Below are 45773 nucleotides of genomic sequence, written 5' to 3'. Positions count from 1 at the left end.
CCCCCCCCCCCCCCCCCCCCCCCCCCCCCCCCCCCCCCCCCCCCCCCCGCCCCCCACCCCCCCCCCCCCCCCCCCCCCCCCCCCGGCCCGGGGCCCCCCGCCCCCCCACCCCCCCCCCCCCCCCCCAAACCCCCCCCCCCCCCCCCTTCCCCCCCCCCCCGCCGCATAAATTGAAAACCCTCATCGAACAGAGTGCGGAACACGGCGCGCGCATCGATGCTGAAGGCTTCAGGCGAGCGAGCGCTGAGTAGTTAGTCAGGCGATTGCTAGCGTCCTCAGCACGGTTTCTATGCAGAGGTAATCACCGATCTGGTTCAAATATGCGTCCCTAGGATGTGGCAGAAGCGGGGGGCATATCTTTCGCGAGTCGACCACCTTCGGTCAGCCCGACGCATCGCATGTCGTTTGCTGGGTGGGCAGGATTGCTGCCGCTGCGGTCAAGCGCTGTCAGCCGGTCGTCGAAGAAAGGCCGTATGGATTTTTGCACTTCGAGGATATGTGGGCGATTTCATGGTACGGTCCCGCAGCACCGGATCCTTGCGCAACTGCGGAGCCGCCATGAGTTCCGTATAGTCGTCAGTTTGCGTCTGCGGAAAGCCGGCCATCACCCTTCGCCACGTCATGCGTTCAGGCGAGATCAAATTCGCTGGCAAGCCCGTAATTACGCGCAAGAGTGCGCAGTTTCTCCCAGGTCACGTTGTCGACTTCAATGCCATTTGCTGTCCGCTCCTGCTCGCACAAATATCCGATCTCGCCGGGGTAGAACACGCCCGATGAGCCTTCTGACGGCGTCGCCGACTTAAGGTACCGCGCGAATTCGGCGACCTCTTGTTTGAATTCGTTAAGTGGGCAGAATGCTGCCACATTGAATACAGCCATAAAGCAGCCGAAGTTCTCCCGGCCGCTCGGCTCGACCCCGACACCAGGGCCGGTCAGCAGTCCGCACAGTAGTTCTACGATCGCTGCGAGGCCGCTGCCCTTGTAACCCTCGGTGCCGCCGAGCGGCAGTAGCACGCCGCCTTTGAGGTAGTCGCGAGGATCGGTCGTGGGGCGTCCCTCTGAATCGATCAACCAGCCATTGGGAATTTCCTTACCGCGCGCGATCGCCAGGTCGAGCTTGCCGGCGGCGGCCGCCGAGGTCGCCATGTCGAGCACAAACGGGGCCTTGAGATTGGAGGGTATTGCAATCGAGATCGGGTTGGTGCCAATCCGCGCCTCGCGTCCGCCGAACGGCGCGACATATTTCCGTAAGTTGCCGGAATCAGCGGCCACAAGCCCGATCATGCCTGCGTTTGCCGCCATCAAGGGATAGGCGGCGAGGCGTCCGACATGGCTTTGCCTGAAGACTGTGCAGACCGCGACATTGGCCGTCTTTGCCTTTTCGATCGCGAGCGCCATTGCCTTGGTGTTGACATGAAATCCAAATCCCCAGTGGCCATCGATAACAGCGGTGGTGGGGGATTCTTGCACGATCGTCCACTCCGCGCCCGGCACGATATTCCCCGCATTCATGCTGTCGATATAACTTGGAATGTTGAGAACTCCATGGGAATCATGACCAGCCAAATTGGCATTGACGCAACCGGTGGCGACTGCTTGCGCCTCGTCCTCTGAAGCGCCGGCGGCTTTCAGCAGCGTCACACAGATACGGGCGAGACGATCGGGCTTCACGACCGAAAAGCGACCCTTTTCGTTCGGCTTGCCCAGCCGTATGTTCTCGATTGAACTCATAAAGATCTCCTTGATTTAGGCCCATCGCCGGCCACCGGCCGGCAAGACACGTGAAGCAAACTTCATGCCACCCGCATGGGTCACGCTCGTGAACAAGACTAGCCCTCAAAACTCACGCAAGCGCACGCGCGACTCCGAGAAGCAGTTTCGGAGCCCAAGATGCGGCGCAAAGACGGCCGCCGTTCGAACAGGAAGAACCAACGGGCCTTTCAAAGGTCAGTGGATGTCCATCGCGGAACCCGGCCGCAAACGTCTGCACCAGCGTCAGGGGCCTAATCTGGTAAAGCTCTAGGATATGTTTTGTCGGTGTTTTTCAGTCATCCGACACGTGCCGCGCGCGGAAGCTCCAGGCGCACCTTGGCTTGACGGCAGAAAAAGTGACCCTGTAGTGGCCGGCCGCTTTTGTAGGCTTTCCGACGACGGCGTCTTCAACGGACTTGTATTGCATGACAAAGAGCTAGCCCGCTTCTCTCAGTGCGCCCCGACGGCGCGTAACCCCAGTGGAGGAAGGTTCCACCCAGATAATTGTCGATAGGTCTGGCGCTGACGAGCGGCTTGGTCAAGCCTCGTGACAAAGGCCGCCTTGGGCGGCTGAGCGATCCAGCGGGCCGTAACGCGAGTGAAGCCTGAGCAGGCCTCGAAAGTGAAGTAGCGGATGCCGACCCGGCTGAGAGATGGGGAAGGCAGCATGAGCGGGGAAGCTATCGACATGGGCACCCGTTCGATCCGCCGGGGTAGGCGGCGTGCCGAGTGCCGGCATGCGGTCGATAGCGCCGAACAGCTATGCAGATTTCAGGTGGCATCAGCGGTTGGCACAGAGGCACGCCTGGCGGGCAACCGGGCGTTGAGCAATGCGACTTGACAACACCGCAGCGCAAGGCATGGCATCCAGGCCTCCGCGGGAAGCGGCAATTGGGCCAAAGCTTGATGGCGCCCGCGCGCCTGGCGGCGCGTGCCGGGTGCTCGTGCACCGAGCCCGCTTTTTCTTCGGCAGGCTCAGGCGGTCTCGGCCATCCGGCTTCGCCCCCTGGCGCGGGCAGCCTTCGGCTGCTGACGGTCGCCGGCCTGTCGGCCGGCGCGGTTTTTTCGTTGGCCTTTCCCGGCGGCGCGGAGTGGGCGGCACTCCCTTCTAGACTAGGCCCGCCGCGGCATCCCGCAACCCTTCGCTTCGCTTCGGGTCCTCCTCTTCGTTCCGGTCCTTCGGATGCGGTCCGCCTCCGACGGCGGGCCTTTCCGGTCGCGTCTCGCCGCCCACCCCGCTTCCCTCCCGCTTCCGGGAAAGCCGCGAGTCGGCGAGCGGAGACAAAACGAGGCATGCAACACAGAAGCGTACCGTCATCGAAGAGGCAGGCAGAGGCGGCGCCATTCCTTAATTCCCGCTTTGCGACCGTCGAGCGTCGGAATCGCGCCTATTTCCGTCTTGCGAAGGCCCGTGCGCAGGAATCGGCACAGGCCCTCGTCCGAGCGGTTCTCCGCTCGCTCGCCGCCTCGATCACAGCCAACAAAACGGGCGCGAGGATTGCTACAGGCAGAAGCAGCCGAAGCATCATCGTGACGATTTGCTCTTTTGCAGTTCGGCTCGTTTAGGGCCCCAGTCGGGTGGGGTCTGACCGAGAATGTTGCGAACGAAGAAGTCCAGGACTTTGCGCTCAGTATAGATGCCTGGCGCGCCGTGATCGGCACCAGGCACATAGACCATGTCGAAATCTTTTCCCGCCTTGATGAGTCGGTCGGCAAGGTGGAGCGAGGAGGACGGGTCGACATTGTGGTCCATTTCGCCGACGACGATCATCAGCTTGCCCCGCAGCCTGTAAGCATTGTCGATGGCGGAGGATTGGGAATATTCAATGCCGACCGGCCACCCCATCCACTGTTCGTTCCACCAGATCTTGTCTATCCGGTTGTCGTAGCAGCCGCTGTTGGCGACCGCGACCTTATAGAATTCGGGATGGAAGAGCAGCGCGCTCACCGCGCTCTGGCCGCCTGCGGACCCGCCGAAAATGCCGACATTGGAGATATCGTACCACGGATACCTCGCGGCGGCCGCCTTGTGCCACAGAATGCGATCGGGAAAGCCTGCGTCCTTCAGATTTTTCCACGCAACGTCATGAAAGGCGCGCGAGCGGTTGTTGGTACCCATGCCATCGATCTGCACAACGACGAAGCCCAGCTGCGTGAGCGGCTCTGTCCGCCCTGAGAATGATTTTGGGACGAACGAGCCCTGGGGCCCGGCATAGATATTCTCCACCACCGGGTACTTCTTCTTCGGATCGAAATTGGCGGGCAGGTGGATCACGCCCCAGATATCAGTCTTGCCGTCGCGCCCCTTGGCGTGGAAGCTGAGTGGCGGCTGCCAGCCTGCGGCGACGAGCTCGGATATGTCGGCGGTCTCCACCTGCATGAGTTTGACATCGTCGCTGGCGCGGTAGAGCATCATGCGGGGCGGCAGCTCGATGCGTGACCAGAGATCGACATAATAGCGGCCGTCGGGAGAGAACTCGACATGGTGGTTGGCCGGCTCGGGCGTAAGCTCAGTCAGCTCCTCACCGTCGAAGCCGATGGTACGCATGGACGAAATAAGGGTCCTCCCCCGGGTGCATCCCGCTCGCCTCGAACCAGATCTGGCGCTTGACCGGATCGACATGGTTGACCCCCCGCACGACCCACTCACCGCTGGTGATCTGGTTCTTGAGCGCGCCGGTCCGGCCGTCGAACAGATACAGGTGCTCGTGCCCGTCTCGCTCGGATGCCCAGATGATCTCCTTCCCGTCATCGACGTCGTAACGAAAGATTTTCCCGGTACCGTGCTGATCCATCACTAGAGGCCGGTAATCAACAAATGTCTTGCTGGTCTCGTCGATGATCGAGCGCGCACGGGCCGTGGCGGCGTCTACCTCGACCAGCCGATAGAGCTGATGCCCGCGCTGACTATGTTCGAAAGTAAACCCGCGACCGTCCGCCCACCACCGGAGAGGGGAAAGTTCGAAGGGGTTGGAGAACAGGGCGTTGTCGATCACGACCTGGCGGCGGCCGGCAATGTCGAACAGGACCGGCTGGGGCAGCAGAAGGACATCGCCCGGCTTGGGATAGACCATTGTCGAATATTCGCGCTGCAACTGGTCCGTCGACGAATCGAGGTAGTGGAGCTCCCGCTTGAAGCCGGAGCGAACACGGTAAGCCGCAAGGTGGCGCGAGTCCGGCGACCAGCTCAGTGTCGAAAAGACGTAGTAATTGCCCTCGGATCCATCCCGGCTCAGCGCAACATCCTGCAATCCGTCATTGCTGCGCAGGAAAACGTTGTAGTTCTTTATATGGACGATCCACTTCCCGTCGGGCGAGACGCTCCTCTGGTCGGGGTTATTCTCAGCCGGTGGCGTGTAGTGGTGGCTGAGCTGAAAGTACGGGGCGTCTACATCCAATTTCGTGCTGGTGCAGGCATAGCTTGCAACGTTGCAGCTCCACCGGACCTGCTCAATCAGGAAGTCGAGCCTGCGACCATCCTCGGTCAGTTCGAAACGCTCGAAGGGAAGATCGCCGGCCTGATAGCTCTTATGGCTCGCTTCATTTAGCGCCGCCGCCAGACGGGCCTGATCGAAGGCGGCCCGTTTCAAACCGTGTCAGCATCGACCCGCATGAACTGCTGCTCGCCATGGGTAGTCCGGCGGTATACGAACGCGTTGGCTCCAGTCAGCCAGAACGGCCCCTCGGGGACATTCACGGTGAGCCCGCGATAGCGATCGTTGATCGTCAGTGCCCGCTCCAAATCGCTCGGCGCTATCGGTGGAAGTGCACCGTTCGAACCGTTGGCCAGCGCCCGAGCGGTTGCCGATCCCGATGCACCTTGAATTGATAACGCGAGTGTCAAAGCGCCGATCTTGAACATATCTGTTCACCTCTTTCGGTTTTCGGAAGACGCATTGTTGGAGTCTGGCTTTTCATCGCCGGCATGCAGCAGCGTTGAGCGTTGCTCGAAGGAGTCAGCACGCGGGGTGCAGCCGAGACGGCAGTCACCATGACCGGTGCGCCTACGCGGATATCCAGGAACTGGCCGGGTGAACCAAACTGAAGAGTTGGTATCCGAGCCAGCAGGGTATTTTCTATGTCCACGATGACGGAATGTTCAAAGCCCAATGAGGTTTGCAATCACACTTCCTTCCTTTTTCTGCACCTGGAAGGGCCGGAAGTGGGCCCGGCACAAAGCGTTGGCTATCGACATTCTCTGCATGGCTGTCGTCAGATCCGTTGATCTGTGTCCGGATGAAGGATGCAATATGTGCGCCAAAGGAAAATGCATTTAATCAAGGCGATCGGTCGGACTGGCTGTGTCGATGACCGACGTTAACGGCGCATATCCGACAGTTCGGACAATCCCAACACACTTGGGTGTATGTCGGGTGGACCAAAGTAAACCGTCGGGCCGACGGCAGAAGGGCGCACGAGGCGCCCTTCATTCGACTCGGGCTGCGCGTAAGCCGCCTTCGCCGTCCGTTGTCAGAAATGGTACGTGACGCCTGCGCCTATCAGCCAGGGATCGAGCTCCGCCTTTCCCGTCTGCTTCGCGCCGGCCACCGTGACGTCGAAGTCTGGCTTCAGGAAAAGCTTCTTCACGTCGAAGTTGACGCCCCAGTGCTGGTCGACCATGTAGTCGAACCCGACCTGCAGCGCGGTGCCGAACGTGTTCTTGACCTTGAGATCATCGGCGCTGCCGGCTTGCTGATGATAAAAGATCGTATAGTTCACACCGGCGCCGACATAGGGCTTGAAGGCGCCGAAATCGGTAAAGTGGTACTGCAATGTCAGCGTGGGCGGCAGCAGCCAAACCTTGCCGATATTCCCCAGCCCGCCGATCGAGCCTTGGCCTGTGATGTTGGCATAGGTGGTGCCGAGGATAAGCTCGGCTGCGACATTGTCCGTGAAGAAATACGAAATATCGAGTTCCGGCGTTACGGTGTTCGAATAGGAAAGACCGGAGCCGGGCACCGCGTTAACGTAGCCCGAATCCTCAGTAATGACCCCCAAGGCGCGCAGGCGGATCTGCCAAGGGCTTGGCAATTCCGTGAACAAGGCACCCTGATCCGGGTCGCACGGTTCTGCAAGGTCTGCCGCGGCCGCCTGCTGCCCTACCAGCATCAGGACGACGGCCGCTGTTACTCCCCGCGCCCAGTTCATTCGCTTTGTTGCCATGATATTTCTCCTTGCTCTTCAGAAATGATAGGATTCACTGTAAATATCCTGCAGTATTGATTGAGATCGACAGAGCTCTGGAGCGCATTTTCGGGATTATCTGCGGTCATCGACCTGTACTCACTTATTCGAAGTTTGCTCTTGTCGGGCTCCCGGTTTTAGGAACAGGCGTGCCAGCCGATCGCGCTGCGAAGAAAATTGGTGCCAAGACTGATGAATGCGTCTCGCTCCCGATTGTCCTTGCCGTAGCCGTGCCCGCCGCCCCCGACGGGCTCGTAAAAGTAAGCGGGATAGCCAAGAGCCTGCAGCTTTGCGGCCATCTTACGCGCATGGCCCGGGTGGACGCGGTCGTCGCGTCTCATGGTGGCGAGCAGGATAGGCGGATAGGGCTGTCCCGGCGTGGCAGTGTGATAGGCGGAGATTTCCTTCAGGAAAGCCCAATCGTCAGCCTTGTCGGGATCGCCATATTCGTCGATCCAGCTCGCGCCCGCCAGGAGTTTGGTGTAGCGGCGCATGTCGATAAGCGGAACCATGCAGAACAGCGCGCCGAAACGCTCAGGATAGCGGGTAAGCATGTTGGCGATCAGTAGACCGCCATTTGAGCCCCCCTCGGCGGCAATCCGCCTCGGCAGCGTAATGCCCCTTCGCACGAGGTCGGCGGCAACGGCGGCGAAATCGTCATGGGCGAGACGCTTGCCCTCCCTCCGCCCGGCATCGTGCCAGCGGGTGCCGAACTCGCCGCCCCCGCGGATGTTCGCCACCACACACGTGCCGCCGCGCTCGAGCCACAGCTTGCCGAGCGAGGAGTAGTAGTAGGGCAGGAGCGATTTGCCGAACCCGCCATAGGCGGAAAGGTGAACCGGGGCATCTCCGTTCCCGTTCGCCGCACCAACCTGCGTATAGGGGATCATCTCATGATCAATCGAGACTGCCTCGTGGCGCGTGACCACCAGTCCGGATGCGTCGAAAGTCTCCGGGTTGCGCTTCAGGATCACTGGAGCACCGAGCGGCGGCACGGCATTGAGATCGAATAGGAAAAGCTGCCGCGGCGTGATCGGGTCCTGAGCCGAAACGAGGACCTCTCCATTGGTCTCGTGAACTGCCGCATCGAGTGACCAGAGGTCAACGGCCCCTTGCGCGGGCACGGTGTCCAGGGCTCGGCGTGTCCATCCTGCGGGCCCGGGGTGCAACACCTCGAATCTCGGAGCGAGGTTCGCCAGGTATCCGATAATGAGCTTCCCGTCATTCCAGAAGAATGACCGCAGGGAGTGCCTCTGGGCTGGTTCAAACAGGGTACTAAAACGGCGCTCGCCCGCCAGGAAAGCGGAAAGTGAGATGCCGATCAGCGCGTCGGCGCAATAGGATGTGCCGGCAACCGTCCATGCTTTGCGCGGCTTTACCACCAGCCAATCGCCGAAGTTAGCCCACCTGGCGTCCTTGGGAAGGTCGATCTCGATCTTCGGCCCGCTCCTATCACCAATGCGGACTTTCTTCTCGAGCCGGGCCAGCTGCTCGACGAACCACAGGCGCTCGCTCTCGGCGGTACGGTCCAGATGGCCAGACACACCGAGGGTTTCGGAACCGGTCTCGAAGATCACCGGCGCCGCGAGGGGATCCGCGCCACGCTTCCACAGTCGCACGGTGCGCGCGTAGCCGCAGCGCGTGGCCATGCCATTACCAAGCGCACTGGAAAGCAGAAGCGTGTCAGGGTCAAGCCAACGAATGTGGCCTTTGGCCTCGGGGAGATCGAAACCGTCGGCGACAAAGCTCAGAGAGCTGAAGTCGAATTCGCGATGCACGACCGCGTCGCTGCCGCCGCGCGAGAGGCGCAGAACGGCTCTTTCCCGTCTCTCCGGCTCGATCGAAGCGCCGCCCCAGATCCAGTCCTCTCCGTCGCTAGCCGCGAGGGCATCCAGATCGAGCAGTAGCTCCCATTGGGGATCCGCCTTCATGTAGACGGCAAGGGTGATCCGGCGCCACAGTCCGCGCGGATTTCCGGCATCTCGCCAGAAATTGTAGAGGTACTGACCGCGGCGCGTGACCAGGGGAATTCTGTCGGGACGGTCGAAAATGGCTGGCAGCGCCGCCCGGTCGCGCTCGAACTGCATTCCCGCGAAGTGCTTCAGGGTCTTTGCCGACTGGCTGGCGGTCCACGCAAGTGCCCGTTCGCCTTCTACATCTTCGAGCCAAAGATGGGGGTCATCGTCGGGTGCATCCAGCGTTGGACGGAAATCGAATTCGCTCATGTCCGGACAACCAGAGGAATGAAAGCGCAATGGCTTCCATCTGCTCGGGTACGCTGAGTGCTTGCGGGGGCGCCCGCATGTGGGAAAACTGTGATCATTAGGTTGGTTCTTTTCAGTCGGTGCGGCGTCGCAGTGCTTTTGCGCATAGGACTGCAACCGTCGTGCCACCTGGGAAAATCGTTTCGGAACAATGTGACAGCTCTGACAGCGCTGTGTCAGATGTCCGACATCGTCGAGAATCCGACAACGAGTGCACCGCGCAATCACCCGATCGACCTCCTGCGGGGCGCTCGGTGACGCCGCGCAGGACTCAAGCAGGGAAGCTCACAATGAACTTGGTTGGCCCCCGACATCTTCGCTCCGGAACGCTTCTCGCACAGGGATTCAATGGCAGACATCATGAGGCAACGGACGCCGTGAGCGACCAAGCGCCCTGTGCCTAGGGATCTAGCTAGACACCGCCACCAGTCAAAAATCGGCGATCCGAGGAAGGGATAGGGCGCCGCTTGGCCGAGCTGATGGTTATCCAACCCTGCCAGCAAACTTGGCCTGAACCGTCCCTTGATTGCATTTTTTAAGTCTGCCGATCGCGCCAGCAAGCTGCGTTCGAACGAACACATGGGAGTGGTCGCGAGCTACATTCAGCTGCTGGCGACCGTCGTTCAATATGCAAGGTATGAGGGTCAGGAACAGGGAAGCTCCGGCTCGGCATCCTATCTCGGCGAGGCGGCCAACGATCGGCGGTCTTTGGCTGACGCTGCGAGTTGTACGCCCGCACCAAAGGCAGCGTGGGACAAGTCTGCCTGGAAAACGGCTGCAGCAGGCGCAAGTGGCCCCCGGCCGCTCCATCTCCATGCCGCTCGCAAAACCCCGGCGTGAGCACCACCCCAAAAGCAATTGCGCGCCTTGCTTGTTCGTTTTGCGGGGCCCGCTGCACAGTCGGCTCAACCTGTACACCTATACAGGCTGCCATACTCTGAAACTTGGCCTCCTATGGCGGAAAATTCCCCAGGAGACCTACGATGACTGAGCTTATAGCGCTCGCGATACGACGACCTACCCACAATCAGTGTGCAATCCACCGCCACGCTAATGCGCCTGCAAGGAACGTCTGGAACGCGACGCAGGAGCCGATCACCGCCATCAAACCGACTCCCTTGGCGTGCTCAGGCCACGCTGGCTGTCGCTGCGCGGGTTCGACGGTCTGGTGGACATTTGCGCGCGCCTTCTACCCTCGACGGCGCCAATGGCACACGCTTCGACGACATGGCCCCATCGAGGTCTGGGGCATTCGGCGCCGGTGCTTTGCCAAGTGGCATAAACTTTCGACCCCCCTGGGGGCGGGCAGGGGAGCACAGTCGTGCCTACAGTTCTCGTGACTGGCGCGGACGAGGCTGATTGGCGCGATGAAAGATCATATGATTACACCGCTGGTCTGACGCCGCGCGAGTGGGCCTGGGAGTTCTTACGCCGCAACCCAGCATTCCAGCGTGATCTGATCGCTGCGCGCCAGCAGGCCCATACTCTGTCTAAACAACCCTTTCTCGACGTGGTCGCGTTGGCCGGTGACCTGTCGCGCTGGGGTGCCCTGTTTCGCCGAGTCTTATGGGCGAAATTCGCTCGTATTCTGGTCTCCGCTCTGGTGCGTCCATGTGCTGCCGGTCATTGCAGAACAGCTGTCCGCATCCTCGGCGACATTGCCGTTCGAACTCTCGGCGTTGCCATGTCGTGCGACGGTCCTGCTGGCGCCCGACAAGGGCCAGCATGTTCTTCTTCGCAATGCGGAACATACGCTCCAGCTCGCCGTCTCTGGCGCGGATATCTTGCGCCCTGTTTGCCTCCGCACCGAGGCGATCTGGCCAGCGATGCTTTCGAAGCCCCGTCTGAGGGCGCTCGAGTGCCTCAATGCTCTAAGCCTGGGTCAACACCTGCCCGCCCGCTTGTTTCCGCCGGAAAGACGCGGTCCGCGTTTGACCTTCGTTCTTCGTGCGCTCGACGGCTCACTTGCTGGGGCGTCACATCGTGAGCTCGCCGAAGCGCTGGTTGGTCAACGGCGCGTCCATGCCGACTGGAGGGATCCTCGCGATCATCTGCGCGACCGCATTCGCCGCGCCGTCTCGCGTGGCCGCGCCCTCATGAATGGAGGGTACAGAGATTTCCTCGCTTGAAAAGTGACAGTCCGCCCTGTGCGTCAGCCGGCGTAAAACCCGTCACCACCGATTGGCCGCTCGACATGGCAGCGAACGGCCTTCGAGGGCGCTCTGGTTGAGGCATCGTCGATGCCAAGAGGCACGTTCGTATTGTCCGATAGCCGACAATGTCGGGTACGCAAGGTACAGGAACCTGACTCTCGGGTGTTTTTAAGCGCTTTTTGACCTGGCACGGTACATGCACGCTATTCAGCAAAACACGCGGACTTAGTGGTTCCCACCTCCACGAGAGTCGCTGAATTACGCCACCTCCCAAGGCGTACCCGGCCCGGCAGCGAGCTCAGTCTCCTGCCGGGCATCCGTAATTCAGATGTACTCGCGTTCAGAACTTCAAATTAGAGGCGCAATGTTTCGCGTCCGGCTATGCGAATTGGTGCTGAAGAATTGTCAGACTTCGAGCGCGGTCGTTATGGCTCCGTCTTCACGGCAGCGACTATTTCGGCCATTGCCAACTTGAGATCCGCCTTTGGAGTAAATGTGGAAAGGCTCACTCGCAGCGTAGGCTTAGCATCTTCATAGCTGATCCCATCGTCGTCAGCACATGCGACGGAGCGGTGGAGCGAGCGCTGCAGGCGGTACCTGTGGAGAGACAGATTCCGCGCATCGCCAAGCGCTCTACAATTGCATCGGCCTCACACCACGGGATGCTCAAAGAGCACGTATTTGGAAGGCGCGGTGCTTGAATCCCATTAAAACGTACTTGCGGCAGGCGGATTGCCAACTCCCGTTCAAAGTTGTTTCGAAGCGCTTCGATGCCACTCGCTACACTCAGCCGCCGAGCCGCCTGTTCCGCGGCAACGGCCAGTCAGACGGCTGCTTAGCTGTTCAGCGTCCCCGCGCCGTCGCCCGTCCTCCTGTTCACCATAAAAAAGCGGTTCGAGGCGCAACCCCTCCCTAATGTATAACGCGCCAACGCCTTTCGGGCCCTGGAATTTATGTGCTGATAGGGGAGAGCAGATCGACTTCGACGAACTCGTCTGTCAGATCTATGGGTATACGACTAACAACCTGCGCGGCGTCCACGTGTAGGATCGCCTCCGGAGCGAGGCGGCATATCGGTCTAAACTCCAATGGGTTGAACGACGCCCATCTCGTGGTTCGCAGCCATCACAGAAAGGAAGGCGGTGTCGGGCGTGAGTGTCGCGGCGAACGCATCTGGTCGATCCGACCTGACCCATTCGCTGGACGTAGCCTACTTCGGCGCGCGAGACTCTTCGGTCGAAGACTCTTGCTTCATAGAAGCCAAGACCGGCCTGCATTGGTCTACATGGGTATACTTCGACTAAGTTGTCTGCTTATCACTTCTTTTCTGGATGCGGCCAGCTGTTCCTGCCGATAATTGCCCAGGTTGACGGCCGCCATGCGGAACGCAGAGGGAGCCTTCGGTCTTCGTGTAGGGATGCGCTCGGCTTATTGGTTCACGATGATCTGGCCCAGATCGGCAAGGCACTCGACCACGTGGTCCGGTCTGAATGGAAACCGCTCTATGTCAGCCAGTTTGGTCACCCCAGTAAGCACAAGGGCTGTCTTCAGGCCCGATTCGAGCCCGGCGAGCACGTCGGTGTCCATGCGGTCACCGACCATGATGGTATCGACAGCTCGCACTCCGAGCCGGTCGAGCGCGTTGCGCATCATAAAGGGGTTCGGCTTCCCGACGAAATAGGGCTGACGGCCGGTGGCCTTCTCGATTAGTGCTGCGACTGCACCGCATGCCGGATGGGAGCCCCGCTCGGTCGGGCCAGTCGCATCCGGATTGGTGGCGAGAAAGCGCGCGCCCTTCGCCACAAGCTCGGCGCCAGTTGCGATCTGCTCATAGTGGTACGAAGTGGTGTCTCCGAGGACCACGAACTCGGGGGCAAACTCCGTTATCCGGCAGCCTGCCTGCCGCAGGGCCTCGACCAGACCGTGGTCGCCGATGACATAAGCAGATGATCCGTGCTTTTGTAGTTCCACGAACCGCGCGGTGGCGAGCGCCGAGGTGTAGATGTGCTCTGGCTGCACGGCGAAGCCAACCGCTCTTAGACGCTCGGCATGATCTTCGGGCGTGAAGCGCGAGTTATTGGTGAAGATCTGAAACGGCTCACCCTTGGCGACTAGCCCGGCGACATAGTCGACCGAGCCAGCAATCGGTTGGCCGCCGCGGACCAGGACCCCGTCCATGTCGAGCAGATGCGCTATAATCATTGGATCTCACCCCTCAATGTCTCTCGTGGATGCGCGGCCTGGGCACGTCCAGTGTCACTGTATCTTCTCCAGGCCGGAATACCGGCGACTGTAGCGATTCAGAGCGATGCGCGAAGGGCGCTCAATTGCTTGTGCGGCAATAAGGAGGTTGCGGCGTAAAAAGTGTCCGCAACCGCTCGCCGTGCGGACGCGCTGCACCGTTGGGTTGACGACATTCGCTGTGTCAGCGCATCTGATGGACGATCGCGTTCTAGTTCGCGTGAACCACCTGGCGAGACGTTTCTCTGCAGAACCATCGTGATTGACGGCACCACAGTGATCCAGCATTGTCTCGCGCCGCGGACGCAAACACGCCGGTGCCTTGGCGGACTTTCCAATGGTCGGACAGCCTATCGAACGATTTCGAGAGTCGCTCCCGCGCCCAAGGTGTGATTCAGTACCGAATATTGACGCCGACCGCGAGTGGTTTACCCGCTCATTTGTTTTCGCGTTTCCGCCAAGTCAGGGTAACAGTCGGGCGCCTGCGATGTCCCTTCGCGAAGAGCCTGACCCGTTCAAAAGCCTGCTAGGCGCCGAGCTTGGGCCGCGGCAACAGAAGAGGAGGTATTGCGACTTAGGGCATTTTTTTTTGAGGCAGAGCCCGAGACACTTCGTTTTGGGGGCGGCGGCCGGGTATTGATGCTTGGCAGGAGTGAAGATAGAAAATGGCAGCGGCCGCCGTTGCAAAGAAGGGAAGGCAACAGGGCAGCGCTATGACAAGGGCGAGCGTCGATTCAAGCACGTCGGAAAGGGCGCTCATCCCGTGTTAGAATTTCACGACAGCGAGCCGAAAACGTGGGTTGGAAAATGCCCCTCAACCCTATCTGAACGTGATCGGACAAAATTACTAAATGAGGCAATTGGGGCGCCGAACTGTGATCGGCACCTGCCCGTTCCGAAGAAGCTATACGTCGTTTACCAGGGGACATTTATGAGGCCCAAACGAGCGATTGCGGCCGAACCTATCAGGATATCCATATAAGGGTGAGAGCTGTCGGCGGCGTGGATCTCCGGGTACTTCTTGATGCTGTCGCCCCGCACAGATGAGATGCTTGCCGCGGTTGGATAGGATGAGCAACGTACCGTCAGGTACCGGCGACTTGGCTCGTCGCCGCAGAGGCGGTTCAACGTACTGGCGCCTAGATGAACACTTAAGGCGCGCAGGCCGGGGTCGCGATAGACGACCCGAACCAGCCGCAAGCAGGTTCGCCAAAGCGCTCGATCATCCCTTTGGTTCATTCTGAGCCGGAGGTGTCCATCCACATAGAGATCAGATTCCGCCTATGCAGAGATATTTCATTTCGAGGTAGTCTTCGAGCCCGTGGCGGGAACCCTCCCGCCCGATGCCGGACTGCTTCATCCCGCCAAAGGGCGCCGCTTCCGAAGACATACGCCCCGTGTTGATGCCAACCATGCCATATTCCAATGCCTCGGCCACGCGCCAGACACGCTTCAGGTTCGAGGCATAGAAATAGGCGGCGAGGCCGTAGATCGTGTCGTTGGCCTCACGCACAACCTGATCCGCCTCGTGGAAGCGAATGATCGGCGCCAGCGGCCCGAAAGTCTCCTCTTGCGCAACCGCCATCATGCTGGAGATTTCGGTGAGGACTGTGGGTTTGAAGAAGGTGCCATCCTTGCCGATACGTTCGGCCCCGCATCGAATTGTCCCACCCTTGGCAACGGCATCTGCGATGTGGGACTCGATCTTGGCCAAAGCATTCATGTCGATGAGCGGTCCGACGTCCACTCCGGGGGCGAAGCCGTCGCCAACCGACAAGCACCGGACTTTCTCCACGAACTTCTCAACGAACTCATCGTGAACGCTCGATTGGACGTAAAGGCGGTTCGCTGAAACGCAAGTCTGGCCGGCGTTGCGGAACTTCGCCTGGATCGCGCCGTCAACCGCAGCGTCGATGTCGGCGTCATTAAAGACAATGAAAGGGGCATTGCCGCCGAGCTCGAGGCTGACCTTCTTGATCTGGTCCGAGCACTGGCGCATGAGCAGCCGGCCAACCTCGGTCGAGCCCGTAAAGCTGATCTTGCGGATCTTGGGATTGGAGCAGAGTTCGCGTCCAACGCCAGCACCTTCGGACGCATAGATCAGGTTGACGACACCGTCTGGAAAGCCGGCTTGATGCGCGAGGGCGAACATTGCGCCTGCCACGAGCGGCGTCTGTTCAGCAGGTTTGAGCACGATAGCGCAGCCCGCCGCCAAGGCCGGCGAGATCTTGCGCGCCACCATCGACGCTGGGAAATTCCATGGCGTAATCGTGCCGACGACACCGATCGGCTGCTTGATCACCAGCATGCGACGGTCTGTCGAGGGTGCGGGGATCGTCTCGCCATAGATGCGATTGGCTTCTTCGGCGTACCATTGCAGATACGCGGCCGCATGCGAAATCTCCGACTTGGCTTCGACAAACGGCTTGCCCATCTCTGCAGTGAGTATGGCGGCAAGATCACCGGCGTGGTCGATGATCAGCTCATGCCATCGCCACAGAACGTCGCTGCGTTCTCGGGCGGTCAGAGCCGCCCATCCAGGCTGCGCTACGTAGGCCTTTTCGATCGCAGCGCGTGTCTCCTCCACACCCATGTCGGGAAGTACTGCCAGCACTTCGCCGCTCGACGGGTTGAGGACCTCGAATGTCCGCTCGCTAACTGGCGTGCCGAGCGCCGGCAGGCGATCGATGGCGCCAAACAGGTCCGCGGATTTCAGGTGGCGGACCATCGGCAGGCACAGGGGCAATACTGAATTCCTCTCAAACACTGCGGATACGCATGTCAGCAGGCGTCGGTGTATATTCCGCGTCCGGGGATGCTTATAGGGCCTCGGCCTGATGGCTGGTAGACCATTCCACTCAACTTAAAGGGAGAATTCTTGAACTGCCGTGGTCGATGGCTTGCGGTTCTCATTAAGTGACAACCTGAACAATGCACATCGGCTTCCGACCGCGCAGCCAGTTCATGTGGCCTGAACGGATCGCGATCTCTGCCATCGGAACGGAGGCTCCCATGAGGAGAAGGCGAGCCACGATTCGGCGGATCGGTCGACTCACCCGGCAGGTGCTTCGCACGCCCGCGAAAACAGCTCCGCCGGCATTTCTCACCGAACCGAATTTATTCCCCCGAGAAAGGGAGAAGGAAGGCGAACTGGGCTGCCGGGCTCATCCTTGCCCCCCCAGCGTCAGGCCGACGACCATAAATGGCGGACTCGGCCGGAAGCAGCTCCGCCGCTGCCCTGGCTTGATCGAGCATCACCGATCGATCAGGCTGCGCGGCGCTGAGTGTTGTCGATGCCGAGCTTCTCGAGCTGCGATTCGAGGGGCGGGACTGCAATCGACCTGGAGGGATCCAGTTTGTAGATAGCATAGGCGCCGATCCATGTTCCTTGGTTGCCTCGAGCTCGGCCTCTATCCTTGAAGACCAGGAGATGTTCCTGTTTCCGGCCGTGTCCGATTGAAGACGTCTGAGGTTCGAAACCCAACACAACTGACGCGCCGGCATCCACCCGCGGTGGCACGAATGCGTGCTTTTCTCCTTTTGATCGCGCTCCTCGGTGGCACGTCAATTGCACGTGACAGTTAACGGCCGGGGGACCCAGACGAATTGTTCCTCTCGATCAACCAACTGCGCGCAGAACGTGACGGCGCGCAAACTGAGAGAGTAGCTGATGCGAGTAGTCGTCGTATAGATCCATGGTCACACCGGCATGATCATCGGTTCGGACAGCCGCGCCCGAAGGTCGACCACCGCGGCGAGGTCGAAAGCATGACGGCGGTACTGCGAGAGGCCCACCAGACGCCGGGGTGCGACGGCGATAAAGAACTGCTCGCTTCGCTCGTGTTGTTTATGACGCCCATCCGCAGGCCCGGCCCTCGGGGATCGCCTTCAACATGCGTACGGTATTCAGGGCGACAAGTGGTCTCACCCACGTTCCCGCCATGCCCCGGCGGGCATCCCGTACACCGGATCCGGCCCGCCCCGGCATGGGCTAGCGCTCGACAAGATCATCGCCAAGAGACTAGCCCTCGATGCCGGCGTGCCGACGCCGCAGTTTCGCGTGATGGTTGCGGCACCGAGAGTGCCGGCGAGCTGCGATTCCGCCACGAAAGTAGGCAGCATTCTCGATCCGTGTTGATGGTGCAAGCACCTCCATCAGAACTCGCTCCAGCGCCAAATGGCATCAAAGTTTCGTAGAGCCTCCCCATCTCGACAAAGGTAGTCAAGGAGTTCGGACATGCAGCGCATTTCAGGGCTGGGCCACAACCGGGGAGAGGTCGTTGGGCCAAAATCTCGCGAGGAGTTTCAACGAGCGCTAAAGATCACGCCCGGCGGCAGCATGCGTGCTGCGCAGTTCTTCGCTCCCCACCCGCCCTATGCTGTGGCAGGAGCGGGCAGCTGGATCACTGACGCGGACGGCAGCAAGGTCTTCGACTGCGCAAACAACTCCTTCTCGCTCATTCACGGCCATGCCTTTCCGCCGGTGATCGAGGCGCTGCACAAGGTCCTGGACGACGGCACCGCATTCGGGCTTCCGACCACAAGCGAGACCAGGCTCGCGGAAGCAATCACGACGCGTTCGCCGAAGCTTGAGCAGGTCCGCTTTACGAGCTCCGGCACCGAGGCTGTTATGTTCGCTGTCAAGGCCGCTCGCGCTATTACAGGGCGCCCGATGATTGCCAAGTTCGAGGGCGCATATCACGGCGCCTATGACTATGTGGAAGTGAGCCTTGATTCTGCACCAGACAACTGGGGCGAATCGTCGCCTAACAGTGTGCTCTATGCCAGTGGAACTCCCGCCTCCACCGCCGCGGATGTCCTTGTCCTTCCTTACAACGAGGGCAAGTCGTGCAGAGAGCTCATCCGTGCACACCATGAGCGCCTCGCCGCGATCCTTCTCGATCCAGTTGCTCCCCGCGTGGGCATGATTCCGATAGAGGCGGATTTGCGGGAGGTCATCCAGGATTGCTGTAACCGCTACGGCATCCTGCTTGTGGTTGACGAGGTCGTTTCTTACCGCGTCGGTTTCCGTGGCGCCCATGACATCTTCGGCTTTGAGCCGGATCTGGTCGCTTTGGGCAAGATCATCGGCGGAGGTTTGCCCGTTGGAGCCGTAGCGGGGCCTGCGTCGCACATGGCGGTCTTCGATCACACCAGGGGCAAGCCAGCCGTGTCCCACGGCGGCACGTTCAGCGCAAACCCGCTCAGCATGACAGCTGGGCTGGTGGCACTGCAATTATACACGAAGGATGCCGTGGCCCGCCTTAACCAGATGGGCGAAACGCTTCGCAGTGAAGTCATCGAGCAACTCAGAAGGCGCGAACTCCCCGCGCAAGTTACCGGCATGAGCTCCCTCTTTCGGCTCCACCTGAAGGCTGAAGTTGTCCGAAACTACCGGACCTCGTTCCCAAGCGCCTTGCAGAAGGCGGCGCTGGCAAAGGTGCACCGTGCAATGCTGGAACGGGGTTTTCTGATGACGCCGAATTGCTCTGGCGCGCTCTCGACTCCGATGAGCGAGACCGATGTCCAAGATCTAGCCGCAGCGCTGGTGGATGCCGTTCATGAAGTTTGGAAACAATCTCCGTGGGACTGATCGAGCAATGGTGGAAAGCGCAGCTTCGCGGCAGCGCGCGCGTCGGCGGCTTCGCCGATACGCACGACAATAACGTCGAACGGCGCACCGACGACCGTTGCCATGTCGAGAACACGCTGCAATTCAAAGGGCGGTCATCGGTGCCGCTCGCACCCGGTTCAACAAATTAAATTCGACCGTTAGCTGCCAATTGCGCTTGGCGCAGTATGACAGCGCCTGGCGCGGCTGGTCCGGGATCGACCGGTAGTGTCAGCTTGCCTGCCCGTGCACACGCGCAAATCGAGGGCCGCGCGCAAAGACGCCCCATCGGCTTCGCGGTTTGACTGCAGTGAAGAGGTTTGCTTTCGTTTTTCACCGAACCTCCAGCATTCCTGCCGCTTTCTGAGATTTTGCAGGGTTGGTTTGCGGCGTTTCCGAGTCCTTCTACCCAGTGTGAGTTGTTTTTGCTGGGAGCCCGCTTCCTGCACAATGGCCCGGACCTGCGCCATTAAGAAGGCTTCCATCGCGTCGTTGTAGAGGCCAGGCCCCTGCGTGGCCTTCGGCGAAGCAGAGTCTTGGCCCATACGGGTGACGATCCTTCGCGCAGAAAGGAATGCGAACATCATCAAGAATTATGATTCCAATTGTGAAATTTTGGATTATTGATAAAGAACTTGTCCTTTCACGACAGAGAAAAGTTGCAAGTCCGCAGCATCGATGACTTGTCACCTGTCCACACGAGTCCTGGCGCTTCAAGAACCGCGCCTGATCACCCTTCAGCTGCCAAGCGCGATCCGCGCCCGCCCGGGCTGTGCAACCTTGACCAGCTCCGCCCGGGCGAACGCTGACCGTCGAACACTCCATAAGGGGGTCAAAAAAGTGGACACGGATGGAGGCCGGATTGGGAAAAGCGCAAGCTCAAACTCGAACGCGATATGGGTAGGCGGTTCCGCCAATAAGGTGTTTGGGTCTGAGAGCGGAACCGGCGTATCAATAGATCGATCATCTACGCAATCCCTTCGATGCGTTCGTGGACAATCGCGCGCATTTGCTCCGCCATCTTTGCGCCTTGAGAGCCGTCTGATAGAGGCGGCGGCAATTCGAGGTGGTTGAGAGCGTGAGAGGGCTGCAACGAGATCGTCGATGCTACTATCCGCATCGGCTGCCCCGAGGCCAGCCGTGCTCGCGAAAGCCTTGAAGTCGGCGCGCCGCAGACGATCGTCCTTGTCGTTCAGCTTGAGGGCCATCCGGTCTTTTTTGAGATGTGGAAACACGCGAGTCGTGACCGCGTCGTAGAGCGGAGCCATGCGGACTGAGCTGAACTGCGCGCTGCCGGGCTCTGCGATTTTCAGCAGTGCCATGTTCTTCAGGTGCATGTCGCCATCGGCGATCAGCCAGGCGAATAAGGATCGCTTGAGGACAAGCAGGACGTCGTCTTCGGGGGAGGTCGATAGCGGTCTTAGTGCCCGCGCGATTCGCTCCATTGTGCCGTCGTATTTTGCTTCCGTGGGCACACCGAGCACTGAGCAAAAATCCTCAAGCGCCAAAAGGCGCTTGTCGTCAAGGCTCGTTCTGATGTCGAACCGCTCGACGAGGAGCGCCGGAGGCATCCCGTCAGGCATGGGGACGAGCGCCGTCGCGGGCGTCTTGAAACCGGCCGCGCTGCCCAAAGCGAGCGACTGCCATTCGATAACCGGCAGGGCCTCAAATCCACCTGTACCGGCAGGCTTGAGGATGTGGGTGAACGGTTTGCCGGTACTGGGGGAGAGAGTACCGTCGATATCGAGGAACATCGGCGCTTTGATCTGAACGCCCGATAAACGGGGCGTATCGGTACGTTCGAAAATCTGCGCCAGATTGCGCTCGAAGCTCTGCTCCAGATCGCCCCGACCCGGCCCTGCATACTGGCCAGTGAAGATAGTATTTCTAGTGAAGCCATCGAGCCGGGTTAGCAGGACGTCGGGCGGCAGGGCGGAGAGATCGCTCGCACGCTCGACGATTGTGATGTTGGACATATAGCGTTTGCCCGAGCGCAGCGTCGCGCGCTCGTCGCGGTCATTCAACACCGACTCAAGCCAGCCTTCAGGCAGCAGCGACAGAATGAAAGGAGGGAGCTTGCCCGGCGTGGTCTGGCGAACAAGTGGCGGGCCATCCTGATCATCTGGATTCCAGCGCCACTCAAAACCATCATGTGTGAGATTGCCGAGCGGAGCGCCGTGCCACGCTACGATCAGATCGAACGCGGCTTCATTGCGCGCAGGCTCTGCGGTCACTGGACGGCGGAGGAGGAAGCGCTCGACGTGCTCGCCTTCGCGATACCACTGGTTTTCGCGGGCAAGCGCCCATGTCGCGTCGGCAGCGCCCTGGGCGCTGCCGTATTCTTCTATGAGGCGGTTCGCGATTGTCTCGCGCATCGTCTCATCGATGGATCCCGCGTGTTCGCTGCGCAGGCGGAAAGCTTCGAGGAAGCGCTGGCGCATCGAGGAGACGTCGATCCGGAATTCTCCCATGCCATCATCGACATTCGCTTGAGCGACTGATGGGTGGTCGGGAGCCGCGTTCTGAATAATTTCCAGCGAGCGCAAACGCGTGCGTTGTATTCGTCGCCCGCTCAGGAACAGGCGGCCATTGCGGGTCGGGCCGAGAAGGACAGCGCTCGCCGCCGAGAGGTAAGCGTTGGGATACAGGTATTTGGCGATGCGGACGGCGTGCTTGAGTATCGTGGCCTCGATATCCTCCCCGGCATCGACATAGATGCCGCGCATTAGCTGGACGAGCTTGCCCGTTTCAGCCTGATAGTGGCTGCGGTTTTTATCGATGTTTTCTCCGACGAGGCGAAGGGCCATTTTCTTTGTAACTTTCTCGTATGTGAAATACGGGAAAGTTAGAATACTGAGCTCCAAATGCCAGAGAATTAAGCTTTCTCGTATTTCTAAAGTTAATACCTTCTCGGATGTCGGCGTTCTCCGGCTCCGCAATCGAACCGCCGGGCGAGAACTGGTCTACGAGGGCGAGCAGGAAGAAATCAAGGCGTTCATTCTGCCACACCATGTCGGATCAGCCACAGGTTGGCGGAGTCCTTCAGCAACTATTGTAGAGCGCGAGATTATTCGCCGTCACGGGACACCGGCAAGCCGCGGGCCCACGCCCATAATGGCGGGCTCGACTGAAAGCAGCTTCTTCGCCGCCGCCCTGACCTGGTCGAGCGTCACCTGCTCGATGAGGGCAGGGCGGCGCTGGATGTAGTCTATGCCGCGCTTGTCGAGCTGCAGCCTGAGAAGCGTGGCTGAAATCGCCGTGGAGGAACCCAGATTGCTCATAGCATAGGCCCCGATCAGATACTTTTTGCTCGCTTCGAGCTCGGCCGCTGTTGGCCCGGTGTCCACCAGCTCCTTGATTACTTGTCTAATCAGGTCGAGCGTCTCCGCCGCCCTGTCGGCGCGCGTCGACGTGGTCACGACAAGCGTGTTGGAATGCTGGTGGCCTTCCAAACTAGAGGACACACCGTAGGCCAGGCCACGCTTTTCCCGCACTTCCTGGAACAGACGTGAGGTGAATGGCGAGCCTCCGAGTATATCGTTTATCAGCTGCGCGGCATAGAATTCCGGGTCGCTGCGTCCGACGCCGGGAAAAGCCAGCTGGAGCGAAGTCTGGGGCAGGGCGTATGCGACCAACGTCCACTGGCCGAGCTTCGGGGTGACATCAGGTACCTGGGCGAGCGCCTGCTTCTGAGGCAAATCGCCGAACAACTGGTCGAGCCTTGCACTCAGGGCTTTGGCATCGATGTCGCCGACAACCGCCACGTGCAGCCCCTCGCGGGCGAAAGCGGCCTTGTGGAAGGCGCTTAGATCGGCGGGCATTATGCGGGCCAGGCTTTCCTTGGTGCCCTCGGGCGGCCTCGAATACGGATGCGCGCCGTAGAGCCTGCGCCGCCATGCATCCCTGCCGATCGCGTGAGGTTCGCGCTCGTTGGCAATAATGCCGGAGAGAAGCTGAGCGCGGATTCGGTCAAAGGGTTCCTGATCGAAGCGGGGCCTGTTCAACGCGAGCCTGATGAGATCGAAAGCGGCGTCCTGGCGCTGGGAAAGCATGCGCACCGAGCCATAGATGCCGTCAGGCCGCGCGTGGAAGCTCATCTCAGCGCCGGCATCATCGAGCCGCACCTGAAAGGTGTCGCCGCCGTGATCGCCTGCGCCCTCGTCGAACAAGCCGGTCATCAAATTGGCAAGCCCCTCCTTACCGGCCGGGTCCTGGCTGGTGCCGCCGTCAAACACGAACTGGAGCGTGACGATCGGCAGCTTATGGTCTTCCACCAGCCAGGCGGTGATCCCCTTTTCAGATTTTACCTCCTGGATGTTCGCCGCAGCACGGGCGGTACACGCTGGCAGGGTGAGGAAGAAAATAGCAAGGCAAAGGACAGCCAGCCAGGAGGCGAGGCGCCAGCCTTGTCCAAAAGGAGAGGGCAATGCCGGTGGAATGGCCCTGCGGAATTGGTTCGTCATCATATCAATTTTCCTTGGGCAGGAGATAGCCGGTGGTCGAATGGTCGGACACGAGGTAGCGGGCGGCAACGGCCTTAACCTGATCGGCCGTGACCTTGCGGATGCGGTCCGGCCATTCCTCGACGTCTTTCACATTGCCGCCTGTGGCAAGCGTGGCGCCATACATGCCAGCGACGGAGACCTGCTCGTCATGGGCGAAGATGAACGAGCGGATATAGCGGTTTTTCGTCTTCTCCAGTTCGTCGCTGGTGATGCCGTTCCTGGCGATGCGCGCTATCTCGGCGTCGACTGCGGCCTCGACATCCGCAAGCTTCGCCTTGCCGCGCGGCCAGCCGCGGATGCTGAACTTGCCAGCATCCAGCATGGTGCCCTCGAAATCAGCGTCGGCCGCTGCGGCTATGCCCTGCTTCACAACGAGCTCCTGGTACAGCCGGCTGCGGTTGCCCCCGGCGAGAATCTGTGCCAGCAGGTCCAGCGCCTCGGCTTCGCCGGGCTCGGCGGTGCGATAGGACGGCACCACCCAACATCTGGAAAAGATGGGGACCGAAACGCGGCCATCCCTTAGCGTCAATGTGCGCCTGGTGTTCTGCACCGGCTCAGACGGGCGTTCGCGTAGCGGCAGATCTGGTCCACGCGGGACCTTGCCATAGGTCTTCTCGGCCAGCGCCTTCACGGCCTCGGGCTCGACGTCCCCTGCCACCACCAGCACGGCGTTGTTCGGCCAGTACTTGTCATAAAAAGCCACGGCGTCGTTGCGGTCCAGCTTCTCGATCTCGTGCATCCAGCCGATCACCGGGATCCGGTAGGGTTGGCTCTGCCAGAGCGTCGTGACGACCTCCTCATCGAGAAGCGCCTCCGGATTGTTGTCGACCCTCAAGCGACGCTCCTCGCGGACCACGTCCCGCTCGGTGTTGATGACGTCATCCGTGAGGGTGAGATTGCGCATGCGATCAGCCTCGAAGCTCATCATCTGCTCCACTGCCGAGGGCGCCACTCTTTCGTAGAAGGCAGTATAATCGTAAGAGGTGAAGGCGTTTAGCGAGCCCCCGATCTCCGCCACCGCGCGGTCCAACTCGCCGGCGCCGTGATTGGCCGTCCCTTTGAACATCAGATGCTCGAAGAAATGCGCGATGCCGGATTTGCCCGGAGGCTCGTCGGCACTGCCGACCTTGTACCACACCATATGGGTGACGATGGGCGCGCGGTGATCGGGTATGACGACCACCTCCATGCCGTTGTCGAGCAGGAAATTCGCTATGTCATAGGCGGCCGCCGGAGACGGCGCGGTCGTCAGAAATGCCAGCGCGGTCGCAAAAAGTGCGCCCCGCAGCCAAGCAGACGGTGGCTTCGGTTGTGGTGACCGGGCGATGGACAAGGTTCGCAGGGAAGTGAGTTGTCCCTCAATTTGAAGGTGCTGCGTCCCTGTCGCCCCCACTGGGAGAAGGCGCCGGTCCAGACGAGCCCTCACAATGCTGCCAGGCCCGGCTCGGATGTCAGTTTTGAGTAGGTCGGCGAAAGGTGGGGCGGCATTTTTCAGGGTGGGGATCATGGGACGACTCTCCTGCGTGTTTTGCATGACCCCGCAGGAACCGTGCCAGATGAGAAAGCCGTTTCGGCGATGCGATTCAACGGACTCTGTGTTGCCTACCTCCGACATTGTCCGACGTCTGACACCGCCGAATGGGGGGCGCTTGCCGCTTAAAGAGGTGGCTACGTGAACTACCCTTAGGACAGCGGCGAAGATGGTGGCGTCAGCGCGCGCCCGTAGTTGCTGGTCGTCCGCGTACTCTTACTCACATCGGCCGATCGCAGGTCCCTAACAGGACTCCAAACCAGCGATAGACGCGGTTCTGGAATTATCGGAGCGTTTCAGAACTTGTTTGCCATTCGGAGCGCCAGCGCGGGAGACGCTGTCCGCGACAGGCGGTCATTGATGGAGCTTGCGAGCCGCTTTAGCGATTTGACCGGGCTTTTGCTATTTTAGCTTTTGCTGCCCTAAAGTCTCGGATATGAAGTGGACCTGGCTTATGGCCTGCCTACATTGAATGGTTACAAAGGAATACGCTATGGCGACTGGAACGGTGAAGTGGTTCAACAGCACCAAGGGATTCGGTTTTATCCAGCCTGACAACGGAGGTCAGGACGTTTTCGTCCACATTTCCGCTGTCGAACGAGCGGGCCTTTCGACCCTTAATGAGGGCCAGAAGATCAACTACGAGATCGAACAGGACCGCCGTACTGGCAAATCATCCGCTGGCAGTCTCAGCAAAGCTGGCTGACCTTTTTCTGCTTCTGCCCGGCAAGAGCCGGGCAGAAGCGCCACTGACCGCGCCATAGGAGCGGGCAAGAACACGGATCCCCGCCGACTGGGGCAGCGGATTGTAGCAAGCTGCTAAGTTCTACTGCCACACGATGTTGCAAGCGAAGAGGGGCGGGTCCCAGCCCTCTTACTTTCTGCAGCAGATGTTTATCGCATTCTCGATCGAGCGTGCCGGGGAATGAACGAGCAATTCAGCCAGCCTCCAGCGATCGACACCTCCTGGATCAAGAGGGCAGGGTACATTGGCCCTGAGGGGACCTGGACCCATCAAGCCTCGCTGGACCTCTTTGGTAACCAAGTTGAACTCGTTCCGTTCAGCGACGGATTGTTCGAAGCATATGAGAATGGCTGCGTCCACGTTGCATGCGTCCCAGCTACGACCTCTCTGGTCGGAGCCACTCCCTACCTCGACCAAGTCTTGAGCTTGAGGTCTCCCACGATTATCGCCGAGTACCCGAAGGTCCTGAGCTACAGCCTCATGGCCAGCAAGGATGCGAGTTTCTCGATGATCGCTAAAGTGGTGGGCCACCCCGTGGCTCTGCAGGAGGTAGCCGGGTGGCTCGACGAGAACATGCCCAATGTCGAGCGAGAGAGCCGTCGGGGATCGACATCTTTCGTGGCAGAGCAAAAATCTCCCTCGATAGCGGCATTTGGTCCTGCGCTTGGTGCCAAGCTGTACAATCTGCAGATATTGCGAACAGGGATTGAAGAAGGGCTGCATAACGTTACGCGGTGGTGGGTGCTCGGGCGCAGGACCCCTGCGCCGACAGGATTTGACCGGACAACACTTCACCTCCGCGTTTCAGAGCAAAATCTCAGTTGTGTCCTGAACAGGTTCTCGAGGGGCAATTTAGCCGTTCTCAATGTCTATCAGCGTCCGACCTGCGAGCGGCTAGATACCCATCAGTATGTCATCGATGTCGCTGGACATGTTTTGACGCACCCGGCGCTGGCCGCGTTGGCGGAGATTGATGGCCTGAGAATTCTCGGATCGTACCCACGTCGCTATTAGTTGTGGCTAGGCTAGACTAGTTTCCGTCCATAACCCCAAAACTGTTGATCTTATCACTGACGAACAAGGGGCTGCCGCATCGAACTTGATGCGATGTACACGTAATGCGCGAGCCATGCACGAGATAATCGCGCCGACGATCTTGTCGTTCCCGCCAGTTTCTTGCCTGCGAAACGGAGTAATCATAGGCACAGATGTCGACCGGCCGGGCATCTCACAAAACCAGTGACCGTTGTATGACTGTGACGCGTTGTGGGCGGCACGCTCGTCCATTCGGGAAGGTCCATCACTTCAATCCGCGAAGGGGCGCCGTGACCGGGGCCTGCGGCATATTTACGAGCGTGCCGTTTGGCACGAGCTTATCGCTTTGGCGCCCCTCACGCTGCTTGGCTGTGCTTATGGGACAACCCGGTCGAGAAAAGCATCGAATGCGGCAGCAACAGCGCGAATCACGAAGCGATGCTCCTGCCGCACCCGGATGAGACCGTTTTCGATGTCCACTACCCCGTCCTCGGCCAGCTTCGCCAGGCGTTCAGTTGAATCGAGAAAGCGGATTGGATCGAATCCATAGGCCGTACAGATTGCCGGCACATCGGCCTCCAAATCGCACATCAGCCGCTCGATGATTGCGGCTCGCACGCGATCTTCGTCTGTAAGCCGGTAGCCTTTTGACGTTGCCAGACGGCCACCTGCTATGTGCCGGCTGTAGGACTCGTGTGTCACCTCGTTCTGGACGTAACCATCGCCGACCCGCCCGATAGCCGACGCGCCGAAACCGATCACGGTTTTGCAGGTGTCGGCCGAGTAACCCAGCGAGTTACGGCGTAGCCGACCGCGGGTCTGCGCCAGCGTAAGTTCGTCGTCCGGCAAGGCGAAATGGTCGAGGCCGATCTCTCGGTAGCCGGCCGCAACCAGCGTATCTGCCACGGCCGCAGCCTGTTCGGCGCGGGCGACGCTGTCCGGCAGAGCAGTCTTCTCGATCAGGCGCTGATTCTTGATCACCGATGGAATATGCGCGTAGCCGAACACCGCAAGCCGGTTGGGACGCATGGCGGCGGTTGCCGCCGCAGTCTGGACGCAGGACTCTACCGTCTGATTCGGGAGACCGAACATGAGATCGACGTTGATGCCGCATACTCCATGCCGGCGCAGCTCTTCGACGGCAGCGGCCGTCTGCGACTCGCTCTGGACCCGATTGATCGCTTTCTGAACAATTGGATCAAAACTCTGCACCCCGAGACTCGCGCGGCTCACATTGGCTGCTCCCAATGCCTCGGCGATCTCGCGCGTGAACGTGCGCGGGTCAATTTCGACGGCGATCGTAGCGGGCTCCCTGAACGCGAAGCGGCGGCGCAGGAGTTCGATCATGGCCAAGAATTCCGCTGCCCCGATCAGGGTCGGGGTTCCACCCCCGAAATGCACGTCGTTCACGACGAGCCTCTGCGGCACTTGCTCCGAGACCAAACGGATCTCGTCACGCAGAACGGCCACATAGTCGAGGATCGGACTCTCATTGCGGGCAATCGTGGTCGGAAAGCCGCAATACCAGCAAATCGATCGGCAGAACGGAATGTGGAGATAGAGCGACACCGGATCGTCAGCCGGCAGACCTCTTAGCCATTCCTCATAGCTTTCGGCGCCGACCGCTGCGGAGAACTCCGGCACAGTCGGATAGATGGTGTACCAAGGCAGGAGAGCCTCGCGATGTTTTTTCAGGATAGAAGTCTGCAACAGTTTCCCTCCCAAGTTGATAACTGTCCTCCTTTTACCCCCTGCGATCTCCTGTGTCTCTGCGCTATGTCAATTCCATTCCGCTTCGCGCCGTGTAATCACACCGTGCAAGGAAAAGGCGGGATTTGATCCCGCCTTTCGATGTTTCGCTCACATCATGCCGATCGAGTCGCCAGCCGCACAGCGGGTCTGGATGAGGAAGTCACGCTGGCACCTTCTTTCTGGACCGCTTCTCCGGCGCCGAGACTTCAGGCTCTTTCGGTTTGCGGCCGAGTCCCATTGTCTTGGCCAGGGCAGAGCGCGCAGCCGCATAGTTCGGCGCTACCATGGGATAGTCTGCCGGCAGACCCCATTTGGCGCGATATTCATTAGGGCTCAGCCCGTAATGGGTCGACAGATGACGCTTTAGCGATTTGAATTTCTTCCCATCCTCAAGGGAGACAATGTAGTCCGGCGTCACCGATTTTCTGATCGGGACCGCCGGCGTCAACACCGTCGGCTCTTGTGCCGAGACGCGACCGGCCGCCGTGCCCTTCAAAGCTTCGTGCACTTGGCCGATCAGGGCTGAAAGGTCCCCCACCGGAACGGGATTGTTGGAAACATAGGCTGAGACAACATCTGTGGTAAGCTGGATGAGGTTGTCGATGTTTTTGAAGTCTTCTTCTGGCATGAAACTCTCCGGTGGATTGGTCTGCGGAGCGTCGCTTCTAGTGGTGATTTCCGGTGAAAGCAACAAATGTCACGACAGGATTGTTCGTTGCTCGTCCAAGATTGAGGTCTATAGCACCACATCACGCGGTCGTGACACTGATCTGCCTGATAGTCGCTGTCCCATAACCGCGCCAGTATCCGCCATTCAGTCCCGATCTCGTCCGTCTGAATTGCAGAGGGAAGACGCAGAAAGCTTGTAAACCATGAGCCGTGCACTCGATGGGGGCAGAAAAGCTTGCGCGTATGAAACAGGCTGGCGTTGCGCCAGCATGTGGCGACAGGCCACGGAACCGGCCAAACCTCAGGCGAACAAACAGCGATTGCGCGCGCCCAGCAATGGAATCCGCCGTCGGGCGATGGATACACCGCAGTTACTGTTTCCGCCGCTCGATTGGCTTGGTCGGCAGGCACGATTCCCTCGATCCGCTGATCTAGCGCAGGGCGTTCGCAAGCCGCATGTGGAGAATGGTTTCCGTGCACATCGTAAGGACTCCATTTATGAAAATTCTATTGCCTGCGGTGGCTGTTGCGCTTGTGGCAGCCACAGCTTTTGCTGCGCAGTCCATTCCGCCAGACCTCAGAGAAACGGCATTGGCCACCTTCAAGCCGTTGCCATTCACGCCGGCGGTCACCAACAACCCGAGCACGCCGGAGAAGATTGCCCTCGGCAAGGCACTGTACTTCGATCCACGCCTGTCGTCCTCAGGCGTTTTCTCCTGCAACTCGTGCCACAACCTGGCCACCGGGGGCGACGACAATCGTGAAACTTCGATTGGCCATGGTTGGCAGAAGGGGCAGCGCAACGCCCCGACGGTGTTTAACTCTGTCTTCAACAAATCACAGTTTTGGGACGGTCGCGCCGAAGACCTGAAAGCTCAGGCCAAAGGGCCGATACAGGCCGGTGCCGAGATGGCCAACACATCGCAGCAAGTGGTCGAGACGCTCAAATCGATGCCGCAATATGTGGAGTTGTTCCATTCAGCTTTCCCGGAGCAAGCAGATCCCATCACCCTCGAAAACGTAGTCAATGCACTCGCAGCCTACGAGGGGACACTGGTCACGCCGGCCCCCTTCGACGCCTACCTCAATGGCGATGACACCGCCATCGGTTCCGAAGCGAAACAGGGCCTGGCCCTTTTTATGGAAAAGGGCTGCTCGTCCTGCCATTCCGGTGTCAATATTGGTGGGGAAGGCTATTACCCATTCGGCCTCGTAGAGAAGCCTAGCGCCGACATTCTGCCGGAGAACGACAAGGGACGATTTGCCGTCACCAATGTACCAGAGGATTCCTATGTTTTCCGCGTGCCATCGCTGCGCAACGTAGCAATCACCGCGCCATACTTTCATTCGGGCAAGGTCTGGAACCTGAGCGGGGCGGTCGCCATCATGGGCACCACCCAGGTTGGCGAAGAGCTAGCGCAAATCGAAATCGATCGGATCGTTGCCTACCTTAATTCGCTGACCGGAAAGCGACCGGAGATCACATATCCCATCTTGCCAACTGAAACGCTCACAACACCTCGACCTCGATCCTAGGCATTGGGAAAACAGGCGATCGCGTCGGGGGCCAATGAGCATTCCTTGACCGATCTGGGCGAATGGCCACAAGCGCAGCCGTCCGATTGGGCCGTGATACGTCGCGGCACGATTGAGCGTCGCACGTTGGTGGCAGGAGCCACTGCCTTGCACCAGCGATGCCCCTCGCGGGGAGATCGACGGCAGCCAGGGTGGCGTTCCCGTCAGCACCTCCGCAAAGTCACATCGACCAGTCGCCCTGCCAGTCCATCACCACCTTGCCCGAGCTGCCGCTGCGCATCGCGTCGAAGCCTACTTGAAAATCATCAATGCCGATGCGGTGCGTGATCAGGCCGCTGACATCGAGCGGGCCCTGCACCAGCGCGATCATCTTGTACCAGGTTTCGAACATCTCGCGGCCATAGATGCCCTTGAGATGCAGCATCTTGAAGATGACCTTGTTCCAGTCGATCTCGAAGCCGGTCGGGGCGATACCGAGAATGGCGATCTTGCCGCCATTGTTCATGGTGTCGATCATGTCTCGGAATGCAGGGGCGGCGCCCGACATTTCGAGTCCGACGTCAAAACCTTCGGTCATGCCGAGCGCCGGTATGACGTCGCGCAGCTTTTCCTTCGATGCATCGACAACGTGCTGCACGCCGAGTTTTTTCGCCAGTGCCAGCCGCACCGGGTTGATGTCGGTGATGACCACTTTTCGCGCGCCGACGCACTGCGCCACCAGCGCACCCATGATGCCGATCGGCCCGGCGCCGGTGACCAGCACGTCCTCGCCGACCAGATCAAAGGACAGTGCGGTGTGGACCGCATTGCCCAAGGGATCGAAAATTGCGGCGATCTCATCGGGCACATCGTCGGGGATCGGCACGACATTGTGCTGCTGGATCGCCAGATATTCGCCGAAGGCGCCCGGCCGGTTGACGCCGACGCCGAGCGTGTTGCGGCACAGATGCCCCCTGCCGGCCCGGCAATTGCGGCAATGGCCGCAAACGATGTGGCCTTCGCCCGAAACACGCTGGCCGATCTTGTACTCGGTCACCGCCGCGCCGAAGTCGGCGACAGTGCCGACGAACTCGTGGCCGGTCACCATCGGCACCGGCACGGTCTTTTGCGCCCACTGGTCCCAATTGTAGATGTGGACGTCGGTGCCGCAGATCGCGGTCTTCTTGATCTTAATCAGAACGTCGTTCGGGCCAATTTCCGGAACCGGCACTTCTTCCATCCAGATGCCCGGCTCGGCCTTGGCCTTGACCAGCGCCTTCATCATGTTCGACATCAGATGCTCCTTACACCTTGGTTGGTTCTACTCCTCGCCGCTCCTCCGGTAGCCTAAACAACGGAAAGGTAGGCTCGGAGAGCACACCCTGAGATCTTTGGATCGATCGTAATGTTGGCGGCTGCCTTTGTGTCGCAACACTTCACCGCGACCCGAGCGCGTGAAAACCTGTTCCAGCGAACCTCAGCGGAAGCGGAGCAAGCGCCATGCCAGATGCAGCCAAGTTTCAATCAAGCGATGAGGAATGGTCGCAGCTTGCGGTTAGGCGGTATTGCTATTTTGTCGATGTCCGCCACATGCGACCGATGCTCTCGATGGTCGACCTCGCCGCCGATACCTCGATGTGCCGGTGCACCGGCGGCATCGTTCGCCCTCGGTGAAGTGTCTGTTGACCGCTGGCGGTGTGAGAGGCAGAAGCTCATGGACAAAGCCGCCTTCCTCCATTTCGTGACGAAATCATCCGTCCTCGGACCAGAAGCGGCTTCCCCGATCCTGCCCCGCCGCTCAGCCGTCCAGCGGGCCTTTGGCTGGACGACAAGGGTGGGACTCGCACGCGTCGACCGACTTGCGCGCGGCTTTCGATGGCGTCCTTTCTGCCTCATCCGCGAAGCCCGCGGGTCACATGTTTGCCCGTCACAGTGGCTCAGCGGCCTGCGCCTGCACTTTCTCCCGCAATGCGCGTGCTGCAGCGACCATGTTGATGAGGGCAGGGCGGACCTCTTCCCATTTCCTTGTTTTGAGGCCACAATCCGGATTCACCCACAATTGGCCGTCCGACAGTCGCTCGCGGGCAAGTTGGGCGAGATGCAAAATCTCGCCAATCTCCGGGACACGTGGTGAGTGAATGTCGTAGACGCCAGGACCGATTTCGTTTGGATATTTGGACTTGGTGAAGGCGTCCAGCAGTTCCATTTTGGAGCGCGACGTCTCGATCGAAACGACGTCCGCGTCCAGTTCAGCAATCGAGTCGATGATCTCATTGAACTCCGAATAGCACATGTGGGTGTGAATTTGGGTCGCGTCCTCTACACCCGTTGAAGCGAGACGGAAGCATTCGACTGCCCAGCCGAGATAATGTTTCCAATCGGACTTCCGCAGGGGCAAGCCTTCGCGAAACGCGGCCTCATCGATCTGGATCACCCTTGAGCCAGCTCTTTCAAGGTCGGCCACTTCATCGCGGATGGCGAGTGCGATCTGGCGGCAGGCCTCGGCGCGGGGTACGTCGTCGCGAACAAAAGACCAGTTAAGAATCGTCACTGGGCCTGTGAGCATGCCCTTCACCGGCTTTTTCGTCAGCGACTGGGCAAAATGCCACCAGAGAACCGTCATCGGATTGGGCCGCGATACGTCGCCGAAGATGATGGGAGGGCGCACCAGCCGGGAGCCGTAACTTTGCACCCAGCCATGCTGGGTGAAGGCGACGCCGGACAGCTGCTCGCCGAAATGCTGGACCATGTCGTTTCGTTCGAACTCGCCATGTACCAGCACGTCCAGCCCGATCTCCTCCTGCCAGCGGACCGCCGCCTCGGTCTCCTTCTTCAGGAAGGCCTGGTAATCGACATAGCTCAGCCGGCCCTTCGCATGAGCGGAGCGCGCCCTGCGCACCTCGGGCGTCTGCGGGAAGGACCCGATCGTCGTCGTCGGGAACGGCGGCAGGCCGAGCGTGTCAGCCTGGACTCTGGAGCGCTTGGCAAATGCGCTCTTTCGTTGCTTCTTGGCGCCGTCAATGCTGATAACCCGCCCATGGACGAGCGGATCATGGACCTTTTCAGACATTGCGCGCGCCGCGGCCGCCTCGGCAGAAGCTTTCAGTGCGCCTGCTACGGCCTCCCTGCCTTCCGATAAGGCTTGGGCCAGCACAAGCAGCTCTTCACTCTTCTGGGCGGCGAATGCCAGCCACGAACTGACATCCACATCGAGCGCGGTCTCCATCCGCAGGTCCATCGGCACATGAAGCATCGAGCAGGAAGGCGCAATCTCGACGCGATCCAGCGGCCAGCCGGCAACGATCGGCTTGATGCGGTCGAGAATGGCAGCCAGGTTCGCGCGCCAGACGTTGCGGCCGTCGATCAAGCCAAGTGAGAGCACCAGATCCTTCGGTGCGAGCCGACCAACCGTCTCCAACTGCTCGGGAGCACGCACGAGGTCGAGATGTAGGCCCGCCAGGCGCAGCGAAAGCGCGGTCTCCAGATTGTCTCCCAGCGGCCCGAAATAGGTCGCCAGCATAATTTTCAACTTGGGCGCGGCTTTCGACAGCTGGCCGTATGTGAATTCGAAGGCAGCTCGTTCGTTCGGGCTAAGGTCGAGCACAAGGGCCGGCTCATCAATCTGCACCCAGTCGGCCCCCGAGAGCTCCAGCCTCCGCAGGAGTTCCTCGTAGACGGGCAGCAGCCGCGGTAGGAGCGCTATGGGATTGAAACACTGGTCGGGAGACTTCGCCAGCTTGAGGAAGGTGACCGGTCCAAGGATGACCGGGCGTGTATGGATGCCGAGCTCTTTTGCCTCCAGAAAGTGATCGACTGGTTTCGTCGACGAGAGGGCGAATGCCTGATCGTCCCCCAGCTCCGGCACGATGTAGTGGTAGTTAGTGTCGAACCATTTGGTCATTTCCATCGCGGTTACGCGCTGGCCCTGAACTGCATGCCCGTGACTGGCGTGAACGCAACCCGCAGTATCGCCTTGCGTCCCGCGCGCCATCGCGAAATAGATGTCGAGCGGGACCTCGCCGCCCGTCCAGCCGTAACGGGATGGCACGGCGCCGACCATTGCTGCGGTGTCGAGCACATGGTCATAAAGTGAGAAATCGTTCGACGGGATTTTCGACACGCCGCGGTCGTGCTGCTCGCTCCAGCTGGCGGCACGGAGTGCCTTCGCCGTCGACAGAAGGTTGGCAGCAGAAGATTTTCCGGACCAGTAGCTTTCGAGCGCGAATTTCAGTTCTCGCCGGCGACCGATGCGCGGCATGCCAAGCGTTGCTATGGGAACTTGCTGGGAGACATTCATTCCATACCCCGATGGTTGCGGCGGGGACAAGGAAGGCGCTAGCAGGCCGGCATAAACGCCGAGCTGCCGCGGCCACCAGACACCCCGCCCGTGGACGTTGTTTACCGTGGCAGGTCTCCTGGCTCGCGGGTCACAGCCTCTGCCCGTCTTCCCGGGGCAGTTCGCCCCAGTGACATTGATGGGTTTGGCTCGCCGCTTACAGTTGCGGGGGCAGCGCCGGCATTGCACCGGCTTCCCTCTTAGCTCCGCTACGGCAACGCCTTGCGGAGAACCACGACACGCGGACAATCGCAGCAGCCCGCTTTGTTGTCAATGCGGTATAAAGAAATGTTTATGTGTTTATGTGAACCGTTCACCTGCGGCATGTTTCCCAAGTCGCAGGTCGCGGTAGAGCTGAGCCATTTGCGCCACTCGCCGGTCTGCGCAAGCTGTGCCTGGCCGCTCGGGCAATCTGCCAGTCTACGATCCCGGCTCAAAACGACTTTCGTCAAAAAGGGCGTGTTGGCCATCATGATCGGCCGGCAGTACTGGCCCGAAGTGCGACAACGTCCCTGAGCCTCAAGAAATCAGAAATTCGGAGAAAAACCGCCATCCTTCACGCAGGCACGCGACATTTCGATTTACCCGCGCCTGTCTGGACAGCCTGCACAACGGCACGGTGGACAGCACCTCGCGGAAATGCCTCCCTACAACAGCCCCGCCTGCTTGGCCTCGCGGCGTAAATTCTGCCGCGGCCTTGGCCCGATCTGCTGGATCACCAGCCCGGCCGCCAGTGAGCCGAGATCGCCGCAATGCTTCAGGCTGCGGCCTTGTGTGTAGCCGTAGAGGAAGCCGGCGGCATAGAGGTCGCCGGCGCCGGTGGTGTCGACCAGTTCGCGGATTTCCGTCGCATTGATGGTGACGGTCTCGTCGCCGCGCACGATGACCGAGCCCTTTTCGGAGCGGGTGACGGCGGCGATCTTGCAATCCTTGCGGATCTGGGCCAGCGCCTCGTCGAAGGAGGCGGTCTGGTACAGCGACTTGATCTCGTGGCTATTGGCAAAAACGATATCGACGGTGCCCGAGCGCATCAGCTCCAGAAACTCCTCGCGGTAGCGGTCAACGCAGAACGAATCCGACAATGTCATCGACACTTCGCGCCCGGCTGCGTGGGCGAGCTTCGCCGTCTGCCGGAACGCTTCCTTGGCGCGCGGCGGGTCCCACAGATAGCCCTCGAAATAAGTGACGGCGGCGCCCGACGCCTTGTCCGCCTCGACATCCTCCGGACCGAGCTCGACGCAAGCGCCGAGATAGGTATTCATCGAGCGCTCGCCGTCCGGCGTGACGAAGATCATCGAGCGCGCCGTCGGCGGTTCGCCATTGAGCGGTCTGGTGTCGAAGGCCACGCCCTGGGCGTGCATGTCATGGGCGTAGATTTCGCCGAGCGTGTCATTCGAGACCTTGCCGAAGAAGGCGGCGCGGCCGCCGAAGCTGGCGACGCCCGCCGCCGTGTTGCCGGCGCTGCCGCCGGAGGCTTCGATCGCCGGGCCCATGCGGCTGTAGAGCAGTTCGGCGCGCTGTGTGTCGATGAGGTTCATCGCGCCCTTGATGATGCCGTTCGTCTCCAAAAATGCCTCGTCGCACTGGGCGATGATGTCGACAATGGCATTGCCGATGCAAAGCACGTCATAATCCGGCATCAAAATCTCCGCCAAAAACCCAAGCCGGCTTCTCGCCACGCCGGGGCCGGCCTTTTTTTGGCGAATGTGAAATGGCCCTATGCCGACGCATCCAATACCGGCGCATCACGCAGCTGCCGGTCCTGCCTCACGCAACAGGTTGTCGGCTCTGTCCGTCTTTTCCCAGGTGAACTCCGGCTCTTCGCGGCCGAAGTGTCCGTATGTCGCGGTCTTGCGGTAAATCGGCCGTAAGAGATCAAGCGCCTTGATGATGCCTTTCGGCCGGAGATCGAAAAGCTCAAGGACGGCGCGCTCGATCCTTTTTTCATCAATCTTTGCGGTTCCGAATGTATTGACGAGGATAGAGACCGGCGCGGCCACACCAATCGCGTAAGCAAGCTGAACCTCGCACACCTGCGCCAGTCCGCTGGCAACGACGTTTTTTGCGACGTACCGCGCCGCATAGGCGGCCGACCGATCAACCTTGGACGGGTCCTTGCCCGAAAAGGCGCCGCCGCCGTGACGCCCCATACCGCCGTAGGTATCGACGATGATCTTGCGGCCGGTAAGCCCGCAATCGCCGCGCGGCCCACCGACCACGAACCGGCCTGTTGGATTGACCAGGAACCTGATCCCGGTCGTATCCAAGTCGTGGGGCAAGACCGGCCTTATGATCTCCTCAATGACGCCTTCGCGGACCGTGGCTTGTGAGACCTCTTCGTCGTGCTGCGTCGACAGGACTATGGTATCAAGCGCTATCGGGCGCAAACCCTCATAACGGACGGACACTTGAGATTTAACGTCCGGGCGAAGCCAGCCAAGGCGTCCGGTTTGGCGCACCTCCGCCTGTTTTTTTGTCAATTCGTGAGCGAGTTGGATTGGCAACGGCATCAATGTTTCGGTCTCGTTGCACGCGTACCCGAACATGAGGCCCTGATCCCCCGCTCCCTGCTCGAGATCCTGCCCTCGTCCCTCGTCGACGCCCTGGCTGATGTCAGGCGACTGCTCGGTCAAGGCCAAGATCAGGGCGCAACGCCGGCCGTCAAAGCCGATCGCATCGTCGTCATATCCAATGTCCAAAATGATATCGCGGGCAACTTGGCTGTAGTCGATATGCGCGTGACTGGTGATCTCGCCAGCCAGAACGACCATCCCTGACTTCACCAACGCTTCACAAGCGACACGAGCCTTGGGATCCTTACGAAGGATCGCATCGAGCACGCCATCTGAGATATTGTCGGCCATCTTGTCGGGATGTCCGGCGCCGACGGATTCGGAAGAAAACACGAATTGTCTGGTCATGGAATGTCCTCGCTTCAAACGTTGGAATTAGGTGTGACACTTGATCTGGCTGTCTTACCTGTCGGAGATGCCAGGCACGTCGAACGCAGCGCAGAAGTCGGCAACGTCTCTGCGGACGCGGGCATGCACGTCCGAATCATCGGGCTGGCGGCAAACCAGGTCGATGAAAGCGGCAATCTGCAGCATTTCCGCCTCGCGCATGCCCACGGACGTCACTGCTGGCGTGCCTAACCGAATGCCGCTGGTGAGCGCGGGATGGCGCCGGTCGCCCGGCACCATGTTGAAATTCGTAATGATGCCTGCTTGCGACAAGCGCTCGGCATAGGCTTTCCCGGACAGCGGCCGGTCCCTAAGATCAAGGATCAGCATGTGATTGTCAGTGCCCCCCGTGACGAGTTCATAGCCTCGCTCCAGAAGCGCCTGGGCCAGAGCCTTGGCGTTGTTGACGATCTGCTGACCGTACACACGGAAGGACGGATTCCCTGCTTCGTGCAGAGCGACAGCTAGCGCGGCAATCGTATTCATGTGCGGTCCGCCCTGGAGGAGAGGGAACACGGCACGGTCTATGCGTTTGGCCAGATTGTGTTTGCTCTTGGAATGGTAGAGCGCCTGATAGCGGTCTTCATTCCTTGACAAGATGAAGCCACCGCGGGGGCCGCGGATCGATTTGTGAGAGGTGCTGGTGACAACGTCGCAATGGCCAACGGGATTCGGATGCACTCCTGCGACAATGAGGCCGCTGATGTGGGCGATGTCGGCCACGAGATAGGAGTTCACCTCCGAAGCGATTTCGGCCATTGCCTCATAGTCAAAGATCCGCGGATAAGCAGTTCCGCCGACCCAAATGAGCTTCGGTCGTTCTCGTTTGGCCGTCTCGCGCAAGCGGTCATGGTCAATCTGCTGCGTCTTTTCGTGCAGGCCGTACGGAACTCGCTGATAGTCAGTGCCGGAGAAGTTCACGGCCCAACCGTGCGTCAGATGCCCCCCGCCGGGGAGGGTCAAGCCCATCATCTTGTCTCCCGGACACAACAGCGCTCGACAGACAGCCTGATTGGCCGGCGAGCCGGAATAAGGCTGCACGTTGGCGTGTTCACAGCCGAATAGCGCCTTCAATCGCTCGATGGCGAGGTTCTCAAGCTCATCGACGATCTCGTTTCCGGCGTAGTAGCGCGCGCCGGGATATCCCTCGGCATACTTGTTGGTGAAAATAGACCCGGTCGCTTGCAACACCGCCGAGGACGCGAAGTTCTCGGAGGCGATAAGTTTGAGGGTCGTCCGCTCCTGGCGCTCCTGTCTTAAAAGCAGCTCGTGAACGCGAGAATCTACGGCAGCCAAGTGAGGCCACCCGCAAGTGTCAGGCTCCGCGATGGCGCCGCCAGTCGAATTGTTCATATCAGCTTCGCGCTCCATTGGGACTAAGTTTCAGGACAAGCAGGCGGCCACCTTGGACCGCGCGCCCTGTATCGCCTCCAGGCGCTGTAGGTCTTGTGTGTGATGGCCATCGCCGTGGGGCAGGAGATCAACCAACAATTGAACCAAGCCGCCGTCCGAGCCTCCTGCTTCGAGGTGGTACGAAGGCCAGGGGCGCTGTTCGTTGCCGAGAAGAAAGCCGGCTCTGGCGAGCTGGCGGACGTGTGCGACCACGTGCTCACGAGACACACTCAGAACTTCTGCTAGCTCGCAGACGGTTAGGTCCGCATGCGCACAAAGTCCCAGGATTCGAAGTCGATCAAGATGAGCCGCGGCCTTTAGGCGCCTGACCAGTGTGATCATCGGCCGGCACTCGTTGTATTGACTTCCTCCATTTGGCGTCCTCCCACTCTTTCAGAGGCAATCTTGTCGTCCGACAAGGTCAATACGCTCGACCGCATGGCAGATCGTTTTCCGATACCTCTCTTCGACCAAGGCAAATGCTCCTGCCGGCTCTGCTTTACCAAGCTGCAGGTATTTGGTCGGGCCACGGCGCCACGGTCTGGACCCGCGGACTTAAATGATAGGGTCACCGTACATATTCTCAGCGGTTTGGAGTGCTAAAAGTCCGCGATTTTCTTTGAAGGATCTGTTGCGAGGCGTGCATACCGGCGTTGCAACAGCCCAATCAGGAGGACTTCATCGAGGTTCTTGCGCGGGGCGGCCAGGCGGCCCGCTCACTGCTGAGCCCGCTTGTGTTGGATCTCGCCGCTATGGGGCTGCGTCAGGATGTTTGTGACTGCGTCAGCCTCATAACCTGAAGGTCACAGGTTCAAATCCCGTCCCCGCAACCATCTCTACTTGCGAATGGCCCGCCCCTCCGGCGGGCCTTTTGCTTTTTAGCGATATCCCAAGGATGCCGGCCAGGTCGCCACGCACGTCGATTTGGATCTCCTTCTCGTCGGGGATCAGAATGATCTCCTTTACGAGGGACCGGATCAAATCGGCTGCGGTCATGCGCTTTTCCTCCGAATCCTCCTGAAGCGCTGCGTACAGCTCGTCCACCTGAACACGATAGTGATGTGCCATGTTCGGGTGGAGGAGAGGAGGCGGCTCCTCAGCTTCCCCCAGTAGGCGCACTAGCTCCTTTTTCCGCGCCTCGAGCTTTCCGCTTCGCTCCTTCACCGTATCGACGGACATCGCCTCCTTGAGATAGAGATCCAGAATCCTCTCAAGTTCACGTTCGACGCGGGTCAGTTCAGTCTCGGCGGCGTCGATGGTCGATCGTGCCTCCATGCGAAGCCGGTTCATCTCCTGAGTGAATTCCTTGCAGAATTCAGCAAACAGCTCCGGGTCCATAAGATGGTGGCGAAGCGCGTTCAGAACGCGTGTCTCCAGCTTATCCCGGCGAATGTTCTTCCGATTGTCGCAAGTGCCCTTGTCGCGCGCCGTCGCGCATCCAACGAGGTCGGCCGAGATCATCGTGTAGCCACGGCCGCAGCAGGCGCACTTCGTCAGCCCGGAGAAGAGGTACTTTGGGCGCCGCCGATCGCGAAAGTGGTTTTCACCTTCATCGCCTCGGTTCTTTTTGACCGCCTCCTGGCGGGCCTTGACGGCCTGCCAGAGCTCGTCATCAAGGATGCGAAGCTCGGGCACGTCTTGGACAACCCAATCCGATTCAGCGTTCATCCGGGCTTGGCGCTTGCCCGTGTCGGGGTCCCTGATGAACCGTTGACGATTCCAGACGATCCTTCCGACATACATTTCGTTGTTCAGGATGCCATCGCCTCGCTTGGCGTTCCCATTGATGGTGCTGAAACCCCAGTCACCTCCTCCGGGAGCGGCGATGCCATCCTTGTTCAGCTCGAACGCGATGCGTTGGCAGACTTGCCTGCGGCGTACTCACGGCAAATCCGCCGGATGATTTCGGCCTCGAACTGATTGATCGTCCGGTCGCCGCGAACGGGCTCGCCATTGCCGTCGAATTTCTTGACGACATCATAGCTGTAGGCGTTTCCGCCGCCCGACTTCCCCAACTCGACCCGGCCGCGCTGGCCGCGGCGGGTCTTGTCGGCGAGGTCCTTGAGGAACAGCGCATTCATCGTGCCTTTGAGGCCGACATGGAGATGGGTGACCTCGCCCTCGGACAAGGTGACGATCTTCACGTCGCTGTAGGCCATGCGCTTGAAGAAGCCGGCAATGTCTTCCTGATCGCGCGACAGCCTGTCCATCGCCTCAGCAAGGACATACTGAAAGCGGTTGCGCGTCGCGTCGGAAATCAATGCGTGGATCCCGGGGCGGAGCAGGGATGCGCCCGAGATTGCGCGGTCGGTGTATTCCTCAACCACTTGCCACCCCTGCTTTTCGGCATGTAGGCGGCAGATGCGGAGTTGGTCGGCGATAGAAGCGTCACGCTGATTGTCGGACGAATAGCGAGCGTAGATTGCAACTCTCACAACGCGTTCTCCTGATGAGTCAGGAACGCGGTGCGCGACGTCCCCTCCTCTCTTCTTCGAATGCCTCTCTCGCGGCGTGCCTGGCTAGCAGACGGACCATCTCGATCAAACGCACGTCCGGTCCCTCACCACGCCGTACGAGCGTCAGTTCCGGCTCGATCTGCCGGAGCGCGCTGCTCTGCTTTGGGCGATTGCCTGATTTCATCGTCGCGCCGTTCGAACCCGCATACAAGTCGTTCGGAAGAACGATCGTCCCATCCGTGGTGGTAGGCAACCGTATCGGCCGGGGTATCCGAGTCGTCGTTTGGGCAGGAGACGGCGGCTTTTGCGTGCTGGGGCGTACCAGAGCGCGCCGCAGCGTACAGCAAATACTGGCGCTCAAGGCGCACTCTTGCGCCCGTTTCCGGTACCATGTCGGAAGAGTCTTCCGTCACCCTGCCGTCCCTTGCTCAAATGCCGCGCTTGGAATATATATCCAGATATAACGCGAGAGGCAGACAATGGGCAATGCCGCACAAAAGAGGGCCCTTCAGAATTATCGCGCGCGGCTGACGCAGCGCGGGTTCATCCGCTTTGAGGTGATGGCGCTGGAGTCTGATCGAGAGCTGATCCGTGCGCTCGCGCGTCGTTTGGCAGAGGAGGGGCCGCAAGCGGATGAGGTCCGGACAGCGGTTAAAACGGCTGTAGCGGGTGAGCCGCCGAAAGCGGGCCGTATCCTCGACGCGCTTCGTCGCTCGCCCCTTGTAGGGGCTGATCTCGATCTTTCGCGGCCGAGGCAAGAGGGGCGCAAGGTCGACCTGTGACTCGCTATCTGCTCGACACCAACATCATCAGCAACATCGTAAGACCGGCCCCTTCGAAGTTTCTCCTCGACTGGCTGGCGAAGCAGAAAGACGAGGACCTGTTCATCGCGTCGTTGACCGTCGCCGAAATCAAGCGCGGCATTTTTGAAGTGCCGCGCGGGAAGAAGCGCGACGCGCTTGATGCCTGGTTTGCAGGACCGGACGGGCCGCAGTCGCTCTTCGCCGGTAGGGTTCTGCCATTCGATGACAAAGCAGGGTTGCTGTGGGCGCGCCTGATGGCTGAGGGCAAGATCGTCGGCCGTCCTCGTAGCGCGCTCGATATGATCATCGCGGCAGTCGCGGGAACCAATGATTGCGTCATCGTGACCGATAATCAAAAGGCCTTCGCCGACTCCATTTCCTCAACCCCCTTCGCTCGGAGCTGTAACGCCCGTTTCAACGCTTCGAGGTAGTTCAAATGCTGCAATCTGATGGAAACTGGCGCTTCGACAGTCCCGGCCCGATTGAGCCGACGGTCATCCATGCGTTTCGCGATCTGATCGACCGCCATTGTAGCCAAGGCGATCGGCGCGCGATTCTGGAACGCTTCAAGTCCCGCTTTGCCGGTGCGGGCGGTGCGCCATACTACCCGAGCAGCAGCGTAAGCTGGGCTTCCGACGATCTCGACAAACTCATGAATGCGGCGGGCGAAAATGCTCCGATATTCATTGAGGCCTTCTATGATGGCTGCAGCGACATCGCCAATCTGTGGTCCCACATATACCTTGCCGGACATCGCACGCCTCAACCATATTCTTGCCGACGCGGGCGCCGGCTACCAAATTGACCCGCCGGCTTTGCGCGCGACCCGAGCCCATATTCCGATCGCTGTTCCTGAGCAGCCGCCGTCTCTCGACGCGCAGGCATCGACGCTGATTGCTGCAGCGCTCGACGCGTCCGAGCGGGCTCTGTCGCAGGGAAACGGGCGACAGGCCGTTCAGGAGGTTCTGTGGTTGCTGGAGACCATCGCCACCGCCTTCCGCGGACTTGAAGTCTCCGACGGCAGCATCCAGGGGCGCTACTTCAATAAGATCATCGGTGAGCTCCGTGCGCGCGGCCGCGGCCATCAAGAGCAGATCCTGCAATGGATGATGACACTGCACGGCTACCTGTCTTCTCCGACTGGTGGCGGCGTGCGGCATGGCACCGATCTGAAGGAGGGTCTCGCACTGGCATCGACGAAGCTCGCCCCTACTGCAATCTCATCCGCAGCTATCTGACATTCCTGATCGCCGAGCATGACCGTGTCAGCCGGCGAACGGCGTGATACTTCGAAACGGATAATCGTGACTCGCATCTTCGACTTCGACGGCCCTAACCTGAACAAGGGCTTCATCAACCTCAGGGCCGCTGAGCATCCCGAGGAAAAGCGGCTGCACAGCATCATCGAAGGCATGTGGGAGCGCTACGAGCCCTATGCCGATCCAGATTTTCGCGACGGCTTCGCTCGCGATGTCGATGCCCGCTTCTGGGAAATGTATCTCGGTTGGACTTTCCTTGAGGCTGGGCATGCGCTGCTGCCGACGTCCGAACGGTTGCGCGAAGGCGGGCAACCCGACCTCTGCGTCCTGACTGATAGTGGGCGTATCTGGATCGAGGCCATTGCACCGGACGAGGGTAATCCCGGCCCAGACCAGGTCACGCGCCCCGTCCCGATGAACGAAGGCGGCGGCCTCTTTGCGGCGCCCGTGCGCCAGGCTCAGCTACGCATGACGAGCGCATTCTGGACGAAATTCAAGGTCATCAAAAAGTATCTGAAAGAGGGCGTCATCGGTGCGGATGACGTGCGTCTGATCGCAATCAGCGCCAGTCGCTTCGGTGTCTATGTCCCCGAAAAGCCCCCGCTGATCCTGACATCGTTGTTCCCCATCGGTGACGCCTACATCACCATCGATCGCGCAACAGACGAGATAGTCGAGGAAGGATTCCACGCGTCGCCCGAAATTGCGCGCCAGGGTAAGCCGGTCGAGCGCACTGCTTTCCTCAACCCACTCTTCAGCGACGTCTCCGGCGTTCTCTGGTCTCGCGTCAGTCTCGGAAATCTTTCCCGGAAGACCCGCCCGCTGACCTACGTCCACAACCCCTTGGCGATGCGTCCGCTGCAGCAGCGATTTGACGTTTGGGACCGGGAATTTGTAACGGTGATCGACGGCGAGCATTGGGAGGCAATCGACATCCTCGCGCCCCAGGTTGAGATGAATCAGGCGGGCGTGTGAAGGCCCGCCAATCTACGAAGGCCGGCCCTGTACTGCGTTTTGGATCTCCTCAACGAAGGTCTTGATCAGGTCCGCCGTCTCCTGGACGAACGCCTTCGTGAAGACGTCGATCTCCTTTCCCTCCTTGTCGAAGCCGTTGCGGTGGACGCAATCGTGACGAAGCAAGACGGCCTTGAACAGGCTGGCTTTGTCGCTGGCGAGGTTCAGAATTCGCACGCCGAGAGCGATGTTGTAGAGAACGTCGACCTTTTTGAGATTGTGATACATGACAGAACGCAGGTGCTCCCGGACCCTGCGTTCGACCAACGCGGGCTCCTTTGACACCTCGGACAGAGTGAATTTCTTCTTCCCCAGATCCTCGTCTTGATCAATCAAACGCTGCATAGCCGCTTTGTCGCCCATAACCTCATTGAGCAGAGTATCGCCGAGATATGCTTCCAGCGCCGTGACCTGGTGGGAGAAGATCATCCGGTTCACGAGATGGTCGCCGCGATATCCACCATGCTCGGCGAGCAGATCACCCGTGTGGTGATAGGAGTCCATGAAAACCCGATATGGGCAGGGCAACGAGTCCAGGTTAACGGGGTTGGAGAGCTGCCATCAGGTAGTCGGTATCCCAGGTTGCGAGTTTTCGC

The 45773-nt window shown here is 60.1% G+C and carries 29 protein-coding genes, 4 pseudogenes and 1 riboswitch; of the genes and pseudogenes, 12 read left to right on the top strand and 21 right to left on the bottom strand.

Annotated elements, in window-relative coordinates:
- Positions 1–627: 627 nt before the first annotated feature.
- From AC0L3N_RS30215 to AC0L3N_RS30200, 4 genes and pseudogenes are all read right to left on the bottom strand, one after another.
- Positions 628–1731: an Ldh family oxidoreductase gene (locus tag AC0L3N_RS30215; RefSeq protein WP_473551200.1), complete on the bottom strand. Its 1104-nt coding sequence runs from the start codon at positions 1729–1731 to the stop codon at positions 628–630.
- A gap of 1546 nt (positions 1732–3277) precedes the next feature.
- A pseudogene (locus tag AC0L3N_RS30210) lies at positions 3278–5614 on the bottom strand (S9 family peptidase).
- A 608-nt stretch (positions 5615–6222) separates the two neighbouring features.
- Positions 6223–6915 carry an OmpW/AlkL family protein gene (locus tag AC0L3N_RS30205; protein ID WP_473551198.1) on the bottom strand — a complete coding sequence of 231 codons (693 nt, stop codon included), beginning with the start codon at positions 6913–6915 and terminating at the stop codon, positions 6223–6225.
- A gap of 158 nt (positions 6916–7073) precedes the next feature.
- Positions 7074–9161, bottom strand: coding sequence for a prolyl oligopeptidase family serine peptidase (locus AC0L3N_RS30200; RefSeq protein ID WP_473551197.1), 2088 nt, complete (start codon positions 9159–9161; stop codon positions 7074–7076).
- A gap of 1360 nt (positions 9162–10521) precedes the next feature.
- On the opposite strand from AC0L3N_RS30200, the pseudogene AC0L3N_RS30195 reads away from it, so the two are divergent.
- Together AC0L3N_RS30195 and AC0L3N_RS30190 are read left to right on the top strand one after the other, a co-directional pair.
- Positions 10522–10698: pseudogene (locus tag AC0L3N_RS30195) on the top strand (transcriptional regulator domain-containing protein); the annotation flags it as partial.
- A gap of 115 nt (positions 10699–10813) precedes the next feature.
- On the top strand, positions 10814–11329 hold the full coding sequence (locus AC0L3N_RS30190) for a DUF2285 domain-containing protein (protein ID WP_473551195.1): 516 nt from the start codon (positions 10814–10816) through the stop codon (positions 11327–11329).
- 770 nt (positions 11330–12099) lie between these two features.
- Here the strand turns inward: AC0L3N_RS30190 and AC0L3N_RS30185 are convergent.
- The 3 genes from AC0L3N_RS30185 to AC0L3N_RS30175 form a co-directional block, all read right to left on the bottom strand.
- Entirely contained in the window at positions 12100–12330 is a 231-nt protein-coding gene (locus AC0L3N_RS30185) for an aminotransferase class V-fold PLP-dependent enzyme (protein WP_473551206.1), read from the bottom strand.
- Between the two features lie 451 nt (positions 12331–12781).
- Complete coding sequence (locus AC0L3N_RS30180; RefSeq protein WP_473551194.1) at positions 12782–13555, bottom strand: HAD-IIA family hydrolase; 774 nt, start codon at positions 13553–13555, stop codon at positions 12782–12784.
- Positions 13556–14864: 1309 nt separating this feature from the next.
- Positions 14865–16340 carry an NAD-dependent succinate-semialdehyde dehydrogenase gene (locus tag AC0L3N_RS30175; RefSeq protein ID WP_473551193.1) on the bottom strand — a complete coding sequence of 492 codons (1476 nt, stop codon included), beginning with the start codon at positions 16338–16340 and terminating at the stop codon, positions 14865–14867.
- A 1491-nt stretch (positions 16341–17831) separates the two neighbouring features.
- Between AC0L3N_RS30175 and AC0L3N_RS30170 the strand changes: the two genes are divergently transcribed.
- Positions 17832–19187: an aspartate aminotransferase family protein gene (locus AC0L3N_RS30170; protein WP_473551191.1), complete on the top strand. Its 1356-nt coding sequence runs from the start codon at positions 17832–17834 to the stop codon at positions 19185–19187.
- Positions 19178–19357, top strand: a complete 180-nt coding sequence (locus tag AC0L3N_RS30165) for a hypothetical protein (protein WP_473551189.1) — start codon at positions 19178–19180, stop codon at positions 19355–19357. Before AC0L3N_RS30170 ends, AC0L3N_RS30165 begins: the two co-directional genes overlap by 10 nt.
- 815 nt (positions 19358–20172) lie before the next feature.
- Here AC0L3N_RS30165 and AC0L3N_RS30160 read toward each other — a convergent pair.
- The 3 genes and pseudogenes from AC0L3N_RS30160 to AC0L3N_RS30150 all read right to left on the bottom strand — a co-directional run bounded on the left by AC0L3N_RS30160 (position 20173) and on the right by AC0L3N_RS30150 (position 25217).
- Positions 20173–22012: pseudogene (locus tag AC0L3N_RS30160) on the bottom strand (type II toxin-antitoxin system HipA family toxin).
- A 270-nt stretch (positions 22013–22282) separates the two neighbouring features.
- Complete coding sequence (locus AC0L3N_RS30155) at positions 22283–23668, bottom strand: M16 family metallopeptidase (RefSeq protein ID WP_473551204.1); 1386 nt, start codon at positions 23666–23668, stop codon at positions 22283–22285.
- 4 nt (positions 23669–23672) lie between these two features.
- The gene (locus AC0L3N_RS30150; protein ID WP_473551188.1) at positions 23673–25217 is read right to left on the bottom strand and encodes a M16 family metallopeptidase; all 1545 of its coding nucleotides are present in this window, start codon (positions 25215–25217) and stop codon (positions 23673–23675) included.
- A 517-nt stretch (positions 25218–25734) separates the two neighbouring features.
- On the opposite strand from AC0L3N_RS30150, the gene AC0L3N_RS30145 reads away from it, so the two are divergent.
- Both AC0L3N_RS30145 and AC0L3N_RS30140 read left to right on the top strand, forming a co-directional pair.
- Positions 25735–25947 carry a cold-shock protein gene (locus AC0L3N_RS30145; protein WP_095777381.1) on the top strand — a complete coding sequence of 71 codons (213 nt, stop codon included), beginning with the start codon at positions 25735–25737 and terminating at the stop codon, positions 25945–25947.
- Positions 25948–26166: 219 nt separating this feature from the next.
- Entirely contained in the window at positions 26167–27000 is an 834-nt protein-coding gene (locus AC0L3N_RS30140; protein ID WP_473551186.1) for a prephenate dehydratase, read from the top strand.
- 396 nt (positions 27001–27396) lie between these two features.
- On the opposite strand, the gene hemN is transcribed toward AC0L3N_RS30140, so the two are convergent.
- Both hemN and AC0L3N_RS30130 read right to left on the bottom strand, forming a co-directional pair.
- Positions 27397–28731, bottom strand: coding sequence for an oxygen-independent coproporphyrinogen III oxidase (gene hemN / locus AC0L3N_RS30135; protein ID WP_473551185.1), 1335 nt, complete (start codon positions 28729–28731; stop codon positions 27397–27399).
- Between the two features lie 202 nt (positions 28732–28933).
- On the bottom strand, positions 28934–29401 hold the full coding sequence (locus AC0L3N_RS30130; RefSeq protein WP_065011147.1) for a Ros/MucR family transcriptional regulator: 468 nt from the start codon (positions 29399–29401) through the stop codon (positions 28934–28936).
- Between the two features lie 539 nt (positions 29402–29940).
- Here AC0L3N_RS30130 and AC0L3N_RS30125 point away from each other — a divergent pair.
- Positions 29941–30978: a cytochrome-c peroxidase gene (locus AC0L3N_RS30125; RefSeq protein WP_473551184.1), complete on the top strand. Its 1038-nt coding sequence runs from the start codon at positions 29941–29943 to the stop codon at positions 30976–30978.
- A 220-nt stretch (positions 30979–31198) separates the two neighbouring features.
- Here AC0L3N_RS30125 and tdh read toward each other — a convergent pair whose 3' ends face one another.
- The 8 genes from tdh to AC0L3N_RS30085 form a co-directional block, all read right to left on the bottom strand.
- Positions 31199–32251 carry an L-threonine 3-dehydrogenase gene (gene tdh, locus AC0L3N_RS30120; RefSeq protein ID WP_473551182.1) on the bottom strand — a complete coding sequence of 351 codons (1053 nt, stop codon included), beginning with the start codon at positions 32249–32251 and terminating at the stop codon, positions 31199–31201.
- 633 nt (positions 32252–32884) lie between these two features.
- Entirely contained in the window at positions 32885–35230 is a 2346-nt protein-coding gene (gene metE / locus AC0L3N_RS30115) for a 5-methyltetrahydropteroyltriglutamate--homocysteine S-methyltransferase (protein ID WP_473551203.1), read from the bottom strand.
- A gap of 115 nt (positions 35231–35345) precedes the next feature.
- Positions 35346–35545, bottom strand: a riboswitch (cobalamin riboswitch).
- Between the two features lie 395 nt (positions 35546–35940).
- Positions 35941–36933 carry an adenosine kinase gene (locus tag AC0L3N_RS30110; protein WP_473551181.1) on the bottom strand — a complete coding sequence of 331 codons (993 nt, stop codon included), beginning with the start codon at positions 36931–36933 and terminating at the stop codon, positions 35941–35943.
- A gap of 105 nt (positions 36934–37038) precedes the next feature.
- The gene (gene metK / locus AC0L3N_RS30105; protein ID WP_473551179.1) at positions 37039–38214 is read right to left on the bottom strand and encodes a methionine adenosyltransferase; all 1176 of its coding nucleotides are present in this window, start codon (positions 38212–38214) and stop codon (positions 37039–37041) included.
- 54 nt (positions 38215–38268) lie between these two features.
- Entirely contained in the window at positions 38269–39606 is a 1338-nt protein-coding gene (locus AC0L3N_RS30100) for a serine hydroxymethyltransferase (protein WP_473551178.1), read from the bottom strand.
- Positions 39607–39636: 30 nt separating this feature from the next.
- The gene (locus tag AC0L3N_RS30095; RefSeq protein ID WP_473551177.1) at positions 39637–39987 is read right to left on the bottom strand and encodes an ArsR/SmtB family transcription factor; all 351 of its coding nucleotides are present in this window, start codon (positions 39985–39987) and stop codon (positions 39637–39639) included.
- A 447-nt stretch (positions 39988–40434) separates the two neighbouring features.
- On the bottom strand, positions 40435–41472 hold the full coding sequence (locus AC0L3N_RS30090; protein WP_473551201.1) for a recombinase zinc beta ribbon domain-containing protein: 1038 nt from the start codon (positions 41470–41472) through the stop codon (positions 40435–40437).
- An 11-nt stretch (positions 41473–41483) separates the two neighbouring features.
- On the bottom strand, positions 41484–42080 hold the full coding sequence (locus AC0L3N_RS30085) for a recombinase family protein (protein ID WP_473551175.1): 597 nt from the start codon (positions 42078–42080) through the stop codon (positions 41484–41486).
- Positions 42081–42580: 500 nt separating this feature from the next.
- Here AC0L3N_RS30085 and AC0L3N_RS30080 point away from each other — a divergent pair, with 500 nt between their 5' ends.
- From AC0L3N_RS30080 to AC0L3N_RS30060, 5 genes and pseudogenes are all read left to right on the top strand, one after another.
- Positions 42581–42883, top strand: coding sequence for a hypothetical protein (locus AC0L3N_RS30080; protein ID WP_473551174.1), 303 nt, complete (start codon positions 42581–42583; stop codon positions 42881–42883).
- Positions 42880–43310 (top strand): annotated as a pseudogene (locus AC0L3N_RS30075) (PIN domain-containing protein). The gene AC0L3N_RS30080 and the pseudogene AC0L3N_RS30075 overlap by 4 nt, the downstream one beginning before the upstream one ends.
- A 30-nt stretch (positions 43311–43340) precedes the next feature.
- Positions 43341–43709 carry a hypothetical protein gene (locus AC0L3N_RS30070; RefSeq protein ID WP_473551173.1) on the top strand — a complete coding sequence of 123 codons (369 nt, stop codon included), beginning with the start codon at positions 43341–43343 and terminating at the stop codon, positions 43707–43709.
- Positions 43648–44142: a hypothetical protein gene (locus AC0L3N_RS30065; RefSeq protein ID WP_473551171.1), complete on the top strand. Its 495-nt coding sequence runs from the start codon at positions 43648–43650 to the stop codon at positions 44140–44142. The genes AC0L3N_RS30070 and AC0L3N_RS30065 overlap by 62 nt, the downstream gene beginning before the upstream one ends.
- Positions 44143–44160: 18 nt before the next feature.
- A complete protein-coding gene (locus AC0L3N_RS30060) occupies positions 44161–45138 on the top strand; it encodes a hypothetical protein (RefSeq protein ID WP_473551170.1) in 978 nt (325 codons plus the stop codon).
- Between the two features lie 12 nt (positions 45139–45150).
- On the opposite strand, the gene AC0L3N_RS30055 is transcribed toward AC0L3N_RS30060, so the two are convergent.
- A complete protein-coding gene (locus AC0L3N_RS30055) occupies positions 45151–45615 on the bottom strand; it encodes a hypothetical protein (RefSeq protein WP_473551168.1) in 465 nt (154 codons plus the stop codon).
- Between the last annotated feature and the right edge of the window lie 158 nt (positions 45616–45773).

The organism is Mesorhizobium sp. WSM4807, assembly GCF_055811615.1.
This window is presented reverse-complemented; position numbering and strand designations above follow the sequence as displayed.

What these genes read in the sequence shown, in the direction of transcription:
- AC0L3N_RS30215 (WP_473551200.1), bottom strand. Translation starts at nt 1,731, where the DNA reads ATGAGTTCAATCGAGAACATACGGCTGGGCAAGCCGAACGAAAAGGGT.
- AC0L3N_RS30205 (WP_473551198.1), bottom strand. Translation starts at nt 6,915, where the DNA reads ATGGCAACAAAGCGAATGAACTGGGCGCGGGGAGTAACAGCGGCCGTC.
- AC0L3N_RS30200 (WP_473551197.1), bottom strand. Translation starts at nt 9,161, where the DNA reads ATGAGCGAATTCGATTTCCGTCCAACGCTGGATGCACCCGACGATGAC.
- AC0L3N_RS30180 (WP_473551194.1), bottom strand. Translation starts at nt 13,555, where the DNA reads ATGATTATAGCGCATCTGCTCGACATGGACGGGGTCCTGGTCCGCGGC.
- AC0L3N_RS30170 (WP_473551191.1), top strand. Translation starts at nt 17,832, where the DNA reads ATGCAGCGCATTTCAGGGCTGGGCCACAACCGGGGAGAGGTCGTTGGG.
- AC0L3N_RS30155 (WP_473551204.1), bottom strand. Translation starts at nt 23,668, where the DNA reads ATGACGAACCAATTCCGCAGGGCCATTCCACCGGCATTGCCCTCTCCT.
- AC0L3N_RS30150 (WP_473551188.1), bottom strand. Translation starts at nt 25,217, where the DNA reads ATGATCCCCACCCTGAAAAATGCCGCCCCACCTTTCGCCGACCTACTC.
- AC0L3N_RS30145 (WP_095777381.1), top strand. Translation starts at nt 25,735, where the DNA reads ATGGCGACTGGAACGGTGAAGTGGTTCAACAGCACCAAGGGATTCGGT.
- AC0L3N_RS30140 (WP_473551186.1), top strand. Translation starts at nt 26,167, where the DNA reads ATGAACGAGCAATTCAGCCAGCCTCCAGCGATCGACACCTCCTGGATC.
- AC0L3N_RS30130 (WP_065011147.1), bottom strand. Translation starts at nt 29,401, where the DNA reads ATGCCAGAAGAAGACTTCAAAAACATCGACAACCTCATCCAGCTTACC.
- AC0L3N_RS30125 (WP_473551184.1), top strand. Translation starts at nt 29,941, where the DNA reads ATGAAAATTCTATTGCCTGCGGTGGCTGTTGCGCTTGTGGCAGCCACA.
- tdh (WP_473551182.1), bottom strand. Translation starts at nt 32,251, where the DNA reads ATGTCGAACATGATGAAGGCGCTGGTCAAGGCCAAGGCCGAGCCGGGC.
- AC0L3N_RS30110 (WP_473551181.1), bottom strand. Translation starts at nt 36,933, where the DNA reads ATGCCGGATTATGACGTGCTTTGCATCGGCAATGCCATTGTCGACATC.
- metK (WP_473551179.1), bottom strand. Translation starts at nt 38,214, where the DNA reads ATGACCAGACAATTCGTGTTTTCTTCCGAATCCGTCGGCGCCGGACAT.
- AC0L3N_RS30100 (WP_473551178.1), bottom strand. Translation starts at nt 39,606, where the DNA reads ATGAACAATTCGACTGGCGGCGCCATCGCGGAGCCTGACACTTGCGGG.
- AC0L3N_RS30095 (WP_473551177.1), bottom strand. Translation starts at nt 39,987, where the DNA reads ATGATCACACTGGTCAGGCGCCTAAAGGCCGCGGCTCATCTTGATCGA.
- AC0L3N_RS30080 (WP_473551174.1), top strand. Translation starts at nt 42,581, where the DNA reads ATGGGCAATGCCGCACAAAAGAGGGCCCTTCAGAATTATCGCGCGCGG.
- AC0L3N_RS30070 (WP_473551173.1), top strand. Translation starts at nt 43,341, where the DNA reads ATGCTGCAATCTGATGGAAACTGGCGCTTCGACAGTCCCGGCCCGATT.
- AC0L3N_RS30060 (WP_473551170.1), top strand. Translation starts at nt 44,161, where the DNA reads ATGACCGTGTCAGCCGGCGAACGGCGTGATACTTCGAAACGGATAATC.